This is a genomic window from Roseateles aquatilis, assembly GCF_002205645.1.
GTDB classification, from domain to species: Bacteria; Pseudomonadota; Gammaproteobacteria; order Burkholderiales; family Burkholderiaceae_C; genus Roseateles; species Roseateles aquatilis.
Genome location: NZ_NIOF01000014.1, coordinates 56,208 through 111,986, shown reverse-complemented (window position 1 = coordinate 111,986; position 55,779 = coordinate 56,208). Strand labels below are relative to the sequence as shown.

At 69.9% G+C, this 55,779-nt stretch carries 51 protein-coding genes (2 of these 51 running past the window's edge); 20 read left to right on the top strand and 31 right to left on the bottom strand.

The features are described 5' to 3' along the window. From CDN99_RS23255 to CDN99_RS23240, 4 genes are all read right to left on the bottom strand, one after another. On the bottom strand, nt 1–558 hold the beginning of the coding sequence (locus CDN99_RS23255) for a YeaH/YhbH family protein (RefSeq protein WP_088387262.1). 732 nt of this gene lie to the left of the window's left edge; 558 of the gene's 1,290 nt are visible here — the first part of the coding sequence; its start codon is at nt 556–558; its stop codon lies off the left edge, out of view. Nucleotides 559–667: 109 nt separating this feature from the next. Further along, nucleotides 668–2,590: a PrkA family serine protein kinase gene (locus CDN99_RS23250; protein WP_088387261.1), complete on the bottom strand. Its 1,923-nt coding sequence runs from the start codon at nt 2,588–2,590 to the stop codon at nt 668–670. A gap of 420 nt (nt 2,591–3,010) precedes the next feature. Further along, nucleotides 3,011–3,919: a ParB/RepB/Spo0J family partition protein gene (locus tag CDN99_RS23245; protein WP_088387260.1), complete on the bottom strand. Its 909-nt coding sequence runs from the start codon at nt 3,917–3,919 to the stop codon at nt 3,011–3,013. A 102-nt stretch (nt 3,920–4,021) separates the two neighbouring features. Next, nucleotides 4,022–4,615, bottom strand: a complete 594-nt coding sequence (locus CDN99_RS23240) for an RBBP9/YdeN family alpha/beta hydrolase (protein ID WP_238139674.1) — start codon at nt 4,613–4,615, stop codon at nt 4,022–4,024. A 57-nt stretch (nt 4,616–4,672) separates the two neighbouring features. Here CDN99_RS23240 and argC point away from each other — a divergent pair, with 57 nt between their 5' ends. Both argC and CDN99_RS23230 read left to right on the top strand, forming a co-directional pair. Then, on the top strand, nt 4,673–5,638 hold the full coding sequence (gene argC / locus CDN99_RS23235) for an N-acetyl-gamma-glutamyl-phosphate reductase (RefSeq protein ID WP_088387258.1): 966 nt from the start codon (nt 4,673–4,675) through the stop codon (nt 5,636–5,638). Between the two features lie 29 nt (nt 5,639–5,667). Beyond that, nucleotides 5,668–6,105, top strand: coding sequence for a GNAT family N-acetyltransferase (locus tag CDN99_RS23230; RefSeq protein ID WP_088387257.1), 438 nt, complete (start codon nt 5,668–5,670; stop codon nt 6,103–6,105). A gap of 19 nt (nt 6,106–6,124) precedes the next feature. Here the strand turns inward: CDN99_RS23230 and CDN99_RS23225 are convergent, their stop codons facing one another. The 4 genes from CDN99_RS23225 to mnmG form a co-directional block, all read right to left on the bottom strand. Further along, nucleotides 6,125–6,913 carry a GNAT family N-acetyltransferase gene (locus CDN99_RS23225; protein ID WP_141100937.1) on the bottom strand — a complete coding sequence of 263 codons (789 nt, stop codon included), beginning with the start codon at nt 6,911–6,913 and terminating at the stop codon, nt 6,125–6,127. Between the two features lie 50 nt (nt 6,914–6,963). Next, nucleotides 6,964–7,737 (bottom strand): ParA family protein, encoded by a 774-nt coding sequence (locus CDN99_RS23220; protein ID WP_088387255.1) that lies wholly within the window; start codon nt 7,735–7,737, stop codon nt 6,964–6,966. A 141-nt stretch (nt 7,738–7,878) separates the two neighbouring features. Next, on the bottom strand, nt 7,879–8,559 hold the full coding sequence (gene rsmG / locus CDN99_RS23215) for a 16S rRNA (guanine(527)-N(7))-methyltransferase RsmG (RefSeq protein ID WP_088387254.1): 681 nt from the start codon (nt 8,557–8,559) through the stop codon (nt 7,879–7,881). A gap of 88 nt (nt 8,560–8,647) precedes the next feature. Then, nucleotides 8,648–10,627 carry a tRNA uridine-5-carboxymethylaminomethyl(34) synthesis enzyme MnmG gene (mnmG, locus tag CDN99_RS23210; protein ID WP_088387253.1) on the bottom strand — a complete coding sequence of 660 codons (1,980 nt, stop codon included), beginning with the start codon at nt 10,625–10,627 and terminating at the stop codon, nt 8,648–8,650. A gap of 206 nt (nt 10,628–10,833) precedes the next feature. Here mnmG and CDN99_RS23205 point away from each other — a divergent pair, with 206 nt between their 5' ends. Both CDN99_RS23205 and CDN99_RS23200 read left to right on the top strand, forming a co-directional pair. Further along, complete coding sequence (locus CDN99_RS23205; protein WP_088387252.1) at nt 10,834–11,088, top strand: YkgJ family cysteine cluster protein; 255 nt, start codon at nt 10,834–10,836, stop codon at nt 11,086–11,088. Nucleotides 11,089–11,206: 118 nt separating this feature from the next. Continuing rightward, nucleotides 11,207–12,205, top strand: a complete 999-nt coding sequence (locus CDN99_RS23200) for a Bug family tripartite tricarboxylate transporter substrate binding protein (protein WP_088387251.1) — start codon at nt 11,207–11,209, stop codon at nt 12,203–12,205. Between the two features lie 254 nt (nt 12,206–12,459). On the opposite strand, the gene CDN99_RS23195 is transcribed toward CDN99_RS23200, so the two are convergent. The 4 genes from CDN99_RS23195 to CDN99_RS23180 form a co-directional block, all read right to left on the bottom strand. After that, nucleotides 12,460–14,574, bottom strand: a complete 2,115-nt coding sequence (locus CDN99_RS23195) for a peptidase domain-containing ABC transporter (RefSeq protein ID WP_088387250.1) — start codon at nt 14,572–14,574, stop codon at nt 12,460–12,462. 40 nt (nt 14,575–14,614) lie between these two features. After that, nucleotides 14,615–15,859, bottom strand: coding sequence for an HlyD family secretion protein (locus CDN99_RS23190; protein WP_088387249.1), 1,245 nt, complete (start codon nt 15,857–15,859; stop codon nt 14,615–14,617). A gap of 54 nt (nt 15,860–15,913) precedes the next feature. Next, complete coding sequence (locus tag CDN99_RS23185) at nt 15,914–16,111, bottom strand: hypothetical protein (RefSeq protein WP_088387248.1); 198 nt, start codon at nt 16,109–16,111, stop codon at nt 15,914–15,916. Nucleotides 16,112–16,236: 125 nt separating this feature from the next. Next, the gene (locus tag CDN99_RS23180) at nt 16,237–16,950 is read right to left on the bottom strand and encodes a helix-turn-helix transcriptional regulator (RefSeq protein WP_088387247.1); all 714 of its coding nucleotides are present in this window, start codon (nt 16,948–16,950) and stop codon (nt 16,237–16,239) included. A gap of 203 nt (nt 16,951–17,153) precedes the next feature. Between CDN99_RS23180 and CDN99_RS23175 the strand changes: the two genes are divergently transcribed. Beyond that, on the top strand, nt 17,154–17,525 hold the full coding sequence (locus CDN99_RS23175) for a DUF4902 domain-containing protein (RefSeq protein WP_510633873.1): 372 nt from the start codon (nt 17,154–17,156) through the stop codon (nt 17,523–17,525). A gap of 55 nt (nt 17,526–17,580) precedes the next feature. Here the strand turns inward: CDN99_RS23175 and CDN99_RS23170 are convergent, their stop codons facing one another. The 4 genes from CDN99_RS23170 to CDN99_RS23155 form a co-directional block, all read right to left on the bottom strand. Beyond that, a complete protein-coding gene (locus CDN99_RS23170; RefSeq protein ID WP_088387245.1) occupies nt 17,581–18,759 on the bottom strand; it encodes an ABC transporter permease in 1,179 nt (392 codons plus the stop codon). Continuing rightward, nucleotides 18,756–19,604 (bottom strand): ABC transporter ATP-binding protein, encoded by an 849-nt coding sequence (locus CDN99_RS23165; protein ID WP_088387244.1) that lies wholly within the window; start codon nt 19,602–19,604, stop codon nt 18,756–18,758. The genes CDN99_RS23170 and CDN99_RS23165 overlap by 4 nt, the downstream gene beginning before the upstream one ends. Then, nucleotides 19,601–21,160, bottom strand: coding sequence for an alpha/beta hydrolase (locus CDN99_RS23160; RefSeq protein WP_238139673.1), 1,560 nt, complete (start codon nt 21,158–21,160; stop codon nt 19,601–19,603). Before CDN99_RS23160 ends, CDN99_RS23165 begins: the two co-directional genes overlap by 4 nt. A 193-nt stretch (nt 21,161–21,353) precedes the next feature. Then, nucleotides 21,354–21,959, bottom strand: a complete 606-nt coding sequence (locus CDN99_RS23155; protein WP_375134459.1) for a MaoC family dehydratase — start codon at nt 21,957–21,959, stop codon at nt 21,354–21,356. A gap of 24 nt (nt 21,960–21,983) precedes the next feature. On the opposite strand from CDN99_RS23155, the gene gstA reads away from it, so the two are divergent. Further along, entirely contained in the window at nt 21,984–22,592 is a 609-nt protein-coding gene (gene gstA, locus CDN99_RS23150) for a glutathione transferase GstA (RefSeq protein WP_088387242.1), read from the top strand. Nucleotides 22,593–22,718: 126 nt separating this feature from the next. On the opposite strand, the gene CDN99_RS23145 is transcribed toward gstA, so the two are convergent. Further along, the gene (locus CDN99_RS23145; RefSeq protein WP_238139672.1) at nt 22,719–24,299 is read right to left on the bottom strand and encodes a thioredoxin family protein; all 1,581 of its coding nucleotides are present in this window, start codon (nt 24,297–24,299) and stop codon (nt 22,719–22,721) included. Between the two features lie 273 nt (nt 24,300–24,572). Then, nucleotides 24,573–25,334: a helix-turn-helix domain-containing protein gene (locus CDN99_RS23140; RefSeq protein ID WP_202820312.1), complete on the bottom strand. Its 762-nt coding sequence runs from the start codon at nt 25,332–25,334 to the stop codon at nt 24,573–24,575. A gap of 122 nt (nt 25,335–25,456) precedes the next feature. Between CDN99_RS23140 and CDN99_RS23135 the strand changes: the two genes are divergently transcribed. Continuing rightward, nucleotides 25,457–25,798 (top strand): DUF2834 domain-containing protein, encoded by a 342-nt coding sequence (locus CDN99_RS23135; RefSeq protein ID WP_088387240.1) that lies wholly within the window; start codon nt 25,457–25,459, stop codon nt 25,796–25,798. Here CDN99_RS23135 and CDN99_RS23130 read toward each other — a convergent pair. Together CDN99_RS23130 and CDN99_RS23125 are read right to left on the bottom strand one after the other, a co-directional pair. Then, nucleotides 25,774–26,511 (bottom strand): hypothetical protein, encoded by a 738-nt coding sequence (locus tag CDN99_RS23130; RefSeq protein ID WP_088387239.1) that lies wholly within the window; start codon nt 26,509–26,511, stop codon nt 25,774–25,776. The two genes, CDN99_RS23135 and CDN99_RS23130, sit on opposite strands and share 25 nt — an antisense overlap. A 220-nt stretch (nt 26,512–26,731) precedes the next feature. Beyond that, the gene (locus CDN99_RS23125; protein ID WP_088387238.1) at nt 26,732–28,009 is read right to left on the bottom strand and encodes a DUF4397 domain-containing protein; all 1,278 of its coding nucleotides are present in this window, start codon (nt 28,007–28,009) and stop codon (nt 26,732–26,734) included. A gap of 246 nt (nt 28,010–28,255) precedes the next feature. On the opposite strand from CDN99_RS23125, the gene CDN99_RS23120 reads away from it, so the two are divergent. The 3 genes from CDN99_RS23120 to CDN99_RS23110 all read left to right on the top strand — a co-directional run bounded on the left by CDN99_RS23120 (nt 28,256) and on the right by CDN99_RS23110 (nt 33,946). Further along, a complete protein-coding gene (locus tag CDN99_RS23120; protein WP_088387237.1) occupies nt 28,256–30,316 on the top strand; it encodes an NADPH-dependent 2,4-dienoyl-CoA reductase in 2,061 nt (686 codons plus the stop codon). Between the two features lie 142 nt (nt 30,317–30,458). Next, nucleotides 30,459–32,771: a sensor domain-containing protein gene (locus tag CDN99_RS23115; RefSeq protein ID WP_158218934.1), complete on the top strand. Its 2,313-nt coding sequence runs from the start codon at nt 30,459–30,461 to the stop codon at nt 32,769–32,771. A 389-nt stretch (nt 32,772–33,160) separates the two neighbouring features. Next, the gene (locus tag CDN99_RS23110; protein WP_238139671.1) at nt 33,161–33,946 is read left to right on the top strand and encodes a phosphatase PAP2 family protein; all 786 of its coding nucleotides are present in this window, start codon (nt 33,161–33,163) and stop codon (nt 33,944–33,946) included. On the opposite strand, the gene CDN99_RS23105 is transcribed toward CDN99_RS23110, so the two are convergent. Together CDN99_RS23105 and CDN99_RS23100 are read right to left on the bottom strand one after the other, a co-directional pair. Further along, on the bottom strand, nt 33,885–34,268 hold the full coding sequence (locus CDN99_RS23105) for a hypothetical protein (protein ID WP_088387235.1): 384 nt from the start codon (nt 34,266–34,268) through the stop codon (nt 33,885–33,887). The genes CDN99_RS23110 and CDN99_RS23105 overlap by 62 nt on opposite strands. 219 nt (nt 34,269–34,487) lie before the next feature. Further along, entirely contained in the window at nt 34,488–34,958 is a 471-nt protein-coding gene (locus CDN99_RS23100) for an Lrp/AsnC ligand binding domain-containing protein (RefSeq protein ID WP_088387328.1), read from the bottom strand. Between the two features lie 115 nt (nt 34,959–35,073). Here CDN99_RS23100 and CDN99_RS23095 point away from each other — a divergent pair, with 115 nt between their 5' ends. Then, nucleotides 35,074–38,661 carry an L-glutamate gamma-semialdehyde dehydrogenase gene (locus tag CDN99_RS23095; protein ID WP_169727058.1) on the top strand — a complete coding sequence of 1,196 codons (3,588 nt, stop codon included), beginning with the start codon at nt 35,074–35,076 and terminating at the stop codon, nt 38,659–38,661. Here the strand turns inward: CDN99_RS23095 and CDN99_RS23085 are convergent. Next, nucleotides 38,609–38,971 carry a hypothetical protein gene (locus CDN99_RS23085; protein ID WP_088387234.1) on the bottom strand — a complete coding sequence of 121 codons (363 nt, stop codon included), beginning with the start codon at nt 38,969–38,971 and terminating at the stop codon, nt 38,609–38,611. The two genes, CDN99_RS23095 and CDN99_RS23085, sit on opposite strands and share 53 nt — an antisense overlap. A gap of 316 nt (nt 38,972–39,287) precedes the next feature. Between CDN99_RS23085 and CDN99_RS23080 the strand changes: the two genes are divergently transcribed. The 8 genes from CDN99_RS23080 (at nt 39,288) to CDN99_RS23050 (ending at nt 47,105) form a co-directional block, all read left to right on the top strand. Further along, on the top strand, nt 39,288–40,832 hold the full coding sequence (locus CDN99_RS23080; RefSeq protein WP_238139670.1) for an aminotransferase-like domain-containing protein: 1,545 nt from the start codon (nt 39,288–39,290) through the stop codon (nt 40,830–40,832). Continuing rightward, nucleotides 40,829–41,644, top strand: coding sequence for a pyrroline-5-carboxylate reductase (proC, locus tag CDN99_RS23075; RefSeq protein WP_088387233.1), 816 nt, complete (start codon nt 40,829–40,831; stop codon nt 41,642–41,644). Before CDN99_RS23080 ends, proC begins: the two co-directional genes overlap by 4 nt. A gap of 56 nt (nt 41,645–41,700) precedes the next feature. Next, nucleotides 41,701–42,261 (top strand): chorismate--pyruvate lyase family protein, encoded by a 561-nt coding sequence (locus CDN99_RS23070; protein WP_088387232.1) that lies wholly within the window; start codon nt 41,701–41,703, stop codon nt 42,259–42,261. An 80-nt stretch (nt 42,262–42,341) separates the two neighbouring features. Continuing rightward, nucleotides 42,342–43,448 carry an HPP family protein gene (locus tag CDN99_RS23065; RefSeq protein WP_088387324.1) on the top strand — a complete coding sequence of 369 codons (1,107 nt, stop codon included), beginning with the start codon at nt 42,342–42,344 and terminating at the stop codon, nt 43,446–43,448. A gap of 135 nt (nt 43,449–43,583) precedes the next feature. After that, a complete protein-coding gene (locus CDN99_RS23060; protein WP_088387231.1) occupies nt 43,584–44,201 on the top strand; it encodes a DUF4337 domain-containing protein in 618 nt (205 codons plus the stop codon). Nucleotides 44,202–44,330: 129 nt separating this feature from the next. After that, a complete protein-coding gene (locus tag CDN99_RS23055; RefSeq protein ID WP_088387230.1) occupies nt 44,331–44,810 on the top strand; it encodes a hypothetical protein in 480 nt (159 codons plus the stop codon). Next, entirely contained in the window at nt 44,807–45,763 is a 957-nt protein-coding gene (locus tag CDN99_RS28765; protein ID WP_158218933.1) for a tetratricopeptide repeat protein, read from the top strand. Before CDN99_RS23055 ends, CDN99_RS28765 begins: the two co-directional genes overlap by 4 nt. A gap of 25 nt (nt 45,764–45,788) precedes the next feature. Beyond that, complete coding sequence (locus tag CDN99_RS23050; protein ID WP_158218932.1) at nt 45,789–47,105, top strand: ATP-binding protein; 1,317 nt, start codon at nt 45,789–45,791, stop codon at nt 47,103–47,105. A gap of 43 nt (nt 47,106–47,148) precedes the next feature. On the opposite strand, the gene ubiA is transcribed toward CDN99_RS23050, so the two are convergent. The 6 genes from ubiA to CDN99_RS23020 form a co-directional block, all read right to left on the bottom strand. Then, nucleotides 47,149–48,066, bottom strand: coding sequence for a 4-hydroxybenzoate octaprenyltransferase (gene ubiA, locus CDN99_RS23045; RefSeq protein WP_088387228.1), 918 nt, complete (start codon nt 48,064–48,066; stop codon nt 47,149–47,151). A 52-nt stretch (nt 48,067–48,118) separates the two neighbouring features. After that, nucleotides 48,119–49,105: a branched-chain amino acid ABC transporter permease gene (locus CDN99_RS23040; protein ID WP_088387227.1), complete on the bottom strand. Its 987-nt coding sequence runs from the start codon at nt 49,103–49,105 to the stop codon at nt 48,119–48,121. Next, entirely contained in the window at nt 49,102–49,989 is an 888-nt protein-coding gene (locus CDN99_RS23035) for a branched-chain amino acid ABC transporter permease (protein ID WP_088387226.1), read from the bottom strand. Before CDN99_RS23035 ends, CDN99_RS23040 begins: the two co-directional genes overlap by 4 nt. 120 nt (nt 49,990–50,109) lie before the next feature. Further along, nucleotides 50,110–51,318: an ABC transporter substrate-binding protein gene (locus CDN99_RS23030; protein WP_088387225.1), complete on the bottom strand. Its 1,209-nt coding sequence runs from the start codon at nt 51,316–51,318 to the stop codon at nt 50,110–50,112. A gap of 68 nt (nt 51,319–51,386) precedes the next feature. Beyond that, a complete protein-coding gene (locus CDN99_RS23025; protein WP_088387224.1) occupies nt 51,387–52,100 on the bottom strand; it encodes an ABC transporter ATP-binding protein in 714 nt (237 codons plus the stop codon). Beyond that, nucleotides 52,100–52,870 carry an ABC transporter ATP-binding protein gene (locus tag CDN99_RS23020; protein ID WP_088387223.1) on the bottom strand — a complete coding sequence of 257 codons (771 nt, stop codon included), beginning with the start codon at nt 52,868–52,870 and terminating at the stop codon, nt 52,100–52,102. The genes CDN99_RS23025 and CDN99_RS23020 overlap by 1 nt, the downstream gene beginning before the upstream one ends. 357 nt (nt 52,871–53,227) lie before the next feature. On the opposite strand from CDN99_RS23020, the gene CDN99_RS23015 reads away from it, so the two are divergent. Continuing rightward, nucleotides 53,228–54,220, top strand: coding sequence for an MBL fold metallo-hydrolase (locus CDN99_RS23015; RefSeq protein ID WP_088387222.1), 993 nt, complete (start codon nt 53,228–53,230; stop codon nt 54,218–54,220). A 65-nt stretch (nt 54,221–54,285) separates the two neighbouring features. Here CDN99_RS23015 and CDN99_RS23010 read toward each other — a convergent pair whose 3' ends face one another. Beyond that, nucleotides 54,286–55,023: a DNA-binding protein gene (locus tag CDN99_RS23010; RefSeq protein WP_088387221.1), complete on the bottom strand. Its 738-nt coding sequence runs from the start codon at nt 55,021–55,023 to the stop codon at nt 54,286–54,288. Then, nucleotides 55,020–55,779 carry the 3' portion of a HipA domain-containing protein gene (locus CDN99_RS23005; protein WP_088387220.1) on the bottom strand. It continues 131 nt past the right edge of the window, so the window shows 760 of its 891 coding nt (coding positions 132–891); the start codon falls outside the window, past its right edge; it ends in the stop codon at nt 55,020–55,022. Before CDN99_RS23005 ends, CDN99_RS23010 begins: the two co-directional genes overlap by 4 nt.

Below are 55,779 nucleotides of genomic sequence, written 5' to 3'. Positions count from 1 at the left end.
CCGCTTGTCCATGCCCAGCGCGATGCGACGGCCGAGCGCGCCGCGCATCGAGCGCACGACATGCAGGTTGGTCGGCGTGCCGTCGGTGACGTAGCCGGCGCGCACGGTCTTGTACTCCGGCGTCTCGGCCAGCGTGGTGCGGGCCAGGTTGGGCAGCGCCAAGTCCTCGAAGAAGATCTGCATGAACTCCTCCTTGCTGAGGTGGAAGACGAAATCGTCCTCGCCCTCGCCGGAGTCGCTCGCCTGCGATCCGCCACCGCCCTGGCCGCCGCCCTGCGGCTTGGCGAAGCGGTCGCCCTTGATGTGCTCGGTGTTGCCGGGCCGCACGATCTCGCGCGTGCCGCCTTCGCCATGGCTGAACACGGGCTCGCTCAGGTCGCGCTTGGGGATGTGCACGTCCTCGCCGCGCTCCATGTCCCGGATGCCGCGCTTGTCGACGGCCCGGCGCACGGCGTCGCGGATCTGGTCGCGGTGCCGGCGCAGGAAACGCTCGCGGTTGCCGATCGATTTGTTCTTGCCCGACAGCCGTCTATCGATGATTTGTTGGAGGCTGGTCATGCTGGGACCTCGGTGGTTGTCGTCCTTGCCGCAAAGGGCCGGAAGGCCCCCGCCGCCCTTGCCGCGGTCACCGCCGTTGCCGGAGCGGGACCGCGGGGCGGGCGGGCTGTCAGCTCGACTTCCTCACGCGCAGGTACCACTCGCACAGCAGCCGCACCTGCTTGGGCGTGTAGCCCTTGTCGACCATGCGCTGGACGAAGTTCTCGTGCTTCTTCGCCTCGTCCGCGCTGGCCTTGGCGTTGAAGCTGATGACCGGCAGCAGCTCCTCGGTGTTGGAGAACATCTTCTTCTCGATCACCGTGCGCAGCTTCTCGTAGCTGGTCCATGCCGGGTTCTTGCCGGCGTTGTTGGCCCGCGCGCGCAGCACGAAGTTGACGATCTCGTTGCGGAAGTCCTTGGGGTTGCTGATGCCGGCCGGCTTCTCGATCTTCTCCAGCTCCGCGTTCAGCGCCGAGCGGTCGAACACCTCGCCGGTGTCGGTGTCCCGGTACTCCTGGTCCTGGATCCAGTAATCGGCGTAGGTCACGTAGCGGTCGAAGATGTTCTGGCCGTACTCGCTGTAGCTTTCCAGGTAGGCGGTCTGGATCTCCTTGCCGATGAACTCGGCATAGCGCGGCGCCAGCGTCTCCTTGATGAAGCCGACGTACTTCTGCTCGGCCTCCTGCTGGAACTGCTCGCGCTCGATCTGCTGTTCGAGCACGTACATCAGGTGGACCGGATTGGCCGCGACCTCGGTCGAATCGAAGTTGAAGACCTTGGACAGGATCTTGTACGCGAAGCGCGTCGAGATGCCGGCCATGCCCTCGTCGACGCCGGCGTAGTCGCGGTACTCCTGGATCGACTTGGCCTTGGGATCGGTGTCCTTCAGGTTGTCGCCGTCATAGATCTGCATCTTGCTGAAGGCGCTGGAGTTCTCCGGATCCTTCAGCCGCGTCAGCACGGCGAACTGGGCCATCATCTTCAGCGTGCCGGGGGCGCACTTGGCCTCGGCGAGCGAGGACCCGCGGATCAGCTTCTCGTAGATCTTCACTTCCTCGCTGACGCGCAGGCAGTAGGGCACCTTGACGATGTAGATGCGGTCGAGGAAGGCCTCGTTGTTCTTGTTGTTGCGGAAGGTCTTCCACTCGCTCTCGTTGCTGTGCGCCAGCACGATGCCGTCGAACGGAATCGCGCCGAAACCTTCGGTGCCCTTGAAGTTGCCTTCCTGCGTCGCGGTCAGCAGCGGATGCAGGACCTTGATCGGCGCCTTGAACATCTCGACGAATTCCAGCAGGCCCTGGTTGGCCAGGCACAGGCCGCCGGAATAGCTGTAGGCGTCGGGATCGTCCTGCGCATAGGTCTCGAGCTTGCGGATGTCGACCTTGCCGACCAGCGAGCTGATGTCCTGGTTGTTCTCGTCGCCGGGTTCGGTCTTCGCGACGCCGATCTGCTTGAGCACGCTGGGCAGCCGCTTGACGACCTTGAACTTGCGGATGTCGCCGCCGAATTCATCGAGCCGCTTGACCGCCCACGGGCTGAGGATGCGGTTCAGGTAGCGGCGCGGGATGCCGTACTCGCGCTCCAGCAGCGGGCCGTCCTCGACCACGTCGAAAAGGCCGAGCGGGCTCTCGTTCACCGGGCTGTCCTTCAGCGCGTAGAACGGCACCTGCTCCATCAGCTGCTTGAGCCGCTCCGCGATGGAGCTCTTGCCACCGCCCACGGGGCCCAGCAGATAGAGGATCTGCTTCTTTTCCTCCAGCCCCTGCGCCGCGTGGCGGAAGTAGCTGACGACCTGCTCGATCGCGTCCTCCATGCCGTAGAACTCGGCGAAGGCCGGATAGATCTTGATGACCTTGTTCTGGAAGATGCGCGAGAGCCGCGAGTCGTTGCGCGTGTCCAGCATCTGCGGCTCGCCGATCGCCTTGAGCATGCGCTCGGGGGCGGTGGCGTAAGCGAGAGGGTTGCGCTTGCACTCGTCGAGGTACTCCTCCAACGTGAGTTCCTCGACCTTGCCGCGTTCGTAGCGTGCCGCGAAATGGCTGATCACATCCATGCTGACCTCCAGAGTAGTTCGTGGGGAGGCGAAGCGTGCGTCCGTGCGACGACGGGCACCGCTTCGTCCAGGAAGTTCTGGCGACGTCCATGACTCAAGGCGTCATCAGAGCTTTCCGAGCTCAGCGTGATCTCAGCAAACGGCCAGCCTATGCTGGTCCAAGTTCCGACCGGTGTGAAATGTCTTTTTGGACAACCGCGATGCCGGTGCGGATTTGGTCGGTCATGCTACGCCCATCGACCGGGCGAGGTAGCAAGACATGACCCTTGTACTCCCTTGTTCAACGTCTGTGAAGCGCCCGAGTTGACGGTCCCCCACCTGTGGGAAATACGCACGAGACGACCCCGACATCGGCGTGCAAGATGACTCGTTGTACGTCGGTTCGGCGGCGGTGGATCAACGTTGACCGTCAAGGGACGGTCAGGTGTCGGCGTCGTCCCGGCGCAGCTTTTGCAGCAAGCCGTTCAGCTCGTCGAGCGAGCTGAAATTGATCGCGACCTCGCCCTGCTCGCCGCGTTTGGTCTTCTTCTTGACGCGGATCTCGACCTGCGCGGTCAGCAGGTCCGACAGCTCTTCCTCCAGCCGCAGCACGTCGCGGCTCTTGGCGGATTTCACGCGCAGCAGCGGTGCCTGGCGGCCCGCGCCCTGCTGGCGCTGCACCAGCTTCTCGGCCTCGCGGACGCTGAGCTTCTTGGCCGCGATCTCGGTGGCGCTGGTGATCTGGTGCGCGCCGTCCAGCGACAGCAGCGCGCGCGCATGGCCCATGTCGATGTCGCCGGCCATCAGCATGTTCTGGACCGGCTCGGCCAGATTGAGCAGGCGCAGCAGGTTGGACGCCGCGCTGCGCGAACGGCCGACCGCCTGCGCGGCCTGGTCGTGGGTCAGGCCGAACTCGTCGACCAGCCGCTTCAGGCCTTGCGCTTCTTCCAGGGCGTTGAGGTCTTCGCGCTGGATGTTCTCGATCAGCGCCATCGCGGCGGCGGACTCGTCCGGCACCGGCTTGACCAGCACCGGCACCTCCGCCAGACCGGCCAGCCTGGCGGCGCGGAAGCGGCGCTCGCCGGCGATGATCTCGTAGCGGACGGCACCGTTGGGCGCGATCGGGCGCACCAGGATCGGTTGCATGATGCCCTGCGCCTTGATGCTCTCGGCCAGCTCGTACAACGAGCCCTCGTCCATGCGGGTGCGAGGCTGGTACTTGCCGGCCTGCATCTGCGCCAGCGGCAGAATGCCGGGTTCGCCTTCGCGCACGGCGGGGGCGTCGCTCACTTTGGGCCCCAGCAGGGCCTCCAGGCCCATGCCCAGGCCCTTGGGTTTCTTTGTCACCATGGGGCGGGATTGTCTGCGATTCGGTGGCGGGGATGCGGCCGGCCGGCGACATCAGTCCGATGTCGGGCGATGGCCGTCGGTGTCGTCAGCGGCCGGCGGCTTTCAATCGACCAGACGCCGCAGCATCGCGCGGCCCTCCGGCCAGGCCCCGAGGCCTGACGCCGTGTTCAGGTGGCCGAGCGGACCGGCGAGCACGAACTCCGCGCCCCAGTCCGCGGCCATGCCGGCGGCACGTTCGGCGCGGCAGAAGGGGTCGTCGCTCGAGGCCACCACGATGGCGGGGAAGGGCAGGCGCGGACGGCGGATCGGGCGCCAGTTGTGGAGCTGGGGCGGGGTGTCGTCCCGCTCCGTGTCCGGCGGTGCCACCAGCAGCGCGCCGGCGACGCGCCGCGTGTGCGCCGAGTGGTCGGCCCAGGCGGCCACCAGCTGGCAGCCCAGGCTGTGCGCGACCAGCAGCGCTGGCTGGCGCGCCAGGCGCGTGTCCTGCTGCAGCACGTCGTCCAGGCGTGCCATCCAGTCGCCGCGCCGCGGCCATTCCCAGTCGTTCTGCTCGACGCGGTGATCGCCGTGGCGGCGTTCCCATTCGCTTTGCCAGTGGGCCGGGTCGGAGTTCAGCCAGCCCGGCAGCAGGTAGACCGGCCGGTCCATGGCGGTCGAGGGGTCGAGGTCATTGGGAGAGGCGGGGTGCGTTGACATCGATTGGCCTTATGCTGCGCGCTTCTTTTGAAGGCAGCGGATTTTGCAGGAGCGGCGATGAAGTACGCGGTGTATGTGGACGGGCAGGAAGGCACGACCGGACTGCGCATCAATGAATATCTGGCGCAGCGCGCCGACATCGAGGTGCTGCGCATCGACGCGGACAAGCGCAAGGACGCGGCCGAACGGGCGCGGTTGCTGAACGCGGCCGACGTCGCGTTCCTGTGCCTGCCGGACGCCGCGTCGCGCGAGGCGGCCGCGATGATCACGAACCCGAAGACCTGCCTGATCGATGCGTCCACCGCGCACCGCACGGCACCGGGTTGGGCCTTCGGCCTGCCGGAGCTGGCCCGCGGTCAGCGCGACGCGATCCGCGCCTCCAAGCGCATCGCCAACCCCGGTTGCCATGCCAGCGCCTTCATCCTGGCGGTGCGTCCGCTGGTCGATGCCGGCCTGCTGCCGGCCGACGCGGCGGTCACGGCGACGTCGATCACCGGCTATTCCGGCGGCGGCAAGTCGATGATCGCGGAGTACGAGGCCGGCGGGAACCAGCAGCTGAAGTCGCCGCGCCCCTACGCGCTGGGCCTGGCCCACAAGCATCTGCCGGAGATGATGGCCCACACCGGCCTGACGTCCGCGCCGGTGTTCATGCCGATCGTGGCCGACTTCTACAAGGGCCTGGCCGTCACCGTGCCGCTGCACCTGAGCCAGTTGCGCGCCGGCACCACGCCGCAGCAGGTCCGCGACGCGCTGGCCGCGCATTACGACGGCGAGCGCTTCATCCGCGTGCTGCCGCTGCGCGACCCGGACACGCTGGCCCACGGCTTCTTCGACGTGCAGGCCTGCAACGACACCAACAACGTCGATCTGTTCGTGTTCGGCAACGACCAGCAGATCCTCGTCATCGCGCGACTGGACAACCTGGGCAAGGGCGCCAGCGGCGCCGCGGTGCAGAGCATGAACGTGCACCTGGGTGTCGACGAGTCGCTGGGCCTGACCGGCCCCGACGTCAACGACATCTGAGCGCGCCCGACCTCGACGTTGCGCGGCAGATGACCTCGTCGACACGCGCATGGCGCCGGGATGGCGCCGTTCCGACCGCCGACCTGGAGACGATCCGCGCGGGCGTCGTCACCTTCGGCCGCCAGCAGACCCAGGGCAGCGACGCGGCCGACATCGCGATCGCGCTCTATGACGGGGATGAGCTGATCGCGGGCGGCTTCGGCCGCACCGAGTTCCAGCGGCTCTACGTCAGCTACCTGTGGGTCAAGGACGAGCATCGCGGGCAGGGCGTCGGCGGCGACTGCCTGCGCCAGCTGGAGGCGCAGGCACTGCGTCGTGGTTGCGTGGACGCGCTGATCGAGACCCTGCTCGACGACGCCGCCGAAATCTACGAGCACCTCGGCTACGCCTGCATCAGCCACGTGCACGACTTCGTGCCGGGCTTCACCCGGCACACGCTGCTGAAGGTCTGGCAGCCCCGGGACTGAGCGCCCGCGCGGGCCGGCGTCAGGCCCAGGCCCGTGGGTCGTCGCTCCGGAAGTGATACCGATAGGCCTGTAAGAAGCCCAGACGGCCGTACAGGCGCCGCGCGACGTCGTTGGCTGCCCCGACCTGCAGATAGGCGCTGGAAGCGCCCTGGCGCCGCGCCTCGGCCAACAGCGCCGCGCACAGGCGCCAGCCATGACCCCGGCCGCGCTGGTCCTCGGGCGTGAAGATGTCGAAGAGCCCGGCGATACCGCCTTCCGACGCGAGGTCGCCTGCCGTGTCGATCGCGACCTGGCCGCAGGCCAGCAGCTCGCCGTCCCGTGTCATCTTGAAGGCCTGATGGCGCACGGTGGCCTGTTCCAGCCGGCGGGCATGGCCGTCGATCTCGGTGGCGCTGGAGCCCCGCAGGGTGCCGATCAGGTCCGCGTACGCGGCGGGCGCCAGCGGCGTGAGGCCACCGGCGTCGCCGAAGGCGTCGAGTGACGGCAGCACCATCACGTCAGCCGGATCGAAGTCGCGCCAGCCCATCGCGGCCAGCTGTCCATCGAGATCGACGGGCTGGCTGAACGGCGTCAGGCGCAACATCAGCGGGAGACCGGCGCGGTCGAAGGCCGCGCGGCAGCGGCGCAGGACTTCGTCCAGCGGCAGCGACCCGGCCGCCAGCGCGTTGACGCAGCGGGAGCGCTTGGCCTTGCCGGGAGACAGCCGCAGCAGCCAGCCGTCGACCTGCGCTTCACGTGGCGCCGAGGCGGCGTTCAGCCCGGCCTGTTCGGCGCGGCGGGCGAGGGCGTCCAGCGCGGCGGGCGTCATGGACGACATCGGTGGTCGGGAGGACACAGGGCGCGGGCGGGCCGTGCCGCTCAGCGCATCGCGCCAACGCGCTGGACCATCTCCCGCGCGAAATCCACGAACGCCTGCGCGCCCTTGGAGCTGCCATCGAAGACGACGCCCGGCAGCCCATAGCTGGGCGCCTCGGCCAGGCGGACGTTGCGCGGGATGACGGTATCGAAGACCTTGTCGCCGAAGTGCGCCTTCAGCTGCTCGCTCACCTGCTGCTGCAGCGTGATGCGTGGGTCAAACATGACGCGCAGCAGGCCGATGATCTGCAGGTCCGGGTTGAGGTTGGCGTGGATCTGCTTGATGGTGTTGACCAGGTCGGTCAGGCCCTCCAGCGCGAAGTACTCGCACTGCATCGGCACCACGACGCCATGTGCCGAGCACAGCCCGTTCAAGGTCAGCATCGACAGCGACGGCGGGCAGTCGATCAGGACGAAGTCGTACTCCTGCGCGACGGCGGCCAAGGCGGTCTTCAAGCGCTGCTCGCGGCGCTCCAACTCGACCAGCTCGACCTCGGCGCCGGCCAACTCTCGGTTGGCGCCCAGCACGTCGTAGCCAGCCTTCTCGCTGCGCTGGCGGGCCTCTGGGATGGAGGCGGCTTCCAGCAGCACGTCATAGACGGTGAGCGTCAACGCGCGCTTGTCGATCCCCGATCCCATCGTCGCGTTGCCCTGCGGATCCAGGTCCACCACGAGCACACGCTGCCCGACCTTCGCCAGACCGGCAGCCAGATTCACGGTGGTGGTCGTCTTGCCGACGCCGCCTTTTTGGTTTGCAACGCAAAAGATCTTGGCCATGAATGCAGGGGAACTGGGTCCGGATCCGATCTCGAAGGTCGAGCATGGGTCCGGATAGGGTTCGCGAGAAGCGGGGAGAGGGGCGGAGCTTAACCGCTCAACCGCCGGACGGCGATCCGGCGTGGCGCCTGGCGGGCGACCTCAGGCGGAAGGTGTGGCGTCCGAGCCGACAGGACGGATCCACAGCAGGCATCGCTGGGCGTCCAGCCCCGGGACTTGAAGCTGTTCCACGTGAAACACGGACAGATCGGGCGCGCGTTGGGCCAGCTCCGCCAGCTCATCCTCGGGGTGTTGACCCTTCATGGCGGCCCACACCGCACCAGCCTTCAGGTGCATGCGCGTCCATTCGGTGAAGTCCGCCAGCGACGCGAAGGCGCGCGAGGTCACCACATCGAAGGGCGCCGTCTTGAGTTGCTCGACACGCGAGTGCTCCGCATGCAGGTTCCGCAGTCCGATCTCGGCCGCGACCTGGGCGATGAAGAACGCCTTTTTTCCCACCGTGTCGACGCAGGTGACGTCGAACGCCGGATCGCAGATGGCGATCACGACGCCGGGCAACCCGCCGCCGCTGCCCACGTCCATCAACCGTAGCGCTTGCCCGTCGGCATGCCGACGCAGCGGCGGGATCAGGCTGAGGCTGTCCACCAGGTGCTGCGTCAGCATCGCCTCGGGGTCCCGGACGGCGGTCAGGTTATAGACCTTGTTCCATTTGGAGAGCAACCCGAGGTAGGCGATGAGCTGGTCGATTTGCTGGTCGTTCAGGCCAAGGCCCAGCGTTTGGGCGGCGGCGGCAAGGCGGGTTCGCAGGTCGAGGTCGGTCATCGGTGAAAGAGGGCTGGGGAACGACAAAGGCAATCGGCGAAGGCCATGAAGGCGGGCGGCGCGGGGCCGAGCGGTCGGCGGATGCCAATCAGGCGGCGGCGGGGGTGTCCTGCGTTGCGGCCGTGACGTCCTGATCGGTGAAGCCCTTGAACCGGCCCTTGCGCAGGTGAATCAACAACAGCGAGATCGCCGCGGGGGTGATGCCGGAGATCCGCGATGCCTGCCCCAGCGTCTCGGGCCGATGCTTGCTCAGCTTCTGGCGGGCTTCGAAGGAGAGGGCGGTCACGAGGTGGTAGTCCAGGTCCTCGGGCAGGCGCAGGTGCTCGTAGTTGGACGCCCGGGCGACGTCGTCCTGCTGCTTGCTGATGTAGCCGGCGTACTTGACGCTGATTTCGATCTGCTCGACGACGGCGCCGGCCATGTCCTGGCCCAGTGTCTCGGACAACGCGGCGCGGGACACGCCCACCTCGGGTCGAGCGATGGTCGCCACCTCCTCGATCGTGTCGAAGGTGACGCCCGGCCGACGGAGCAGGTCGATGAGGTTGTACTCCCGCTCCAACGCCTTGCCGACCAGCCGCTCGGCATCGGCGGCCGGAAGGATGTTCGGGTGCACCCAGGTGGCCTTGAGCTTCTCTGTTTCACGTGAAACAGCGTCGCGCTTGCGGTTGAAGGCGTCCCACCGTGCGTCGTCCACCAGGCCCAGGAGGCGACCGGCTTCGGTGAGGCGCATGTCGGCGTTGTCCTCGCGGAGTTGCAGCCGGAACTCGGCCCGGCTCGTGAACATGCGATACGGCTCGGTGACGCCCTTCGTGATGAGGTCGTCCACCAGCACGCCCAGATAGGCCTGGTCGCGACTCGGCAGCCAGGCGTCCTTGCCCTGGACCTGCAGCGCGGCGTTCAATCCGGCGAACAGCCCTTGGGCCGCCGCCTCCTCATAACCGGTCGTGCCGTTGATCTGGCCGGCGAAGAACAGGCCGCGAATGGCGCGGGTCTCGAAGCTGGACTTCAGCGCGCGCGGATCGAAGTAGTCGTACTCGATCGCATACCCGGGGCGAAGGATGTGGGCGTTCTCCAGGCCCGGGATCGACTGGACCGCGGCGAGCTGGATGTCGAAGGGCAGGGAGGTCGAGATCCCGTTGGGATAGAACTCGTGCGTCGTCAGGCCTTCGGGCTCCAGGAAGATCTGGTGGGAGTCCTTGTCGGCGAAACGATTGATCTTGTCCTCGATGGACGGGCAGTAGCGCGGGCCCACGCCCTCGATCACGCCGGTGAACATCGGGCTGCGGTCGAAGCCGGAGCGGATGATCTCGTGGGTGCGGTCGTTGGTGTGCGTGATCCAGCAGGGCAACTGGGTCGGATGCTGGGCGGCGTTCCCCATGAAGCTGAACACAGGCACCGGGTCCAGGTCGCCGGGTTGCTCGGCGCATTTCGAGAAGTCGATCGTGCGGCCGTCCAGGCGCGGCGGCGTGCCGGTCTTGAGCCGGCCTTGCGGCAGCTTCAATTCCTTGAGCCGGCCCGACAGCGAAACCGCCGGCGGATCGCCGGCCCGGCCGGCGGCGTAGTTCTGCAGGCCGATATGGATGCGGCCGTCCAGGAAGGTGCCGGCGGTCAACACGACGGTGCGCGCGCGGAACTGCAGACCCGACTGGGTGACGGCGCCCACGACGCGGTCGCCCTCGACCATCAGGTCGTCGACGGCCTGCTGGAACAGCATCAGATGAGGCTGGTTCTCCAGACGATGGCGGATGGCGGCCTTGTAGAGCACGCGATCGGCCTGGGCGCGGGTGGCGCGCACGGCGGGGCCCTTGGAGCCGTTGAGGATGCGGAACTGGATGCCGGCCTCGTCGGTGGCGGCGGCCATCGCGCCGCCGAGCGCGTCCACTTCCTTGACCAGGTGGCCCTTGCCGATGCCGCCGATCGACGGGTTGCAGCTCATCTGGCCGAGCGTCTCGATGTTGTGGGTCAGCAGCAGCGTGCTGACGCCCATGCGGGCGGCGGCCAGCGCGGCCTCGGTGCCGGCATGGCCGCCACCGACCACGATCACGTCGAACTCTTTCGGATAAAGCATGGCGAGGATCCAGCGCACACGGCGGAAGTCGCAATCGCCACGGCGCATGGAGCGCACGCACAAACAGACGATTGCCGGCCGGCTGGAGTTCAGATGAGGGAAGGGCGTGATTTTACGCGGGGCTGTGGATAAGTCACAGCCCCAGGGGCATGCGGGCCGGGCCTTGTTGGCGCTCCTCGCTGGCGCGAGGCGACAATGCCCCGGCCATGAACTGCCGTCCCTCCTGCGCCGCCTGCTGCATCGCGCCGTCGATCTCCAGTCCCATTCCTGGCATGCCTGGCGGCAAGCCGGCCGGCGTGCGGTGCGTGCAACTTGACGACGACCTGCGGTGCCGGATCTTCGGACACCCGGAACGGCCGGAGGTCTGCGGCTCGCTATCGCCGTCCGAGGACATGTGCGGCGACAGCCGCGAGCAGGCGATGCGCTGGCTCGGATGGATGGAAGAGCAGACCGCTCCCTGAACGTCGGCTGAACGTGTCCTGAACGCGGCCGTGCCGCCTGCTTCACGGTATCGACAGCACCTTGAAAGCGCGTCTGCGTAGAGTCGACGCCGTCAGAACACAACACCGGAGACACCGCATGACCCCGACCGACGAGGACCGCCGTCGCTTCCTTCAAACCAGCGCGAGCGTGGCCGCCGCGGGCGCCCTTGGCGCCGCGATGCCGGCGTGGGCGCAGGCGACCTGGCCGTCGCGCAACGTGCGTCTGGTGGTGCCCTTCGCGCCCGGCGGCAGCAGCGAGATCGTCGCCCGCGCCACGGCGGCGGAGCTGTCCAAGACGCTGGGCCAGTCGGTCTACGTCGACAACAAGCCGGGCGGCGGCGGCAACATCGCGATGGTCGAGGTCGCGCGCGCGGAGGACCAGCACACGCTGGTGCTCGGCCACATTGGCACGCTGGCGGTGAACCCGTACATCTACGACAAGCTGCCCTACGACCCCGTCCGCGACTTCAAGCCGATCACCTTGCTGGCCAAGGTGCCCAGCCTCTACGTCGTGCATCCGGACGTGCCGGCGCGCAACCTGAAGGAGTTCGTCGCGCTGGTGAAGTCCAAGCCGGGCCGCCTCAACTATGGATCGGCGGGCAATGGCAGCGCGGGCCATCTGGCGATGGAATATCTCAAGATGGTCGCCGACCTCTTCATCCTGCACGTGCCGTACCGCGGCACCGGTCCGCAACTGACGGACCTGCTGTCGGGCCGGCTGGAGGCTGCCTCGGTCGGCGCCCCGGCGATCCTGCAGTTCATCAAGGCCGGCAAGCTGCGTTGCATCGCGACCGGCTCCAAGGACCGCCTGCCGCAACTCCCGGACGTCCCGACGGTCGCCGAGCAGGGCTATCCGGGATTCGAGATGACGCAGTGGTACGGCCTGTGCGCCCCGGCCAACCTGGCGCCCTCGGCGGCGGACAAGCTGGCGATCGAATCGGCCAAGGCGATCCGTTCGGTGAGCGCGCGTGAGCGCTTGAGCCACGACGCCGCCGAGCCCGTCGGCAATACGCCTGCGCAGTTCGCGGCCTTCATCGCGCAGGAGCAGCAGCGATGGAAGGCCGTGGTCGCCCGCGCCAAGATCAAGCCGGACTGATCGCCGCCGTCGCCGTCGCCGTCGCCGCCGACACCAGTACTGGAGCCGATGCAGCGACAAAGGCCAAGGCCCGCACGCGGATTTGAATCGAGCGGAGGGAGACGGCAGGCCGGCCGATGATTGGCGTCAGCGTATGAAGAGGCCGGCCTGCCGGCTTCCTCCGCTGGGCTCGGTGGTGGCAAGCCGTGTTGCGCAGGACCAGCCAACGCGCCAGCCTTCCGGCAGCCGGGGCTACCGGGGCTACCACCGCCCCATCAAGCCTGATAAACGCTGCGCAAATCCTGCGTCACCCGCCCGCCCTGCAAGCTGACCACGCGCTGCGCGGCCGCGATCGTTTCGGGCCGATGCGCGATGACGATGCGCGTCAGCGGCAACTGCCGCAGGCTCGCATTGACCTGCCGTTCGCGGTCGACGTCGAGCGCGCTGGTCGCCTCGTCCAGGAAGAGGAACTGCGGCCGCTTGTACAGCGCGCGGGCCAGCAGCACGCGCTGGCGCTGACCGCCTGACAGGCTGGAGCCCATGTCGCCGATCAGCGTCTGGAAGCGCATCGGCATCGCCTCGATGTCGTCCAGCACGCAGGCCAGTCGGGCGCATTCACGGACCCACTCCGGATCGACGTTCAGGTCGAAGAAGCTGATGTTGTCCGCGATGCTGCCGGCGAAGAGCTGATCGTCCTGCATCACCGTGCCGATGCGTTCGCGCCAGGCATTCGCGCCGAGCTGCGCCAGCGCCACGCCGCCGACGCGGATCTCGCCCTGCTGCGGCGCGTGGATGCCCAGCATCAGCTTCATGAGCGTCGTCTTGCCGCAGCCCGACGGGCCAACGATGGCGACCGACTCGCCCGGCTCGATGCGCAGCGAGCAGCCAGCGATCACCTCCGGCTCGCCGTCGGCGTAGCGGAACCGCAGGTTGTCCAGCTCGAGCACCGCATCGCGGGGCACCGTGCGGCCGGGCGCGTCGAGCTCGGCCTCGGGCGCGGTCAGCACGATGTCGGCCAGGCGCTCGCCCTGCAGGCGCAGCATCTTCAGCGCCACGACCTTGTCGATCAGCCCACCGACGCGCTGGCTGAACTGGTCCTTGTAGGCGAGGAACGCGAACAGCATGCCGACCGACAGTTCCTTGTCCAGCACCAGCATCGCGCCGAGCCCGACGATGGCCACGCGCTCCAGCCCGAACAGCAGCTTGTTGCCCTGACCCATGCCGAGCTCCAGCTTGCGGCCGGTCAGCGACGCGTTCATCTGCTCGACGACGAGGTTGGAGAAACGCGCGCTGCGGTCCGCCTGCGCGTTGAACAGCTTGATCGCCTGCGCGCCGCGCAGCGATTCGAGGAAGTGGCTGTTCTGGCGCGCCTCATGCGTCAACGCCTCTTCCTGCGCGACGCGCAGCGGCTTGAAGAATGCCCAGCGCAGGGCCGCGTAGCCGACCACCGCGAGCAGCGCGATCGCCGTCAGGCGCAGGCTGTACAGCGACATCATCGCCAGCGTCAGCAGCACCATCAGGCCGTCGAGCATCGCCTCGATGAAGCTGCCGGTGAGCGTCTTCTGGATCTCCTGCACGCTGGAGAAGCGCGACCAGATGTCGCCGAGATGGCGCTTCTCGAACCAGGCCAACGGCAAGCGCAGCAGGTGCGCGAACACGTTGGACAGCCACTGCAGGTTCAGTGACGCCGACAGGATCATCACCGCCCACGAGCGCAGCAGACCCACGCCCACCTGCAGCACCACCAGCAGCGCGAAGCCGATCACGAGCGTCACCAGCAGATCGCGGTCGGCGCTGACGATGACGCCGTCGACGGTCCATTGCAGCAGGAACGGCGACAGCAGCCCCAGCAACTCCAGCCCGAGCGCCAGGCCCAGCACCTGCGCGACCGAGCGCTTCAAGCCCGTCACGTGCCCGAGCAACTGCCGCCAGCGCGGCGCCGGGGCAGGGGCCTTGCGGGCGAAGTCCATGCCGGGCCGCAGTTCGAGCGCGACGCCGGTGAAGTGCTTGGAGACCTCGGTCAGCGACAGGCGGCGCTCGCCCAGCGCGGGGTCGAGGATCACCGCCTGGTCGCCCTGCACGCGGTCCAGCACGACGAAATGATTGAAGTCCCAATGCAGCACGCAGGGCGTCTGCAGCTTGTGCAGCGTGGCCGGTTCGGCGCGCAGCGCGCGCGCCGTGAGGCCCAGTTGCGCGCCCATGCGGACCATGTCCGCCATCGTCATGCCCTTGAGCGAGACGGCGAAACGGTCGCGCAATTCCGCGAGCGTCCAGCGCTGGCCGTGCGTCGCCGCGACCATCGCGAGGCAGGCGAGGCCGCACTCGGCGGCCTCGGTCTGGAGGATGACGGGGCGACGTCGTCGCCAGCCCAGGTTCAGGCGATCAAGCAACCGGGGTCGGGCAGGAGAAGAGGCGGCGGAAGGGGCGGCATCAGACACGACGGGCGAGGCTCAGCAGCGGTTCGAAGATCCATTCGATGAGACGGCGGCGCTCGAGCAGCACGTCGGCCTCGAGCAGCATACCCGGGCTCAGCGATTGATCCTGCCCATAGGCCTGCACCGACTGGCGCTGCAACTGCACGGTGATGCGGTACATCGGCTCGCCTTGCGTCATCGCGGCGGGCAGCCCGAGCTGGGCCAGCTCCGCGGCCTGCAATGGCGTGCGGGAGACCTGCAGGACCTCGCCTTCCTGCTGGCCGAATTTCTGGTACGGGAAGGCCTGATAGCGCAGCAGCACCGTCTGGTGCGGGCGCAGGAAGCCGACGGCGCTGGACGGGGCGTAGAGGTGCGCCTGCAACGGCGTGTGCGCCGGCAGCAGCGCGGCGAGCTGGGTGCCGGCCTGCACGACCTGGCCGGGATCGGCCAGCACGGTGCTCATCTGGCCGTCGCTGGGCGCGCGCAGCACCAGGCGGCGACGCGCTTCGTTCTCGACGCCCTGCGCCTGCAAGGCGGCGATGTCGCGAGAGAGCTCGCCCTGCTGCACCTCGGCCTTCAAGGGCAATGCCTGGAGCTCAGCTTGCAGGCCCAACGCCTCCCGCTGCAGGTTCTCGCGCTCGCGCGCCAGCGCCTGCCGTTGGGCCTGCAAGCCAAGCAACTCCTCCCGCTTGGTCTGGACCTGGGCGCTCGAGACGAACTGGTCTTTCGCCAGTGACTCGAGCCGGCCCAGGCTCTGCTGCGCGAGCGCCTCGCGCTCCGCATGCAGCCGCAGCTCGGCATCGGCCTGCCGCAGCGTGGCATCCAGCGTCCCGATGCGTGCCTTCAGCGACGTCGCCTGGCTCTGCGCCAGTTCGCGCTGCTGCGCCTGTGCCGCGCCCAGCGAGCGTTCGCGCTCGCGCAGGGTCCGGGACAGGCCGTCGCCGTTGGGGTTCGTGCTGTCGAGCGAGAGCACGAACAACACGTCGCCTTCATGCACCTGCTGCCCGTCCTGGACAGGTCGTGCCACGACGGTGGCGCTTTGCGGCACGCTCAGCCGCATCACGCCGCGCTCGGGCACCAGCAGGCCGTTGACGCGGGCCTTGCGGGTGTATTCGCTGCTGAACAGGAATGCGCCGACGGCGATCACGCCACCCAGTGCAAGGATGCTCAGCCATCGCAGTGTCGCGGGGCGATGCAGTTGCACCGATCCCAGCCAGGCCTGCTGTTGCGAGGCCTGCGCTTCGGCGCGGAAGAGCGCCATCACAACTGCTACGCCTTGTTGCGAACCTGACGGTCGCGAATCAGCCTCGGGGGCTTACCAGGTGCCCTTGGGGGCCGGTTCCATGCCCGCGTCGAGCGAGGCCAGCGCCACGGTCGCCGTGGCATCGGCGCCCACCAGCCAGGTGCCCTTGGGTGCACCGCCGCCGACGTGGACCAGGCTTTGCAGATCGAGTTCGATCAGGCCTTCTTCGGTCTGGGCGTTGACGATGACGGTGTTGGGTTGGGCTTGCATAAAAGGCTCCAGATTCGGTGACGTGCTCTCGATGTGTTTGAGCACGGAACGAATTGAAGCAGCGAGCGCGCGCCTCGATAACTGTCAGCTCTTACAGTGTTTACATCCTGCCCAGGACGGCAGGATCAGCGGATGAGGCCCAGTCTCAGCGCCTTCAGAACGGCCTGATGCTTGTTGGTGCAGCCCAGCTTGTGCATCGCGTTGTTGATGTGCAGCACGGCGGTCCGTTCCGTGATGCTCAGGATGGCGCCGACTTCCCAGGCGGTCTTGCCTTCCATCGTCCAGTTCAGGCACTCGAGCTCGCGCGGCGTGAGGCGCGGCGAGTCGGCGCTTTTCTGTTCCGGCAGCAGCACACGCAAGGCCGTGTCCACCGCATGCACGGCGAACAGCTGCAGGTCGGCGACCATGCGCGTCAGTTCGACTTTGTCGCTTGGCAATGGGCGATCGCGATCGACGCCCAGCACGAAGTGGCGGCCCTCGGGCAGGTGCAGCGCCAGGCAGATGCCGGTGCTGTAGCCGAATTGGGCTTGCGATTCCCAGATGTCGCTGGCGCCGTGCTGAGCGTAGGTCTGGCGGTCCCACACGATCGGCATGCTGTTGCGCTTGCAGTGCTGCATGACGGGATCGCGGCGGCCGAACTCGGGCGCGTGCATCACGTCGCTGTAGCCCACGGGGCAGTTGTCGATGGTGATGAACTCGGACTGCGCGAGCGTGTGGTCCACCACGGTGATGGCGGAGACCGTCTGGAACTCCAGGCTTTGCGCGAAGCGGATCACCTCACTGCGGAACTCGTCCCGTGAGCGTGCTTCTAGAACTGACTGATAACCGCCTTGCAGCATCGATCGCTCCGGTCCGTCGACCGGCCTGTTGTGTCCCGACGGCGTGCCTGTCATGCGCCGGGCGGGGCCTGCATAGGTCCCGTGACGCATTCACGCCCCTGACAGGGTTTACAGCTGGCGATGCCCCCTCATCGTGACCACACTGCTGGTCATGGGGAGAAGCATCCGCCGATCCGTAGTACCCAAACTAAACAATTCTGACAATGACACCAGCTTGGATTGTGTACGCGTGGCCACGAATATTGTGTGATGTACAGCGTTTACCTCGCTTGCAGTTCGCGCATTTGAGCACGCGCGTGTTGGTGGCGGGAGACGACGATCGGCCGGCCATGGGGCAAACCCTGTGGAGCGGGGAATCCGAGTTCGGCGCCGCCGGCGTGGCCTGGGACTGGGTGCGCATGCCCTACGGCATCGTCTCGATGGTCGATCCGATGGCGCTCGTCACCAACATGCAGTTCCTCAACCGCGAGGGCGAGGTGCTGGCGCCGATGGAATCGGCGATCCAGCTCAACGGCATCGTGCACGCGCTGCCCTGGCAGGAGCAGGTCCAGCGCGCCCTGTTGACGCGCCACTGACGGCGCGGCGTCGCCTTGATCGGCGTCATGCGCCGGATCAAGGCGACACGCACGCTCAGCGCGCGACCGCGGCGCGCATCGAGCGCGCGACGAACGCCAGGCCGGCGATCGTCAACGCGGCGCCGACGATCACCGTCGGCATCACCTTCGCGAAGGTCAACGCCTCGCCCTTGAGCACCTGCATCATGAGCTGGTTCTGACCCAGGCCCGGCACCCACAGATGCCAGGACGCCTCCCCGCCCGGATTGACGATCGCCACCATCGGCGTCAGCGCCACGGCGGTGATCACCAGCGTCGTGCTGGCCTGCGCTTCCTTGAAGGTCTTGGTGCGGATCGCCAGCGCCATCAGGATCGCGGCCAGGCCGGCGCCCAGCGGGATCTGCAGCAGCAGGAAGCGCAGCGCCTCGCCCCAGCCGAACTGGAACATCGCCGCCAGCGCGTCGCTGCGCATCAGCCACTGGCCGGGCAGGAAGCTGAGGTTGGACAGCACCGCCACCAGCATGCCGGCCATCAGCACCGCGGCCCACTTGCCGGCCACGATGGCGGCATGGGGCGCGGGGTTCACCAGCAGCGGCTCGAGCGAGCCGCGCTCGCGCTCGCCGGCGGTGCTGTCCAGCGCCGCGGTCAGCGCGCCGTAGAGCACCGCCATCATGATGAACATCGGCAGCATCTGCGTCAGCCGCGTGGCGCGCGCCTGGACGCTGGCCAGATCGCGCTCCTGGACGTCGAGCGGCCGCAGCTGCTGCGCGCCGATGCCGCGCATCGCCAGGGTCAGCGTGGCGCGTTCCGTGCTGAAGGACTGCATCAGTCGGCTGATCGCCCCGACACCGGCCTCCGCGCGCTGGTTGGCGCTGTCGCTGACGATCCGCACCGTGGCCTGCTCGCCGCCGGCGAGCAGCGTCTCGAAGTTGTCCGGCACGACCAGCACCGGATCGGTCAGCCTGGCGCTGCGCAGCGCCGTCTCGTAGTCGGCGGGGGCCTCCTTGATGGTGAAGGTCTGGCGCTCGATGAAGTTGCGCAGCGTCGGCGCGTTGGCGATGCCCACGACCAGGATCTCGCGCTGCTCCGCGCGCTCCTGCAAGGAGGCGGCGAGCCCCGACATCAGCATCAGCATCAGCGGGCCCATCAGCATCGATGGGATCAGCAGGCGCAGCAGCGTGCGGCGGTCCCGCAGCGCGTCGACGATCTCCTTGGCGAAGACGGTCCGGAAGGCTTTGAAGAAGGCGATGTTCATGCGGCGGGCTCCTCGCGGCGGATGGTCGCGGACAGGGGCGATGGGGACCGGGCGGCCTCGGGGAAGGCCAGGTCGACGAAGGCATCCTCGAAGCGGTCGCGGCCGGTCTGCGCGAGCAGCCCGTCCACCGTGCCGGTCGCGACCGAGCGGCCGTGGGACATCACCACGACCTGATCGCAGAGCTGCTCGACCTCTTGCATGATGTGGCTCGAAAACACGATGCACTTGTTGCCACCGGCCGGCGAGCGCAGGTGGCGCAGCACCTCGCGCAGCGCGCGGGTGGCGACGACGTCCAGGCCGTTGGTCGGCTCGTCGAGCACGATGTTGGCCGGGTCGTGCACCAGCGCGCGGGCCAGCGCGGTCTTCATGCGCTCGCCCTGGCTGAAGCCCTCGGCGCGGCGGTCGAGGATGGCGCGCATGTCCAGCAGTTCCGCCAGCGCCTCGGCGCGGGCCTGCGCCTGCTCCATCGGCATGTCCTGCAGGCGGGCGAAGTAGACGACGTTCTCGCGCGCGGTGAGCCGCGGGTAGAGCCCGTGCGCGTCACCCAGGATGCCCATGCGGCCGAGGGCCTCGCGCGGCCGCGTCAGCACGTCGATGCCGTCGACGGCGATCTTGCCGGCGTCGGGCGCGAACAGCCCCGCCAGCATCCGCAGCGACGTTGTCTTGCCGGCGCCGTTGGGGCCCAGCAGGCCGGTGATGCGGCCGTCGGGCGCGTCGAGGTCCAGGTGCTCGACGGCGACGACCGTCTTGGCCTTTCCCTTGCCCTTGCCGAGCAGGGACGCGAGCGACAAGCCGCTGGCGCCGCGCGTCTCGAAGGTCTTGTGGAGCGCTTGCAGGCGGATCATCGGTTGGACTCCCGGGCGGCGGAGGCGGCGGCCGAGACGGTCGCCGGAGTGGGGGGCAGGAAGGCGGGCGGACGCGGGATGCGCGTCGCGCAGGCGGTGTCGACGCGCAGCGCGTCGGCGTCCTTGGGTGCGTCGATGAAGCGGTAGACCACATCGCGCATGCAGGCCAGCGTCAGCGCGACGCCATGGCCCGCCTGCGGCACGACCACATGCACGGCCTGCGCGCCGAGCGCCTGGGCGACACGGGTGGCGTGGCGCGGCGGCGTGGCCGGATCGGCGCCGCCGCTGACCAGCAGCACCGGCGTCTTCGACACCGGAAGGGTGTAGAACGCCGCGGGCACCTCGCCACGCGGCCACTGGCGGCAGACGCTGCTGTAAAGGTCGCTGTCCAGCGTGCCGAAGTCGGCGGCGGGCGCCTCGGTCGACTGCGTGATGCGCGGCGCGTCCTCGGCGCAGATGACGGAGAAGTGCATGCCCTCGGCGATGCGCGTCGCGCGCGATCCGCCGCCGAGCTGGCCGGCCAGGCCGGCGACCGCGTCGAAGCGGCCTTGCGCGGCCTCATGCAACGCGGCGGGCAGGGCGGCGGCGGTGGCCGGCGCGTACAGCGGCGGCCGCACCATGCCGAGCAGCGCCTCGCGGGTCAGCGTCACGTCCTCGCTCCGGCCGGTGACCGGATGGGTGAAGGTGACCTTGCGCGGCAGGCTCTTGAGCAGCCCCTGCCATTCGGTCCGCAGCGCGGGGAAGCGCGCGTTGCAGGCGGTCTCCTTCGCGCAGGCGTCGATCACGCCGTCCAGCGCGGCCTGCACGTCGCGGGAGAAGGACACCGGCAGCACCATGTCGGGCGGCGCGACGCCGTCGATCACCGCGCGTCGCACGCGCTGCGGGAACTGGCGCTGGTACTCCAGCCCGGCCCGCGTGCCGTAGGACGCGCCGACCAGGTTCCACTGCTCGACGCCGAGCGCCGCGCGCACCGCGTCCATGTCCTGCATCGCGATGGTGGTGGTGTAGAAGCGCAGGTCGCCGTGGGGCAGCCGCTCCAGCTGCGTGCGGCATTGGTCGAGCAGGCGCAGCCTGGCGCCCGGTTGGACCAGCTCCTCCAGCGGCTTGTCGCTGTTGTCCGGGCACACCAGCGGGGCGGACCGGCCGGTGCCGCGCTGGTCGACGAAGACCAGGTCGCGGCGGTAGTTCAGGCGCGAGAGCCGCGGCAGCACCATGCCCGTCAGCGCGACCGCGCTCTGGCCGGGGCCGCCGGCCAGCAGCAGCACGGGATCGGGGAACTTGTTGCGTGCCAGCGCGCGGACGACGACGAAGTGGATGTCGATCTGCGTGCCGGTCGGTCGGGCGGGGTCGAGCGGGCGGCGGATGCTGCCGCACTGGACTTCGGTGGGCACGCCGTCGACGCGGCAGGCGGTCAGCGAGGCCAGGCCGTCGGCGCTGGCCGTACTTGCGGCGCTGGTGGCGCCGGTGGCGCTCGCGGCGCCGCCATCGGCCGCCGAAGCGGCGCTCGCGCACAGGGCGGTCGTCGCGAGCATCAGCGCCAGGGTCGGCGCCAGCATTCGGCGCGATCGGTGGGTCACGGGGCCAGGTCTTGCCCCTCGCGGTGTCGTCATCGTTCACTCCTCCAAAAGTGCCCGGCGATTATGGCGAGCGGATCGGGGAGCAACGGCGGCGTCCGGGGCGGACTGCCGGACCGGGGGGGCGAATCGACGCGGCGTGGGATGAACGGGCGCTGGGCGCCCGCCTGGCGGACTAGTCGGCGGGAGGCGCCTCGCGGCGGCCGAACATGCCCCAGCCCTCCATGCTCATGACCTGCTCGTCATGCTGGTTGAAGACGGCCCAGGCGGAGCGCACCAGCCCGATCGTCGGCCGGCTGCGGCTGGCCTTGGTCTCCAGCACCGTCATCCGCACCCGCAGCGTGTCGCCCGGGCGCACCGGCTTGAGCCAGCGCAGGTTGTCGATGCCGGGCGAGCCCTGGCTGGTCGAATCGAGCAGGTAGGCGTCGCACATCATGCGCATCACCAGCGCGCAGGTCTGCCAGCCGCTGATGGACAGGCCGCCGAGGACCGACGCGTTCGCCGCCTCCTCGTCCAGGTGCAGGGGCTGCGGGTCGTAGGCGGCGGCGAAGGCGAGGCCCTCCGCCCGGTCCACCAGGCGCGAGCCGAACTCGCGCACCTGGTCGACGGCGAAGTCTTCGAAGGCGTAGGTTTTCATCGACGTATCCCCAGAGGCGACAACGGCACCGACTGTAGGCCCGCGCCGCAGCCGCCGTTGGCGCGCCGGCGACAGCGCGCGGGAAGCCCCCGTCGTTGCGCGGGCCGCGGCGGACGCGTATGGTGCTCCGCGTTTCTCCCCCAATCCGAGACTTCCTCAGGAGACCCCATGAAGCTCTATTACAGCCCTGGCGCCTGCTCGCTGTCCCCGCACATCGTGCTGCGCGAGGCCGGCCTGGCCTTCGAGCCGGTGCTTGCCAGCACCAAGACCCACAAGCTGCAGGACGGCACCGACTACTACGGCATCAACCCCAAGGGCTATGTGCCGCTGCTGGAGCTGGACGACGGCCAGCGCCTGAGCGAAGGCCCGGCGATCGTCCAGTTCATCGCCGACAAGGCGCCGGAAAAGAAGCTCGCCCCCGCCAACGGCACGATGGAGCGCTACCGCCTGCAGGAGTGGCTCAACTTCATCACCAGCGAGCTGCACAAGGGCTTCACCCCGCTGTTCAATCCGGCCATGCCGGAGGACGCCAAGACCCTGGCGCGCAACAAGCTGCACGAGCGTTTCAAGTGGCTCGACGGCCAGCTCGACGGCAAGCAGTACCTGATGGGCGATCAGTTCACGGTGCCGGACGCCTACCTGTTCACCGTCACGAACTGGGGTGCCCACGTGGGCGTCGACGTGTCGGGTTATCCGAACCTGGTGGCCTATCGCGGCCGCGTCGCCGCGCGTCCCGCGGTGCAGGAGGCGATGAAGGCGGAAGGCCTGTTGAAGTAAGGCCTGTCGGCTCAGGGCCCGCGGCGGGGCCCAGAACCTCGCGGGGCCGGGCGCCTGGCACGGGCCGCCTCGGCCCGCGGACCGGGCCGCCATCCCGGCGGCCCGTCGGCGCCCGCCTCCGGGCGTTCAGCCCTTCTTCTTCAGCAGCGTCTCGCAGGCGCCCTTGTCGGCCGCTTCCTGCTTGGCGCAGACGCCGTCCAGTTGCGTGCGCAGGCGGCCCAGCGCGGCGTCGTTCTGGCCGTTGGCGTTCCACGCGACCAACTGGCTGCCGACCTTCTGCAGCGAGCGCGCGCTGCGCTCATAGAAGGCGCCCTTGTCCTTGCCGGCCTCGGCCAGCAGCTGCGACGCCGCCTTCTCGATGCGCGCCGAATCCTGCGGCGCCAGCTCCACCAGCGCGCTCAGGTAGTTGGAGCCCCACTGCAGGCGCGTGGCCGGGCCTTCGCTCTTGTTGAAGGCCTCCTCGTACCAGCGCAGCGCTTCTTCCTTGCGGCCCTGCTTGCGGGCGTTGCCGCCGAGCTGGCTCATCAGGTAATACGGCGAGTGGCTCTTGGCGACGCTCGACTTCAGCAGCGCGTCGCTGTCGCTCCACAGGCCGGCGCGGCCCAGCAGGAAGGCGGCCGAGGTGATCACGGCCTGGCGCTCGTAGCCGTCGGTGATTTCCTTGTCGGCCTTGGCCGTGTGCGCCTTGACCTCGGCCAGCAGCGCGGCGGGCAGCTTGGGATTGAGCTCGTCCTTCTTCTGGTCCAGGCGGGCCAGCTCGACACGCGCCAGCAGCGACTGCAGGCGATCGGCGCGCGACAGCGACGCGTCCGCCTCGAAGCGCTTCAGCGCCGCGTCGAACTTGCCGATCAGCGCCTGGCGGTCCGCGCCGGCGGCCGGCGTCAGCGCGCGGACGATGTCGTCGCCGCTGTTGCTCAGCACGTCCATCTGCGCGCGCGACGCGGCCGGATCGGCCAGCACCTGCTCGACGCGGGCGCGCAGCGCGGCGTCGGCCTTCAGCGCGCCACCGCCCTCGGTCGCGGCCAGCGCCTTCAGCCACAGTCGCGTGGTGGTCTCGTCGTCGACGCCCTGGCTGGCCGCGGCCAGCTTGGCCAGCAGCGCGGGACGCTGCGCGGCAGGCACCAGTTGCTGCTCATCGGTTTCCCAGGAATAGAAGCCGAGCAGCTTCCACTCGTTGGCGCTCAGCTTCTTGCCGGCCTGCGCGTCGGCCAGCACCGTCTTGACCGGGCGGCCACCGGCCAGGCCCAGCTGCAGCACGCGCAGCACCTGCGGCGCGTCCACCTCGCCCGGCAGGCGCGTCAGCTCCTGGCCGTCGTTGCTGAACAGGATCATGGTCGGGTAGCCGCGCACCTTGAAGCGCGCGCCCAGGCGCTGCGCGCCGGGGTTGTCCCCGTCGATGTGGACGGCGACGAAGGCGCGCGACTGCTCGATGAAGTCGGCGCGGTTGAACAGCGTCGCCTTCAGCTGGTTGCACGGCGGGCACCACTTCGCGCCCCAGTACAGCAGGACCGGCTTCTTCTCGCCGCGGGCCTGGGTGAAGGCGCGCTCGATGTCGCTGTCGCCGGAGGCTTCCTGCCAGGACACCGCGGTGGCGGCGCTCGCGGCCGTCGCGGCGGGCATCAGCGCCGGCACGGCGCCCAGGGTGGACAGGGCGGCCGCCAGCACGGTCAGGCGCAGGCCACGTTGCATCGAGAGGGTCAGGGTCATGGTCATGGTCGTTGCCGGCCTCGTGAGCCGGTCGTGAGCGGATGAGGGCGCCTCCTGCCCCGCGGCTGGATGGCGAACCGGCATTGTGGCGCTGGAAAAGATCCGGCGATATGCGGGTGGGTTCTAACGATAGACAGCGTCGGCGCCCCGAATGGCGCGTTTTCGCACGGGGTCGGCGGTCCTCGCACGGATGGCGGTTCCCGGCTTTGCGCGTCGTGCGCTCCACCGCGGCTCCCGCGCCGCGACGTGCCCGGTGATCGGCCGATCCAGCGATCAAGCGTCGGCCAGCGCGCGGCGCGTGGCGGCGTCCGCCGGGAAGAAGTGCTCGACCCTGAGCGAGGCCAGCGTCACGTCCAGTGGCGAGCCGAAACTGGTGAACGCCGAGAACAGGCTCAGCAGCCCCGCCGACGAGCGCAGCCGCGTGTGCAGCAGCGGCGTGTGGGCATGTTGCGGGACGCGCGTCGGCACATGCGGGCGCAGGTCCTCGAGCAGCGGCTTGAGCTCCGGGAAGTGGGCCGCCTCGTGTTGGGCGCGGCTCCAGAGCGCGGCGCAGACCTCGTCCTCGTTCTCGCACAACGTGCGCAGTCCGCCGGGCTCCAGGCAGGCGCGCAGCAGGTTGAAGCCCGGTCGCAGCATCGCGTCGGCGTCCGCGCCCAGCAGCGTCATCAGCCGGTGCGCGCCGCGGTTGGCCATCACGAGGTTCCAGCCGCCGTCCAGCACCAGCGCCGGCGCGGGGTCGTGGGCGTCGAGCAGGTGCCGCAGCGCCTGCCGTACCTCGGCCATGTCGGGGTCGTCGAGCGAGCGGCGCGGGTAGTGGGGCGCATAACCGGCGGACAGCAACGCCTCGTTGCGACGCGGCAGCGGCGCCTCCAGCGCGTCGAGCAGCGCGATCAGCATCTCGCGGCTGGGCCGGGCGCGGCCGGTCTCGATGCAGCTGAGGTGGCGCTGCGACACGCCGACGCGCATCGACAGTTCCAGCTGGCTCAGGCGCCGCTCGCGGCGCAGCTCGGGGAGGAGGGCGAAGGCTTGGCTCATGCGGCGGATGCTAGCGGCGGGACCGCTGGCGGCAATGACCTCGCAGGTCATTGAGCCGCGGCGCCTGGCCGCCGAGACTGCGTTCAGTCCCACCCCCAACCCGATGAGCGAAGGAGCCCGTCATGCTGAAGATCTTCCTGTCCCTGGTGCTGGCCGTGTTCGGCGCGTATTCGATGTACGTGATCCTGGAGCTGGGCTACGTCGGCCTCTGGATGTCGTTGTTCGAGTCCCTCGGCGGCCGTCAGGCGGTGGCCGACCTCATGATCGCCTGCGTGCTGCTGCTGGGCTTCCTGTGGCGCGATGCGCGGCAGCACGGGCGGCGCTTCTGGCCCTACGCGGTGCTGACGCTCGCGGCGGGCTCGTTCGGCCCGCTGCTGTACCTGCTGCTGGCGCCGCGCGCCGCCACGGCCTCCCGTCCCGCGTCGGCGGCGACCGGGTATCAGGCCTCGCCCAGCGAGTCCTGACCCTCGTCCAGCGGCGCCGGCTCCGGCGTCGCCTTGGCCAGCGTCATCCAGGTGCCGAAGTCCGGGCGCATCGCCCGGCGCGGCGCCGGACGGCCCAGCTCGAAACGGAAGCCGACGCCGCCCGCCAGTTCATGCGCGAACAGCACGCCGAACGCCGGCGGGATCTCTTCCACCGTGGCGATGCCGGCGCGCAGCACGTACCAGCACTGGCCGCTCAGCGCCAGGTAGGCCTGGGCCTTGGCCGGCCGCCGCAGCTCCGACAGCAGGTCGGCGCGGCTGACCTTGATCTCGTGCACCGCTGGTTCGAGGTAATCCTCGACCGTCGTGTTGCGCACCGAATAGACATCCGGCATCGCATGGACCCAGCGCATCCGCGCCGGATCGTCCTCGCGCGGCAGGCCGGCGCGCAGCGCCAGCCCGCGCCACACGACCCGGCCGGCGCGCTGCAATTCCGTCGCCATGCGGGCGACCAGGTCCTCATGGCGGTGCCGCGCCGCGCGGTTCTTCTGCAGCCCGATGTGCAGCGCCTCGATGCCGCGATCGCTCAGCCGCAGCGTTTCCCGGCCTTGCGGATCGCGCTGCCGCTCCAGCCATCCCAGCGCCAGCAGCTCCACCTCCAGCATGTCCTGGCACGGCCAGCCGGCCGAGCGCCAGAGCTGGCGCAGGCGGCGGATCTGCAGCGTGGAGGGCCGCGGCGCGGCGGGGATGTTCATGCGGCGATGTTGCCGCAGGTCGCTGCCGGAACCGGTCAGCAGCGATGCCGGTGGGGTCTCGACCCGGCCCTCCCGGATGCCGGCCCATCCCCCAACGTGCGCCCGAAAAAAAGCCACGCCTCTGGAGAGGACGTGGCCAACAGGGAGGATTTGTCGTCGGACCGCCGGTCAGTGGTCCGGGACCGGGTGGTGTTCCCGGTCGATGAGGCGGGGCGGGGGCTCAGCGCTCCTTGCGCAGCGAACCCACCAGCCCGTTGCTGTCGCCCATCGCGAAGACGGTGTAGACGCCGTTGCCCTGGATCGCCAGCGCGCTCAGGCTGTAGATCGGCGTGGTCGACGCGGGCGAAGTGACCGTCAGCAGCGACGAGGTGGTGGCCGGCGTCGTCACCGGCGCCGACGAGGTCCCGGCCACCACGTTGGACGCCAGCGCGCTGTAGTCCACGTTCAGCGTCAGGCCGGTCGAGGCGCTCGCCACGCCGTTGATCAGGCGGATCTTGGCGGTGGTCGAGGTCGTCGGCAGGCGGTTGTCATCGGTCAGCACCGTCAGCTGCGGCGCGTTCGCCGGGCCCCACACCATGAGCGTGTAGTCGCCGCCGGCGGCCAGCGTCGGGGCGCTCAGCGACATCGCGGTGCCGTTGACGGTGACGGCCAGGCCGGCGGCGCCGGCCGCGACGGTCTGGTAGTCGCCGATGGTCGGGGCGTTGGACGTGGGCATCAGCTGCGTCTGGCCGATCGAGCCCGACACCAGCGCGTTGCTGCCCACCGCGGCGACCAGGCGGGCGCGGGCGGTGCTGTTGGGGAAGTTGGTGACGTCGCCCTGCTGGATCATCTGCATGCCGTTCACCAGCACGCCGCCGGTGCTGCCGGTCAGCACCAGCGTCGAGGTGCCGGCCGACGGCAGCGACACCGCGGGGATGTCCAGGCGGATGTCGGTCTTGCTGCCGGCGGCGGTCAGGCGCACGCGGAAGGAGCCGCTGTTCAGCGTCACGTAGCCGCTGCCCGAGGCGGTGGCGATGCCGCTGGCCACGGCGGTGGCGGTATCCAGCGGGTCGGTGGCGGCGGTGATGTAGACGTCCAGCGCGCCGGCGTCGGGCGCCAGGTTCAGCACCAGCAGCTTGGACTTGCCGGTGGCCGGCGCGTCCTGGTCTTCCTGCAGCAACGTGGTGCGCACCGAGCCGGCCGCGCCGTAGGCGATCAGCGCGTAATGGCTGCCTTGGGCCAGCGTCGGCGTGGTCGAGGCGAGCGTGCTGCCGATGGTGCTGTTCTGCACCTCGGTGCCTGTGGCGCTGGTGTCCACGCTGGCGTAGGCACCGGCTTTCGCATAGGCCACGCCGGTGGTCACGGTCGCGCTGTTCACGGCCATGTCCAGCGACGAATAGCCGATGCTCGCGTTGACCAGGCGCATCTGCGCCGTCTTGCTGCTGCTCCCGCCGCCGCAAGCGGTCAGCAGGGCCACGGTGGCCAGGCTCAGGCCCCAGGCCCATGTCTTGAATCGCATCGTCCAACTCCGAAAATTGTGGGTGGATTGAACGGGGTGCGTGTTGCCGCAGCTTGTGGCGGCATGCCAGGTTTGTGAAGTTCGATATCAACGCCGACACAGAGTTGCCGTCCGGTTGCCCGCCGGTGTCGGGCTTGGCATCCGGGCTGGCGCGCGGCTTGGCGCCAAGCCGGGTGTTCGACGGGGCGTCCGGCTTGGTGTTCGCTCTCTAATCGCACCGGGGCGCCCGGGGCTAGCATCCGCGCGATGAACGCCTACCCACAGCTGCTGTCGCCCCTGGACCTGGGGTTCACCACCCTGAAGAACCGCGTGCTGATGGGCAGCATGCACACCGGGCTGGAGGATTCGCGCCGCCATGTCGACCGGCTGGCGGCCTATTTCGCCGAGCGCGCGCGGGGCGGCGTCGGCCTGATCGTCACCGGCGGCTACGCGCCCAACATCGCCGGCTGGACCAAGCCCTTCGCCGGCACGCTGATGACGGGCGGCGCCGCGCGGCGCCACCAGCCCATCACCCGGGCGGTGCACGCCGAGGGCGGCAAGATCGCGCTGCAGATCCTGCACACCGGCCGCTACGGCTACCACCCGTTCAGCGTCGCGCCGTCGGCGCTGAAGTCGCCGATCTCGCCGTTCACGCCGCACGCGTTGAGCGAGCGCGGCATCGAGCGCCAGATCCGCGCCTTCGTCCGCTGCGCCACGCTGGCGCGCGAGGCCGGCTACGACGGTGTCGAGGTGATGGGGTCCGAGGGTTACTTCATCAACCAGTTCCTGGCCGCGGCCACCAACCACCGTACCGACGCGTGGGGTGGGGACTTCGCGCACCGCATGCGGTTGCCGGTCGAGATCCTGACCCGCATGCGCGAGGCGGTCGGCCCGGACTTCATCATCATCTACCGCCTGTCGATGCTGGACCTGATCCCCGACGGCGGGAACTGGGACGAGGTGCTGCAGCTGGCGCGCGCGGTCGTGAAGGCCGGCGCGACGCTGATCAACACCGGCATCGGCTGGCACGAGGCGCGCATCCCGACGATCGCCACCAGCGTGCCGCGCGCCGGTTTCGCCTGGGTGACCCGCAAGCTGCGCGAGCAATTGCGCGCCGAGGGCCTGACGATCCCCCTGATCACCAGCAACCGCATCAACACGCCGGAGGTGGCCGAGGCCGTGCTGGCCGACGGCGCCGCCGACATGGTGTCGATGGCGCGCCCGCTGCTGGCCGATCCGGACTTCGTCCGCAAGGCCGCCGAGCAGCGCGGCGACGAGATCAACACCTGCATCGCCTGCAACCAGGCCTGCCTGGATCACGTCTTCAAGCAGGAGATCGCGTCCTGCCTGGTCAACCCGCGCGCCGGCCACGAGACGCTGCTGCGCATCGAGCCCATCGCCGCGCCGCGGCTGCGCAAGCGCGTCGCCGTCGTCGGTGCGGGACCGGCCGGGCTGGCCGCCGCGACCACGCTGGCCGAGCGCGGCCACGACGTCACGCTGATCGACGGCGCCACGGAGATCGGCGGCCAGTTCAACCTCGCCAAGCAGATCCCCGGCAAGGAGGAGTTCCACGAGACGCTGCGCTACTTCCGCCGCCGGCTCGAACGGCTGGGCGTGACGCCGCGGCTGGGCCGCCGCGTCGGCGCCGACGAGCTGATGGACTACGACGAGGTGCTGCTCGCCACCGGCGTCGCGCCGCGCGACCCGCGCATCCCCGGCCAGGCCGAAGGCGTGGCGCGGGGCCAGGTCTTGTCCTATGTCGAGGTGCTGCGTGGCGAGAAGCCGGTGGGGCGCCGTGTCGCGGTGATCGGCGCGGGCGGCATCGGCTTCGACGTGTCGGAGTTCCTGCTGGAGCAGGGCCACTCGCTGGCGCTGGACGCGCCGGCCTGGCGCAAGCATTGGGGCGTCGGCGATCCGGCCGACACGCGCGGCGGGCTGCTCAAGCCTCAGCCCGCGCCGCCGGTGCGCGAGATCACGCTGCTGCAGCGCCGCGAGGGCAAGCTCGGCGCGGGCCTGGGCAAGACCACCGGCTGGATCCATCGCGCGGCGCTCAAGATGCACGAGGTGCGCATGATCGGCGGCGTCCACTACGAACGCATCGACGAGCAGGGGCTGTGGATCAGCCGGGGCGAAGACCGCACCGATCCGGAGCACATCCCGTGCGACAGCATCGTGCTGTGCGCCGGCCAGGAACCGCTGCGCGAGCTGGAGGCGCCGCTGCGCGCCGCGGGCCGGTCGGTGCACCTGCTCGGCGGTTCGCTCGAAGCCAAAGAATTGGACGCAAAGCGTGCAATCCTGCAGGGAACGCGCCTGGCAGCCTCCCTGTAAACCCTGGTCAGGGCTCAAGCCCGGCCTCGATACTCCGAAGGTCGAGCGAGAGGGACCGTCCGCCACCCGCGGACTGCCGACCAGGGGCCAGCTGTTGCCCCCCCACATCCAAAAAAACCATGGGTGAGCCATGCGTCGTCGCATGAACCGTCGTTGGGGATACCTGACCGCGTCCGCGCTGTTGCCTGCGTGCCTGAGCACCCCGGCATGGGCGGGCCTGTCCGCGTCCACCGCGTCCGCCGCCGCGGCGGTGACGGAGGGTTTCGCCAAGGGCAGCACGGTGTTCTGGCTGGGCGCCGGCTGCGTGATCGGCGGCGTGACGCTGGGGGTGATGGTCAGCCTGTTCGTCCAGCAGCGCGGCCGCCTGAAGCGCCGCCGCGAGGAGCTCAAGCGCGAACGCCGCGAGCGCGCCCGCCTCAGCGCGTTGCTGAACGCGATCCCCGATCCGATGTATTTCAAGGACGCCACTGGCGCCTATGAGGGCTGCAACCCGGCATTCGAGCGCGCCATCGGCCTGACCGAGGAAGAACTCATCGGCCGCCGCGACGCCGACCTGCCGAATCCGCCGGGCTGGGTCGACACCGAATCCGACGGCCGCACCCTGACCTGGCAGGACGGCGCCGGCGCCGACGCGCCCGACGGCGGCCGCTGCCTGGACGTGCTGAGCGCTCGCGTCTACGACGACGACCAGTACCTGGGCCAGGTGGCCATCGCCCGCGACGTGACGCAGCTGCAGCACGCCACCGAGGCCGCCCGCCGCGCCGCGACGGTGTACGAGCACTGCGGCGAGGGCATCATGGTCATCGACCACCAGCTGCGCATCTGCGACGTGAATCCGGCCCTGACCGCGATGGTCGGCCACGACCGGCAGACGCTGCTGGGCAAGCGCCCGCTGCTGCTGCGCGAGGGCGAGCAGGACCCCGAGAAGCTGCGCGGACTCTGGGCGCAGGTCGAGGCCACCGGCAAGTGGAGCGGCGAGGTCACCGAGCGCCACAAGAGCGGCGACTCGATCCCGATGTGGGCCACCTTCGTGAAGGTGCCGTCGCCGTCTGGCGACCCGGAGCAGGTCCAGTACCTCAGCGTGCTGACGGACATCTCCCGCATTAAGCAGACCGAGGCCGAGCTGCTGCACCAGTCGCTGCACGACGGCCTGACCGGCCTGCCCAACGCGGCGCTGCTGCGCGACCGCATCTCGCGCCAGATCGGCGTGGCGCAGCGCGAGCACACCTGCGTCGCGGTGCTCTACATCGACCTGGACGGCTTCCGCGACGTCAACGACATCGCCGGCCACGCCGCCGGCAACCAGGTGCTGCTGACCGCGGCGGCGCGTTTCGCCAACGTGACGCGGTTGAGCGACTCGGTGGCGCGCGTGGGCGCGGACGAGTTCGTCGTCGTGCTGTCCGGCCTGGTCGACGAGGAAACCGCGATGCGGCTCGGCGATCGCCTGATCCAGGCGATGGACGAGCCGATCGTGATCGACAACCACCGTTTCAACGTCGGCGCCAGCGTCGGGTTGGCGCTGTTCCCGGCCGACGGCATGCAGGTCGACGAGCTGCTGCGCAACGCCGAGGTCGCCATGTGCCGCGCCAAGCTGCAGGCGCGCGGCTCGGTGCAGGCCTACCGGCCGGAGCTGACGCAGGCGGTGCAGCAACGCTTCGAGCTGACGCACGCGCTGCGCCTGGCCAACGAGGCGGCGCAGTTCCGCATCGAGTACCAACCGCAGGTGCGCCTGAGCGACAGCGCGCTGATCGGCGCCGAGGCGCTGCTGCGCTGGCGCCATCCGACGCGCGGGCCCATTTCCCCGGCCGACTTCATCCCGCTGGCGGAAGAGACCGGCCTGATCATCCCGATCGGCCGCTGGGTGCTGGAGCAGGCCTGCGCGCAAGTGGCGCGCTGGCAGGGGCAGGAGGGCAAGCCGCAGCAGGTGGCCGTCAACGTCTCCGCCCGGCAGCTGCGCCAGCCCGATTTCATCGAGACGCTGGACTACATCCTGGCCGAGACCGGCTGCCCGCCCAGCGCGCTGGAGCTGGAGGTGACGGAGAGCCTGTTGCTGGAGGACGCCGAGCAGGCCATCAGCCTCATGACCCGCCTGGCCAAGCGCGGCGTGCGCATCGCCATCGACGACTTCGGCACCGGCTACTCGTCGCTGGCCTACCTGAAGCGCATGCCGGTCAACACGCTCAAGATCGACCGCAGCTTTGTCAGCGAGCTCGGCAGCGACGCCAACGTCGCCGCCATCGCGCGCACCGTCATCGTGCTGGCGCGCAGCCTGGGCCTGGACGTGCTGGCCGAGGGCGTCGAGACGATCGAGCAGGCCGAGTGGCTGCGCCGCGAGGGCTGCGACTGGGCGCAGGGCTGGTACTACGGCCGCCCGATGCCGGCCGAGGACTTCGTCGTCATCCCGCCGCCGGAGCCGCTGCGCCGCGCGCCCGCCAAGCGGCTGCAACTGGCCTGACGTCCCCGCCGCCGCGCACCGGTCAACCGGGTGCGCCTCGCGTTGCCTGGAGCGGTTTACGCGACCCTCGGCTCACGGCTCACGGCTCACGGCTCACGGCTCACGGCTCATGCGACCCATGGACCCGTGGACCCGTGGACCCATGGACCCATGGACCCGTGGACCCGTGGACCGGCGGACCGGCGGACCGGCGGACCTGGGCGACCACGCGACCACGCGACCCACGCGACCGGCTCCGCTCGGCTTCACGCGGCCTTGGCGTACGCCTCACGCCACGCTCATCCTCGGCTCACACGACGGTGGAAGACTGCGGCATTCGTTGCACTTCCCGGCCTTCCGGCCGCGCCGTCCTTGCCGCGGCGCGGCGGGCGCGCCTTTAAGCTGTCCGCATGGTTGTTCACTCCGATTCCACCCTCTCGGCGATTCCGCAGTTCTGGTTCCTCTTCACCCGCCTGGGCGAGGTGCAATTGCTCGCGCCGCTGGCCGCCGTCGCGTTGATGGGCCTGTGGGCCTGCCCGGCGCAGCGCGGCGTCGCGCGCCGCTGGCTGCTGGGTTTCGTCGCCGCGGTCAGCCTCACGCTGGCGTCCAAGGTCGCCTTCATGGGCTGGGGCATCGGCAGCGCGGACTGGGACTTCACCGGCTTCTCCGGCCACGCGATGAGCGCCGCCTCGGTGCTGCCGCTGCTGGCCTGGCTGGGCCTGCAGGCCTGCGCCTCGGCGCGCTGGCGCGCGGCCGGGCTGTTGCTCGCCTACGGGCTGGCGGCAGGCATCGCCTACTCGCGCCTGCCGGTGGGAGCGCACTCGCCCTCGGAGGCCCTGCTGGGTTTCCTGCTCGGCGCGGGCGCCAGCCTGTTCGCGCTCGCCGCGCCGTTCGGCGAGGCGCTCTCGGCATCGCTGCGGTCGTTGCTGCCGGCCGGCTCTGCCGGTTCGGCCGGTGCGGCCCGGCTCGGGGAGGGCGCCGATGCCGCGCCGGCCCGCGCGCTGCGCCGCGGCGCGATGCTGGCGATCCTGATGGCCGGCGTGCTGAGCGCCGCGCCGTGGATCAGCCCGCCGACGCGCAGTCACCAGTGGGTGACGGCGCTCAGCCTGAAGCTCTCGGGTCGCCCGGCGCCGTTCACACGTCATCAGCTCCATCGACGCGCCGCCGAGGCGCTGGCGTTGGCGCAGGCTCGCTGACCCACAGCCGCCATTCGCGGGCGCTGAGCTCGCGCACTTCCAGGCCGCGACGCAGGATGTAGCTGGAGTCGTGCCAGCTCTCCACCGGGCCGGTCGCGGTGCGGCGGGGGCGCGGCTCGGCGCCGAAGCCGCTGTCGCCGAAGCTGCTGCCCGAATCGGCGAAGCCGGTGGGCAGCACGCTGTCGTAGCCGCCACCGAAGTTGCCGTAACCGCTGTGGGCGGAGCGGCCCGCGCCGCCCTCGCCCAACGGGCCGTCGCCGCCCGCCTGCCGCCTGGACTGGGCGCGCGGTGGCTGCTGGATGGACTGAGACCGGTACTTCATCTCGGGGGCTCCGGGAACTGCGGGGAGGGCGCTCCACTGTGATCCTGTCGCGCGCCGTCCGGCAGCCCGCAGATGGAGGGGCCGACGGGGGAGGACATGTCCCCCTTGAAATCCCTTGTCCGGGCCGGCGGTGTGTGCATCGCACGGTCGCGCGGCCCACCGGCCGCCGTCGACCCGGCGCCGCTTGCTCGCCGCCCGCGGCGTCCGGCCGCGTCGCGCTCAGAGCGGCAACGCGGTGGTGTTCTTGACTTCCTCCATCACCGCGTAGGTCCGCGTCTCGCGCACGCCGGGCAGGGTCCAGATCACGGCGCCGATGAACTCGCGGTAGGCCGCCATGTCCGAGACCCGCGTCTTGAGCAGGTAGTCGAAGCCGCCGGCCACCAGGTGGCATTCCAGGATCTCCGGCCGGGCCTGGACCGCGGCGCGGAAGTTGTCCATGACGTCGTGCACCGTGCGGTCCAGCAGGATCTCGATGAACACCAGCATCTGCGCGCCCAGCTTGGCCGGGTTCAGCCGCGCCTCGTAGCCCAGGATGAAGCCGTCCCGCGTCAGGCGCCGCACGCGCTCCAGCACCGCGGTGGCGGACATCTGCACCTCCTCGGCCAGCTTGAGGTTGCTGATGCGCCCGTCCTGCTGCAACAGGCCCAGGATGCGCCGATCGATCTTGTCCAGGTCCTCGAGGCTGCTCATGCTGGATTCCATTCGGGAGATGCTCGAAAGATTGGAGTTTAATTTGGTCGCATAGTTTCTAAACTCCCGCCACTCGCTAGGGGGGCGCCTCTGGCTCGAACATCCGAGGATCTCCATGACCGCCTTCCCCCTGCCGCCGGAAACGTCTCGCCTGCCGGACCCGTATCGCGAGGAACTCCCGCTGGTGCGGACCCTGGCCGCGCAACTGCAGTCGCTGAACTGGTCCGCCGCGATCGATCAGGCGCGGCCGTGGGTGCGGCAGGTGCGGGCCAATCCGGCGCCGTTCTGGGCGATGGAATCGCTGCTGCGGGAGTACCCGATCACCAGCGCCGAGGGCCTGGCCCTGATGCGCCTGGCCGAAGCCCTGCTGCGCGTGCCCGACGCCGAGACCGCGATCGCGCTGACGGCCGACCAGCTCGGCCGCGCCGACTTCGACGGCGGCTCCGACGGTCCGCACAAGATGCTGGCCGGGCTGGCGGCGAGCGCGATCTCGCTGTCCAAGAAATTCCTGCCGGACGCCGAGGCGGACTCCGGCCTGATGAAGCGCCTGGGCGCGCAGACGGTGGTGGCCGCGACGGTGCGCGCGATCCAGTTGCTGGGTCGCCAGTTCGTGCTCGGCCGCAACATCCAGGAGGCGATGAAGGAGGCCGACGCCGCGCGCAAGGCGCAGGCCCAGCTGCGCTTCTCCTACGACATGCTGGGCGAGGGCGCCCGCACCGAGCGCGACGCCGAGCGCTACCAGGCCTCCTACCTGAACGCGATCGCCGCCATCGCGGCCGGCCGCAAGGCCGAGTCGCCGGAAGGCAGCGACGGCATCTCGATCAAGCTGTCGGCGCTGTTCTCGCGCTATGAAGTGCTGCAGCGCGACCGCGTCTACGCCGAGCTGCTGCCGCGCGTGTGGCAGTTGATCGAGAAGGCGGCGCAGGCCAACATCAACCTGACCATCGACGCCGAGGAGGTCGACCGCCTGGAGCTGTCGCTGGCGCTGCTGGACACGCTGGCGGCGCGCATCGCGACGCACTTCCCGCAATGGCGCGGCTTCGGCCTGGCGGTGCAGGCGTACCAGACGCGGGCCCGCGACGTGGTGGAGGCGGTCGCCGACATCGCGCGCAAGCACGGGCTGCGCTTCATGGTGCGCCTGGTCAAGGGCGCGTACTGGGACGGCGAGATCAAGCGCGCCCAGGAGCAGGGCCTGTCCCGCTATCCGGTCTACACGCACAAGCCGCACACCGACGTCTCCTACCTGGCCTGCGCGCGGGCGCTGCTGCAGCACCACGACGTCATCTATCCGCAGTTCGCCACCCACAACGCCGGCACGATCGCCGCGATCCTGCAGATGGCGCGCGCGCTCGGCGCGAAATTCGAGATGCAGCGCCTGCACGGCATGGGCGAGGGCGTCTACCGCGAGGTGCTCAAGGACGGCAGCATCCTGTGCCGCGTCTACGCACCGGTCGGCGAGCACCGCGACCTGCTGGCCTACCTGGTCCGCCGCCTGCTGGAGAACGGCGCCAACTCGTCCTTCGTCCATCAACTGGCCGACCCGACGGTCGCTCCGGAGGAGCTGCTGGCCTCGCCGCTGACGCTGATCCAGGACGTGTCCAGCCTGCCGTTGCCGGTGGATCTGTACCGCGACGCCGCCGGCCGTGGCCGCGACAACTCGTCGGGCCTGGACCTGGCGGTGCCCGAGCAGCGCCGGCCCTTGCTGGACGCGCTGTCCACCTGCGAGGTGCCGGCGATGGTCGAGGCGTCGTCCGAGGCGGTCGACGCCGCGATGGCGCGCCTGCAGGGCGGCTTCGCGGTCTGGAACGCGACCCCGGTGGCCGAACGCGCCGCCGTGCTGCGCCGCGCCGCCGACGCGCTGCAGGCGCAGCTGCCGCAGTACTGCGCGCTGCTGGTGAAGGAGGCCTTCAAGAGCTTCGGCGACGCGATCTCCGAGGTGCGCGAGGCCATCGACTTCATGCGGTACTACGCCGACGAGGCCGAGCGTCTGGCGGCCGACGGCGTGGCGCTGGACGGGCGCGGCGTCTTCGTCTGCATCTCGCCGTGGAACTTCCCGCTGGCGATCTTCGCCGGCCAGGTGGTGGCGGCGCTGGCCGCGGGCAACGCGGTCGCGGCCAAGCCGGCCGAGCAGACGCCGGTCGTGGCGCGCGAGTGCGTCGCGCTGCTGCATGCCGCCGGCGTGCCGGCCGAGGCGCTGCAACTGCTGCACGGCCGGGGCGAGACGGTCGGCGCGCGCCTGGTCGCGTCGCCGGCGACGGCGGGCGTGTGCTTCACCGGCTCGACGCAGGTGGCGCAGATCATCAATCGCCAGCTGGCGGGCAAGCCCGGCGCCGCCGCGCTGCCGCTGATCGCGGAGACGGGCGGGCTGAACGCGATGATCGTGGACTCGACGGCGCTGCCGGAGCAGGTCATCGACGCGGTCGTGCAGTCGGCTTTCCGCAGCGCCGGCCAGCGCTGCTCGGCGCTGCGGCTGCTGGCGGTGCACGAGGCGGTGGCCGACGGCGTCGTCGAGATGCTGCGCGGCGCGGTCAAGGAGCTGCGCGTCGGGGACTCGGCCGACCTGGCCACCGACGTCGGTCCGCTGATCGACGACGAGGCCTTCCAGGCCGTCTCCGCCGAGGTCGCGCGGCTGAAGCGCGAGGCCGCGCTGATCGCCGAGGCCACGCCCGCCGACGCCTGCCCGCGCCTGCTGGCGCCGGTGGCGGTCGAGCTGCCGGCCATCGCGGCGCTGAAGAAGGAGACCTTCGGTCCGGTGCTGCACGTGGTGCGCTGGAACGGCGACGTGGACGGCGTGGTCCGCCAGATCAACGCGCTGGGCTACGGCCTGACGCTGGGCATCCAGACGCGCATCGACAGCCGCGCGCTGCGTCTCGCGTCCGAGGCCCGCATCGGCAACGTCTACGTGAACCGCAACATCATCGGCGCGGTGGTGGGCGTGCAGCCGTTCGGCGGCGAAGGCATGTCCGGCACGGGCCCCAAGGCGGGCGGTCCGCACTACCTGCTTCGCTTCGTCGCGCAGCCGGTGGTGGAGGCGCCCGCCGAGGCGCCCTCGCTGGCGACGACCGACGCGGGGGCCGATCTGTCGGCGCTGTTCGCTGCCCATGAGGCGTGGGCCGCGCGTCCGGTCGAGGACCGCGCCGCGGCGCTGGAGCGCTCGGCGGCCGGGCAATCGCCGACGGTGGCCGGTGCCTGGCGCACGCTGGCCGGCGCCGCGCGACGCGCGCTCGTCGACCTGTCGCTGCCCGGCCCGACCGGTGAGAGCAACGAGCTGCGCCTGCATGGCCGCGGCGTGATCGCGGTGCTGGCGCAGGGGGCGGCGCCGGAAGACCTGGCGCGGGCGCTGGGCGCGGCGCTGGTGGCGGGCAACGCGGCGGTGGTGGTCGGCGGCGGCGACACGGCGCAGGAACTGCGCAACGCGCTGATGCGCGGCGGCGTGGCGGCGGCGGCGATCGGCCTGCTGCCAGCGGACCGGATCGGCGCGGTGCTGCGCGCCGGTCAACTGGCCGGCGTCGTGGCACCGGCCTCGCTGCAGCGCGCGGCGCAGCGCGAGCTGGCCGCCCGCGACGGCGCGATCCTGCCGGTCATCTCGGCGGCCGAGATCGCCGACCCGCGCCAGCTCTACCGCTTCGTGGCCGAGCAGACGCTCACCATCAACACGGCCGCCGCGGGCGGGAACGCGGCGCTGCTGGCGGGCGTGCACTGATCTGGCACGGGCCGCCGCGCGCGGCCAGGCCGTCGAGCCGCCACCAGCCGGTGCGCGGCACGACCCACGCCTCGCCGGCACGCAGCCGCCGCGCTTGTGGCCAGGCGTGATCGGCCCACAGGCGCGGGGCGTCCTCGACGAACGCTTCGCCGGCGTGGACGTGCACGACGGTGCCGCGCACCAGGCGCAGCAGCGTGGACTGTCCCGGCGCCAGCGCCAGATCGGCCAGGTCCGGCGGCGGCCTCAGGACGCGGCTCCGCGTGGGGAGCAGCACGGACGGAAGAAAACGCAGGACGGCTTCGAGGAGCATGGGGGCTTCGCCCGGGAGGGCGCCTCTGTGTGGCGGGCGGTCCTCGCGGACCGTCGGAATCAATCGCGGCACCGGCACTGGCACCGGTCTGGGTTTCGGCTTCGGCTTGGACATGGACTGCCATCGCCGTTGCCGTTGCCGGGACGGGAGGAGACGTGATGTCGATGTCGACCAGTGTTCCGATCCACCGCCGGCGCGAACAGGCACAGCGGGCCGTTTTGTTCCCCATAACAGGCGTGCGACCCGCGCTGTTCCGTATCGACGGACGGTCCGCTGTTGCGGTGCCGGCGTGGTGATGCGGCGCAGAATCGCCGCCATGGACATGACCTCCCCCGCGCCCGGGCTCGATGCGCGGGCCACCGCCAAGACCGCTTCCGATGCCGCGCCCACGGCCGCGCGCGGGGCCGTCTCCGCCGATCCGCTCTACGCGCAGGTCGCCTCGCATTACCGGCAGGCGATTGCCGCGGGCACCATGCCGCCGGGCAGCCGCATGCCGTCGGTGCGCGCGTTGATGGGCCTGCACCGCGTCAGCCTGAGCACCGCGCTGCAGGCCTGCCGGCTGCTGGAGAGCCAGGGCCTGCTGCAGGCGCGGCAGCGCGCCGGCTATTTCGTGCGGCCGCCGCGGGCCACGCGACTGGCGCGCGCCGCCGAGCCGCGCCAGACCGAGGCCGATCCGGCGCGGTTCGTCGGCGTCCACGAGCGGATCTCGGACATCCTCACCCGCGGGCTCGCCACCGACGTGCCGGTCAACCTGTCGGGCGCCTGCGCGCATCCGACCATGTATCCGATCCGCGCGCTGTCGCTGCAGGCACAGCGGCTGCTGCGTCGCCGGCCGGAGATCCTCGGCACGCCGCCGGACCCGCGCGGGCTCGTGGCCTTGCGCGTCGCGCTGGCGCGGCTGGCCCTGGATGCGCGGATCCAGCTGGGGCCGGACCAGATCCTCATCACCCACGGCTGCACCGAGGCGCTCGGCATCTCGCTGCGCGCCGTGACCCAGCCGGGCGACGCGGTGGCGGTCGAGTCGCCGACGTATTACGGCCTGCTGCAGATCCTGGAAAGCCTGGGGCTGCGCGCGTTGGAGATCCCCACCAGCCCGCACACCGGCCTGTCCGTCGAGGCACTGGAAGCCGCCGCGGCGCGCGAGCCGCGGCTGAAGGCGGTCGTCGTCGTGCCCAACCTGCAGAACCCGCTCGGCGCGGTGATGCCGGACGCGGCCAAGCAGGCGCTGCTGGCGTGCTGCGAGGCGCGCGACCTGGCGCTGATCGAGGACGACACCTACGCGCTGCTGTGCGACACGCCGCAGCGCGCGATCAAGTCCTGGGACACGACGGGGCGGGTGATCTTCTGCTCGTCGCTGCACAAGACGCTGGCGCCGGGGATGCGGATCGGCTGGATGTCGGCGGGCCGCTGGCACGCGCGCGTCGAGATCCTCAAGTACGCGCAGAGCCGACCCAACGAGATGCTCGGGCAGGCCGTCGTCGCCGAGTTCCTGGGCGCCGGGCAGATGGACCGCCACCTGCGCGCGCTGCGTGCCCGGCTGGCGACGCAGCGCGAGCTGATGGCGCAGGCGCTGTCCGACCACCTGCCCGCGGGCACGCGCCTGAGCGTCCCCGCGGGCGGCATGAACCTGTGGGTCGAGCTGCCCGAGGGCCTGTCGTCGATGGCGCTGTTCGACGCGGCGCTGGACAAGGGCCTGCGGCTGTCGCCGGGATGGATGTATTCCAACTCGGACCGCTTCGACGGTTTCCTGCGCATCAACGCCGGCATTCCGATGGACGAGCGGCAGCGCGCGGCCATCGCCATGCTGGGCGCGCTGTGCGCCTCGATGCGACGGGCCCAGGGCTACACTGCCGGCCCATGAGTTCCTGCATCGCATTCATCGGCGGCGGCAACATGGCCAGCGCCATCGTGGGCGGCCTGCGCCGCGCGGGTCATCCGGCCGAGGACCTGCTGGTGGTCGAACCCTTCGAGGCGCAGCGCGAGCGCCTCGCCGCCGAGCACGGCGTGCGTCCGCTCGCCGCGGCCGATGCCTCGCTCGCGCGCGCCAGGGCGGTGGTGTGGGCGGTCAAGCCGCAGCTCTTCCACGAGGCCGCCGCGCCGGCGGCGCCGCATGTCGGCGGCGCGTTGCAGTTGTCAGTGATGGCCGGCCTGCGCAGCGACGCGATCAGCGCGGCGACAGGCACGGCGCGCGTCGTGCGCGGCATGCCCAACACGCCGGCGCTGATCGGGCAGGGCATCACCGGACTCTTCGCGCGCGACGCCGCCACGGCGGATGACCGCGCGCTGGTCGAGCAACTGCTCGCGCCGACCGGCCGCACGGTGTGGGTCGACGCCGAGGGCGACCTGGACACGGTCACGGCCCTGTCCGGCTCCGGCCCGGCCTACTTCTTCTACCTGGTCGAGCACATGGTCGCCGCCGCGCGGTCACTGGGCCTGAGCGAACCGCAGGCGCGCGAACTGGCGCTGGCCACCTGCGGCGGCGCCGCGGCGCTGGCGCTGCAGTCCGGCGAGTCGCCGACGGCGCTGCGCGAGAAGGTCACCTCCAAGGGCGGCACCACGCACGCCGCGATCACCAGCCTGCAGGCCGACGGCGTCGGCGCCGCGGTCGAGCGCGCGGTGCAGGCCGCGCATCGCCGCGCCCGCGAGCTGGGCGACGAGTTCGGCCGCGCCTGAGCGGCGCGTTCCGAGCGCTCTTCGCGACTTCTCACGACTTCCGACCACTTCCACCGATGGGCATCGTCGACCGCTGGGGCTTGCGCGCGTGGTTGCGCGCGCCGGGCTCGCTGAGCAAGCGCCTGGCCTCGACCGGCGTGCGCTACGAGGTGCAGGTGCTGCGCCAGACCGTCGCGCCGCTGCGTCCGCAGGAGCGCGCGGCGCTGGGCCTGCCGGCGCGAGGATTGACGGTGGTGCGCGAGGTGCTGCTGCGTGTCGACGGCGTCCCGCTGGTGTGGGCGCGCTCCGCCGTGCACGGCCATGCGCTGACCGGTCCGTGGAAGGCGGTGAAGGGACTGGGCAGCCGGCCGCTGGGCCATCTGCTCTACGACGATCCCCGCATCCATCGCAGCGAGCTTCAGCCGCGCCGCGTCACGCGCCACGGCGCCACCCACCGCCAGATGCGGCAGCAATGGCTGGAGGCCACCGGCACCGAGGCGCCGGCGCTGATGCAGTGGTCGCGCAACTCGGTCTTCACCCGGCATGGCAAGCAGCTGCGGGTGATGGAGATGTTCGTGCCCGACGTCGCGCTGCGCGATCCCGGGCCGTTGCGCCGCAAGGCCAGGCAGCGCAAGTGATCTCGCAAGCGATCGCGGCGTTGGTCTCGACCGTGACGGCCGCGTTCCGGCGTTGGCTGCAGGCGCTGCGTCCGGCGCCGATGCGCATCGACGCGCGCGAGCGCCTGCGGGTCGTGGCCGGCGCGACGGCGGGCCTGCTGTTGACGGCGCTGCTGACCGAGCTGCTGTCGCGCCACGCGCCGGGCGTGCCCTGGCTGGTGGCGCCGCTGGGCGCGAGCGCGGTGCTGGTGTTCGGCGTGCCGGCCAGTCCGTTGGCGCAGCCGTGGGCGGTGGTGATGGGCAACACGGCGTCGGCGCTGGTCGGCGTCGCTTGCGTGCACCTCTTCGGCGGCGTGCCGGAGCTGGCGGCGGCCGTCGCCGTCGGCACGTCGATCGGCGTGATGTTCCTGCTGCGCTGCCTGCATCCGCCGGGCGGCGCGGCGGCATTGCTGATGGTGCTGGCGGGCGTGCGGGACTGGGAATTCGCGCTGGACCCGGTGCTGTTGAACTCGCTGCTCATGGTGGCGGCGGGCATGGTCTACAACAGCATGACGGGGCGCAGGTACCCGCATCCCCAGGTGGCCGCGCCGCCGACGCCGGCCGCGACCGCCAGGCCCGGACCGGGCGCGGCGCCGGCCTTCAGCGGCGCGGACCTCGAGACCGTGCTGGCGCATTACAACCAGGTCATCGACGTGCCCGAGGACGACCTGCGCGCCATCGTCGACCAGGCCGGCCTGCTGGCCGCGCGCCGTCGCCTGACGACGCTGCGCTGCGCGGACGTGATGTCCCGCGACGTGAAGGTCGTCGAGTGGGGCACGCCGCTGCAGGAGGCCTGGATGCTGCTGCGCGAGCACCACGTCAAGGCGCTGCCGGTGGTCGATCGCGCGCGGCGGGTGGTCGGCATCGTGACGCTGGCGGACTTCATGCGCGGCGCCGCGCTGGACGTGCATGCCGAGTGGCCCGCCCGGCTGCGCCGCCTGCTGCAGCCGACGCCGTCGACGCGCAGCGACAAGGCGGAGGTGGTGGGCCAGATCATGAGCCGGCAGGTGCGCGTGGCCAGCGCCGATCGGCCGTTGGCGGACCTGGTGCCGATGTTCGCGGCCACTGGCCACCACCACATCCCCATCGTCGGCGACGAGGCTCGGCTGGTGGGCATCCTGACGCAGTCGGACCTGGTGGCGGCGCTGGCGCGGGTGGATGGGCTCTGAGTCGGCGCGCGGCCGGGGGCGCTAGACTGCCTCGGCCTTCGGGCCTCGTTCCCGATCGCGCGCGTGTCCGCTTCACGATCCGCGCCTTCACGCCTTCTTGGCTCTACGCCTTCACGGCTTCGCGCCTTCATACCGATGGACATCGACCCCGAAGAACTCATCGAGAGCGCCCGTCAGGTCCACGACCTGCCCGAGTCGGCGCCGCCGTCGCAGACGCGGCTGAACGTCGCGGTCGCGCTGACGGTGGCGCTGCTGGCGACCTTCATGGGCATCTGCAAGATCAAGGACGACAACATCGGCCAGGCGATGCAGCAGGCGCAGGCGGACAAGCTCGATCACTGGTCCTTCTACCAGGCGCGCAACGCGCGCGAGGAAGTCGCCAGGGCCACGCTGACGCAGCTGGAGCTGCAGGCCCTCGGCGCGCCCGCGTCGGCGGCCGAGGGCTACCAGCAGGCGATCGCCCGCTACAAGGCGCTGGCCGAGGAGCAGGGCAGGAAGAAGGACGAGCTGCGCCGCGCGGCCGAAGAGGACCAGCGGCGCTACGACGCGCTCAACTACCGCGACGACCAGTTCGACCTCTCCGACGCGCTGCTGGCCATCGCGATCGCGATGCTGGCGGTCACCGCGCTGACGCAGATGTGGTGGCTGTACGCGGCGGCGATGGTGCCGACGGTCCTCGGCGTGGTGATGGGCCTGGCCGGGCTGGGCGGCTGGCCGCTGCATCCGGACATGGTGGTGAAACTGCTGTCCTGACGTGCGCGGCGCGCGGGCGAGGGTCCGCGCGGGTGGCCGGACGTCGCGACCCGAGGGCACAATCCGCCCGCGCTTCTTCATGGCGGCCTGGGGAGGACGCCGGCGCAGACAAGAACGAGATCCGTCCCGATGTCCGAACCCTCGATCGAGCACCTGCTCCGTCCCAGCCTGTCCGTCCAGGAGGCGCCCGCGCAGGCGCCGTTTTCCTCGCAGGCGCAGTTCCTCACCGCCTTCTTCGGCGGCCCGCTGGCCATGCTGTTCTGCCTGACCGGCAGCATCCATCGCATGCGGCGCTGGCGCCAGGACGGCGTCTTCTTCGCGCTGCTGGCCGTCGCCTCGCTGGGCCTGGCGGTGCTGCCGTGGTTGTCCGTGGGCGCGCCGCTGCGCGACGCCTGCATGGCGTTGCTGGGCAAGTCGGGCCCGTCGACCTGGGTCACGCTGATCGCGCTGCTGGGCGCGCTGGCCTCCATCCATCGCCATCGCCGCGAGCGGCGCGCGGCCGAGATGATGGGCCTCAAGTCCGAGAACGCCTTCCTGTCCTGCCTGGCCATGGTGATCGTGGCCGGCTTCGTGAGCTACATGTTGTCCAGATTCGGAGGCCGCCCGTGAGCGATCCCATCGATCCCGGCGCCCTCGATGCCGCTGGCGCCGTTGACCTGGCCGGCAGGCCCGCGGCGCCGCCGGATGCGCGGCAACTGCTGGCCCGTGCCGAGGAGCTGATCGAGCGCCGCCGCTGGAAATCGGCCGAGGAGGTGCTGCGCGAGGGCCTGAAGCTGGAGCCGGACAACCTGGACCTGCTCACCGAGCTCGCCCGCACGCGGTATGCGCAGGACGACGAGCTGGCCGCGCTGCAGTTGCTGCGCGACGTGATGGCGAAGCAGCCGTCGCACTTCGAGGGCCGCTACCTGCTGTTCCACGTGCTGACCAGCGTGGGCGAGCTGGCCGAGGCGGAGGCCGTGATCATCGAGCTGATCCGCGAGTGCCCCGGCGCGCCGGGCTTCTACGCCAGTTATGCGCGCCTGATGCTGCGCACCTTGAATTTCGACAAGGCCCGCGGATTGATCGCCGAGGCGCTGCGTCTGGCGCCGGACAGTCGCGACGTGCTGCAGGTCGCGGCGCTGTGCGACCTGGTGGTGGGCCGATCCGGCCGATCGGGTGGGACCGCCGGCGACGCGAACGCCTTGCGGCGCTTACTGATCGACGCACCGGACAGCCGCGCCACGCTGCATCTGGTCATCAACGCGTTGATCGAGCAAGGCCGGCTGCGCGAGGCCTACCGCCTGTCCAAGGACCTGCTGCGCTCGCAGCCCGACGACCCGTTCGCGCTCGGCCGCGTGCGGGCGCTGGCCGGTGAAGTCCATTGGGCGATGCGTCCGCTGTGGCCGTTGCAGCGTTGGGGCTGGCATGCCGCGGTGGCGTTGTGGATCAGCGGGATCGCGATCAGTCGCGGGCTGGAGAAATGGGCGCCGGACTGGACCGGCCTTTTCTTGGCGGTCTGGCTGGGCTACGTGGTCTACAGCTGGGTCGTGCCGCCGCTGGTGCGGCGTTGGGCCGCGCGTTGAGCGGCCGTCGGACAGGAATCTCGCGATGCAGGAACTTGAGCAGGCGCTGTTGAAGGCGCCTTTCGACCACGGGCTGCGGGCCCGCTACGCGCGGGCGCTGCTGGCCTCGTCGCGGCAGGAGGAGGCGGACGTGCAGGCCGGGCTGCTGGCGCAGCAGCGGCCCGACGACGCCACGACGCTGGTGATCCAGGCGCTGTGCCGGTTGGCCGCCGATCCGGCCGCCGCGCTGGACCTCTACATGCGTGCGCGCCGGGCACCGGCCTTCGAGCCCGAGGCGACGCTGGAAGACCTCGCGGCGCACGCGAATCCGGCGCGCGGCCACCTCGCGCCGGTCGCATCGATCCCGTCCGATCTGGCGGCGGACCCGGCCGATCCCGTGGCGCAGGGTGAGCCCCGGCCGCCCGCGCCCGTGGACGCGCCGCGCCTGCAACTGGTCGGCGCCGGCACCACGGCGCGGGTCGCCGCGATCCAGCAGGTGGCGCAGGAGAAGGTCCGCTTCTCCAGCATCGTCGGCATGGAAGCGCTGAAGAAGACGATCCGGCTCAAGATCATCGAGCCCTTCCTGAAGCCCGGGCTGTTCCAGCGCTTCCGGATGAACAGCGGCGGCGGCATCCTGCTGTACGGCCCGCCCGGCTGCGGCAAGACGATGCTGGCCCGCGCGGTCGCCAACGAGTGCGACGCCGAGTTCATCTCGGTCGGCGTCTCGGACATCCTCACCATGTGGCAGGGGGAGAGCGAACGCAACCTCGCCGCCATGTTCGAGCGGGCGCGCAGCCAGACGCCCTGCGTGCTGTTCTTCGATGAGCTGGACGCGCTGGCCTACGCGCGCTCCAAGGCGTCGAGCGCCAGCACCCGCACCGTGGTGAACGAGTTCCTGACCCAGCTCGACGGGTTGGGCAAGGACAACCAGGGCGTGCTGGTGCTGGCGGCGACCAACATGCCGTGGGACGTGGACGACGCGATGAAGCGGCCGGGGCGTTTCGCGCGGCAGATCTTCGTGTCGCCGCCGGACGCGCCGGCACGCGAGGAGATGCTGCGCATCAAGCTCACCGGCGTGCCGACCGAGGCGCTGGACCTGCGCCGGCTGGCGGAGCGCACGCCGCATTGCTCGGGCGCGGACATCGACGGGCTGATCGAGCTGGCCAAGGAATCGGCGCTGCTGGACAGCCTGGACGGCGACGAGCGCGGCCTGCGCATGGCCGACTTCGAGGCGGCGCTGGGGTCTCAGACGCCGTCGACGCTGGAGTGGCTGCGCACGGTGCGCAACGTCGTCAAGTACGCCGGCGAGGACGCGACCTATCGTGAGGTCGGGACCTACCTCAAGCAGCACCGCATGCTCTGAGCCCGCGCGGCCGTGCGTGGCGGCGCGCGCCACGCGGCGCCGCTCAGCGCAGCGCGAGGTCGGCCACGGTGCCGATGAACACTGCGAAGCCCACCCAGTGGTTCTCGCGGAACGCCTTGAAGCAGCCGTCGCGGCCGCGGTCCTTGATCAGCGCGTAGTGCCAGACGACCTGCGCCGCGGCGACCGCGAGGCCGGCCAGGAACCAGTGCCCCATGCCCAGCCGCAGCCCCAGCGCGGCCCACAGCGCCAGGAAGATCACGTAGAAGGCCATCACGCCGATGACGTCGAAGCGGCCGAGCGTGAGCGCCGAGGTCTTGATGCCGATGCGGATGTCGTCGTCGCGGTCGACCATCGCGTATTCGGTGTCGTAGGCCAGCACCCAGAACAGGTTGGCCACCAGCAATCCCCACGCGGCCATCGGCACGGCGGCGGCGATGGCCTGCAGGCTCCATTCGCGTCCGCCCAGCGCGGCGGCGAACGCCATCGGGATGCCGAAGGAGAACGCCACACCCAGCACGGCCTGCGGCATCGAGATCCAGCGCTTGGTGAACGGATAGAGGATGGTGACGGCCAGCGCGGCGAAGGACAGCAGGATGGTCGGCGGGTTGGTGGTGAGCACCAGCGCGAACGCGACCAGGGTCAGCGCGGCGCCGAGCACGAGCGCCTCCTTGACCGAGACCAGGCCGGCGGTGACCGGGCGCTGGGCGGTGCGCTTGACGTGTTTGTCGAAGTCGCGGTCGGCGACGTCGTTGACGGCGCAGCCGGCGCTGCGCATGAGGAAGGTGCCGAGCGTGAAGACCACCACCAGATGCCATCCGGGCCAGCCGTCGGCGGCCATCCACAACGCGGCCAGCGTCGGCCACAGCAACAGGTAGGTGCCGGCCGGCCGGTCCCAGCGGATCAGGTTCAGGTACAGCGACAGGCGGGACGGCGCGGCGGGGGAGGGAGCGGCGGGGGTCATGGCGGGGATTGTCGCGCCGCCGGCTCGCGCCGGTCAGAAGCTCAGACTCGATTCAACGAGCATTCGCCGGCTTCCTCAACCGCTCCCACAACGCCCCCGCCTCGCCGACCAGCCCACGCCGGAACGCCAGCACGCAGACGATGAAGATCAGGCCGGTGACCAGGCTGACCGATTCGCCCAGGCCGGTGAACCACTGGATGCCGGTCACGCCCGCCAGCCACTGGCCGAGGTCGCCGATCTTGTTCTCCAGGGCGATGATGACCAGCGCGCCGACGATCGGGCCGACCATCGTGCCCATGCCGCCCACCAGCGTCATCAGGATCACCAGGCCGGACGTGGTCCAGATCGCGTCGGTCAGCGTCGCGAAGCCCAGCACCAGCGTCTTGGTCGCGCCCGCCAGGCCGGCCAGCGCCGCCGACAGCACGAAGGCCAGCAGCTTGAAGCGCGCGGCGTCGTACCCCAGCGAGGTGGCGCGCGCCTCGTTCTCGCGGATCGACGTCAGCACCTGGCCGAACGGCGAATGCACCGTCCGGTAGATCAGCCAGAAGCCGAAGACGAAGATCGCCAGCACCAGGTAGTACAGCGCCGTGTCGTTCTCCAGGTCGATGCCCAGCAGCGAGCCGCGCGGCACCGACTGCAGGCCGTCCTCGCCACCGGTGAACGGCGCCTGCAGGAAGTAGAAGAACAGCATCTGCGCCAGCGCCAGCGTGATCATCGCGAAGTAGATGCCCGAGCGCCGGATCGCCAGCAGCCCGAACGCCAACCCCGCCAATGCCGCCATCAGCGTGCCGAAGGCGATGCCCAGCAACGGCGGGAACCCCCACACCTTCAGCGCATGCCCCGCGCCGTAGGCGGCCGCGCCGAGGAAGGCGGCATGGCCGAAGCTCAGCAGCCCGGTGAAGCCGATCAGCAGGTTGAACGCGCACGCGAACAGCGCGTAGCACATCACCTTCATCACGAAGATCGGATACACGCCCAGCAGCGGCAGCAGCGCGACGGCGACGAACAGGGCGGCGTAGCCCAGCGGTTTCTTGTTCATTTCTCTTTGCCGAACAGGCCGGCGGGACGCACCAGCAGCACCAGGGCCATGATGACGAACACCACGGTGTTGGAGGCCTCGGGATAGAAGACCTTGGTCAGGCCCTCCACCAGACCCAGCCCCAGGCCGGTCAGGATCGAGCCCAGGATGGAGCCCATGCCGCCGATCACCACCACCGCGAAGACGGTGATGATCAGGTTGGAGCCCATCAGCGAATTCACCTGAAGGATCGGCGCCGCCAGCACGCCTGCGAAGGCCGCCAGCGCCACGCCGCCGGCGTAGGTCAGCGACACCAGCCGTGGCACGTTCACGCCGAAGGCCTGCACCAGCCGCGGGTTCTCGGTGCCGGCGCGCAGCGTCGCGCCCAGCGAGGTTTTCTCGATCACCACCCACACGCCCAGGCACACCACCAGCGACGCCACCACCACCCACGCGCGGTAGTTGGGCAGGATCATGAAGCCCAGGTTCGTCGCGCCCGACAGCGCGTCCGGCACCTGGTAGGGCTGGCCGCCGACGCCGTAGAAGGAGCGGAACACGCCCTCGATCACCAGCGTGATGCCGAAGGTCAGCAGCAGCCCGTAGAGGTGGTCCAGCTTGTAGAGCCACTGCAGCAGCAGCCGCTCGATCAGCAGGCCGAAGGCGCCCACGATCAGCGGCGCCAGCAGCAGCATCGCCCAGTAGTTGATGCCCAGGTACTCCAGCCCCATCCACGCCAGGAACGCGCCCATCATGTACAGCGCGCCGTGCGCGAAGTTGATGATGTTGAGCATGCCGAAGATGACGGCCAGCCCCAGCGACAGCATCGCGTAGAACGAGCCGTTCACCAGGCCCAGCAGCAGCTGGCCCAGCAGGGCTGGAAGGGGCACTCCAAAGAAATCGCTCATGAGTCTTGGCTCGGGTCTGGGCGCGGCGGCCAGGGAGTCGGCGCGAAAGGTCGCGAGATCCGCGACCGACCATCGGCGGTCCGGGGCCGGCGCTAGGACGCCGGCCCGGACCGCGTCAGGTCACTTCTTCACCAGGGGGCACTTGGAGTCGGCCAGCTTCGTGAACGCCTCCTCGCCGGGGATGCGGGTCACGACCTTGAAGTAGTCCCACGGCTCGGTGGACTCCTTCTGCGACTTGACCTGCAGCAGGAACATGTCGTGCACCGCGCGGCCGTCTTCCTTGCGGATCGTGGCCTTGGTGTAGAAGTCGTTGACCGGCGTGGCCTTCATCTGCGCCATCACCTTGTCGCCGTCGTCGCTCTTGATCGCCTCGACCGCCTTCAGGTAATGCGTCACCGCCGAATAGTCCGCCGCCTGCAGCGACGACGGCATGCGCTTCATCTTCTCGAAGAAGCGGCGGCTCCAGGCGCGCGCCTCGGGGCTCTGGTTCCAGTACCAGCTGTCGGTCAGGTACATGCCCTCGGTGGTCTTGAGACCCAGCGAATGCACGTCGTTGATGAACATCAGCAGGCCGGCCAGCTTCATCGTCTTGGTGATGCCGAACTCGTTGGCCGCCTTGACCGCGTTGATGGTGTCGCCGCCGGCGTTGGCCAGGCCCAGGATCTGCGCCTTGGAGCTCTGCGCCTGCAGCAGGAAGGAGGAGAAATCGCTCGCGTTCAGCGGATGCTTGACCGAGCCCAGCACCTGCCCGCCCGCCTTGGTCACCACCGCCGACGTGTCGGCCTGCAGCGAGGTGCCGAAGGCGTAGTCCGCGGTCAGGAAGAACCAGGTCTTGCCGCCCGCCTTGGTCACCGCCGCGCCGGTGCCGTTGGCCAGGGCCACCGTGTCGTAGGCGTAGTGGATGGTGTAGGGCGTGCAGTCCTCGTTGGTCAGGCGCGAGGTGCCGGCGCCGATGGAGATGAAGGGCTTCTTCTTCTCCGCCGCCACCTTGGCCATCGCCAGGCTGGTGCCGGAGTTGGTGCCGCCGATCAGCAGGTCCAGCCCTTGCGTGTCGAACCACTCGCGCGCCTTGGACGCGGCCACGTCGGCCTTGTTCTGGTGGTCGGCGAAGACCAGCTCGATCTTCTTGCCCGCCGCCTGGCCCTTCATGTCGGCGATGGCCATCTTGATGGCCTCCACGCCGCCGGCGCCGTCGATGTCGGCGTAGACGCTGGACATGTCGGTGATGATCCCGATCTTGATCACGTCGCCGCTCACCTGCGCCTGCGCGGCCAGGCCGCCGCAGGCCAGCACCGAGGCCAGGGCAATTTTCTCGAAGGACGTCTTCATCGCTTGTCTCCTTTTATGACGGGCCTCACCGGCCTCTCGGGGGCCCATGCAGGCCGGGGGTTTCAGACTCAAACGCTCAAGAGCTCGTCGAGCAGCGCGCGCTTGCCGTCCAGCTGCGCGGCCGTGAAGGACTCGACCACCTGGCCGTGCTCCATGACGACGAAGTGGTCCGCCAGCGGCGCGGCGAATCGGAAGTTCTGCTCCACCATCACGATGGTGAAGCCTTGCGCCTTCAGCGCGGTGATCATGCGGGCCAGGGCCTGGACGATGACGGGCGCCAGGCCCTCGGAGATCTCGTCCAGCAGCAGGATGTCGGCGCCGGTGCGCAGGATGCGGGCCACCGCCAGCATCTGCTGCTCGCCGCCCGAGAGCCGCGTGCCCGGGCTGTGGCGGCGCTCCGAGAGGTTGGGGAACATCGCGTAGATCTCGTCCTCGGACATGACCTTGCCGCGGCCGCCCTTGAGCGCGGGCGGCAGGCGCAGGTTCTCCTCGGTGCTCAGGGAGGCGAAGATGCCGCGCTCCTCCGGGCAGTAGCCCAGCCCGAGCCGCGCGATGCGATGCGTGGGCAGGCGGACCGACTCCTGCCCGTGCACCTTGATCGACCCGCTGCGGCGGTCCGTCAGGCCCATGATCGCGCGCAGCGTCGTGGTGCGGCCGGCGCCGTTGCGGCCCAGCAGGGTCAACACCTGACCCTGCGGCACGGCCAGGTCGATGCCGTGCAGGATGTGGCTCTCGCCGTACCAGGCTTGCAGTCCCTTGATCTCTAGCGCGTAGCCGGCCATCAGTGCGCCCCCTGCAGTTCCGCGGCTTCGCTGCCCATGTAGGCCTCCAGCACGCGGGGGTGGCGCGACACGGTCGCGTAGTCGCCCTCGGCCAGCACCGCGCCGCGCGCGAGCACGGTGATGCGGTCGGCGATGCTGCTGATGACCTTCATGTTGTGTTCCACCATCAGCACCGTGCGGCCCTGGGCGACACGCTTGATCAGCGCGGTGACGCGGTCCACGTCCTCGTGGCCCATGCCTTGCGTCGGCTCGTCCAGCAGCATCAGCTCCGGCTCCATGGCCATCGTGGTGGCGATCTCCAGCGCGCGCTTGCGGCCGTAGGGCAGGTCGGCGGCGCGGGCGTCGGCCATGTCGCGCAGGTCGACCAGCTCCAGCAGCTCCAGCGCGCGGCCGTCGAGCCGGTGCAGGCCGCCCAGGCCCTTCCAGAAGTGATAGCTGGTGCCGGTGAAGCGTTGCAGGCCGATGCGGACGTTCTCCAGCACCGTCAGGTGCGGGAACACCGCCGAGATCTGGAACGAGCGGATCACGCCGCGGCGCGCGATCTGCGCGGGTTTCTCGCCGGTGATGTCGATGCCGTTGAAGAGGATCTGTCCACGCGTCGGCGTGAGGAACTTCGTCAGCAGGTTGAAGCAGGTGGTCTTGCCGGCGCCATTGGGGCCGATCAACGCGTGGATGTGTCCGCGCTGCACCTGCAGGTCGACGGCGTCCACGGCGGTGAAGCCCTTGAACTCCTTCGTCAGCTTGCGTGTCTCCAGGATGAGGTTGCTCATCGGCGCAATGTGGGCGCCGTTGTCGGAGCCTCGGTAGTGGAGGGGGGAATTTAGGGCGATCAGCGCCGCCCCACACAGCGTAAAACCCTTTACGCAGCATTGCGCAAGGGCTAACCCTTGGTGATTTCGAGGGGGGCTGACAGCCTGCATCAACTACGCCGCAACCGTCTTGCATGAGACTGACAGCACCGTCGAAAGCGCTTGCCACAGACCCTGTTCCGACCGTCGTGTGTCACCGGAATCTCCTGTGGGAGAACGGTGCTTCTGCCATTCGGGAAGGGCACGTCCGCGCGCTGGTGGCTATGCTGCGCGGCTGCCGGTCCAGGGGCCGGTCTTCCCATGCAACAGGAGCTCGCCATGACCCGTGACCACGCACCTATCCGCGGACAATTCCGTGGACGCCTTGCCGCCCTCGCCACCGCCGCCGGAATCGCGCTTTCTCTGGGCGCCGTCGGCGCGCACGCGGCCGCGCCGCAGGTGAAGACGCAGGCGCCGGGCTACTACCGGATGATGCTGGGGGACTTCGAAATCACCGCGCTCAGCGACGGCACCATCGACCTGCCCGTCGATCAGCTGATGGACAAGGCCAAGCCGGGCACGGTGGTGAAGGCGCTGCAGAAGTCGTATCTGAAGCCGCCGGTCGAGACCTCGATCAACGCCTACCTCATCAACACCGGCACCAAGCTGGTGCTGATCGACACGGGGGCCAACGGCGCCTTCGGTCCCACCACCGGCAAGCTGCTGGCCAACCTGAAAGCCGCGGGCTACCAGCCCGAGCAGGTCGACGAGGTCTACATCACCCACCTGCATCCCGACCACGTCGCGGGCCTGACGAAGGACGGCCAGGCGGTGTTTCCGAACGCGGTGGTGCGGCTGGACCAGCGTGACGCCGATTTCTGGCTCAACGCCGACAACGCGGTCAAGGAAGCGCCGGGCCACAAGGACTTCTTCGGCGCGGCGATCGCATCGCTGAAGCCCTACAAGGACGCCGGCCGCCTGAAGCCGTTCAGCGGCGAGACCGAGCTGGTCCCCGGCATCCGCACCCATGCGGCCTACGGCCACACGCCGGGCCACACGGTCTACCTGGTCGAGAGCCAGGGCCAGAAGCTGGCGGTGTGGGGCGACCTGATGCACGTCGCGGCGGTGCAGTTCCCGGACCCGACGGTGACGATCAACTTCGACTCGGACTCGAAGGCCGCGATGCCGCAGCGTCGCCAGGCCTACGCGGACGCCGCGAAGAACGGCTACTGGGTCGCCATCGCGCATGTGTCCTTCCCGGGCATCGGCCACGTGGCGCAGGACGGCAAGGGCTATCGCTGGGTGCCGGTGAACTACAGCATCAAGCCCTGACCGGCAGGGCGGGGCGTTGAACGCCCCGCCTCCAATCGTCGCTTCAAGCACCAGGCCTCGACCGACTACGGCGTGAGCACGGTGTAGTCGCTTGACGTCATCGGTTGAAAGGACGCCGGTAGGCCGCAGCGTAGTTCGATCAGCACGCGGCGAGCGAAGGGGGCGCCGAGTTCATTGATCCTGCGTACCTCGGCGGTGATTGCCGAAGGTTCGATCAAACCCTGACGCAAGTCTTCAATGAGGTAGCGAGGCGCCCAGCCAATCAAATGCCCATCGGATGTTTGCAGTTGGATCGCGAAACCGGTCGCTGGGTTGTTGACTTCGATCGCCACCTGCAGCTTCTCGCCTGGCATCAGTCGTTTGGCGCGGATCTGTGCCTCCGACGATACGTGGCGCAAGCCATGCAGAAAGAATCGGCTGCAGATCGATCCGTCAGCCCGTTTCTCGAGCTTGGGAAAGACTTCGAGGCTGTCCGTCTCCCGTTCCCCGCCGGTGAGACCCAGGATCTCGACCGGATCGGCTCTTAGCGGATCCATGTCGAGCCACCCCAGGTACTCGGCGAAGTCCTTGCGATTGGGGTCGAGGATTCGATTCTTGAAGAGGGGGAATAGCTCGTCGGCCTCGTAGCGGCGATTCAGGTCTGGGAATGCAATGAGCGCGCTGAACCCCGCTTCCTCTTGAGCCTTGATCGCCCCTCCCGTATAGCGAAAGACGAAATGGTGGTCTTCCGCGTCGAGGCGGCCGATGGGGAACCATGCCCGGGTTGGGCGTGGTGTCTGCCATGCGAGGAAGAGCGTGTTCATCGGGGGATCTCGTTCATGGATTGTTGGGCGCGGAGGATCATGGCGAGCGCGAAGCGTTTTGCCATGGTCGTCGCGCGCGCTTCAGGCAGGGCATGCACGATGCCGCTGATCGTTTCCTCGCTCAGTCCGGTGACAGACATGAGCGCCGAACGAAAGTAGTGAGGATATGCGACGGCTGCCGTCTCCACCAGGCGGAGGGGATTGGCGCCTCGGACGTCGGAGGACACGTGGAAGATGCCGCCCTTGCCCTTTTCGATGTAGCGCGAGATCTGAGCGTTCCGCAGCAGATCCGCCCGCCTGGGATCCAGCAGTTCTCGACCCAGCGAGGAGGCATGGTCGTAGCTTGGCGCGACACCCACCGCAAAGCGGTTTGCCGCCCGGTCGGCGCGGATCAGCAAGCCCCAGTTCTCGTGATGTCGATCGGTGTTGCCGATCAACGCATCGAGCACCAGATAGCCGGCGAGGGTCGTCAGCATGGGACCCACCAAGCGGGTTTCGCGGAACAGCGCATGCATCGCCGAGACGACGTTGTCCAATGTGTGATCCGCTTGATTGAATGTCTTCGTGCGGTCATAGCCCGTGACATGGAAGGCGAGGACTTCGTTGCCGTGCACCAGTTCTTCGCCCGCGTCGGGATTCATGAAGCTGCGCGAGATGCAGCCACGGCGCCCGCAGTAGTCCGCCAGCTCTACTCTGGCGGCGGGAATGCCGAGGGCGTGAGCGAGTTCGGCGGCCACCTTCTCCGACCAATCCTCA

Coding starts and splice junctions, on each gene's coding strand:
- CDN99_RS23020 (WP_088387223.1), bottom strand. CDS start 52,870: ATGAGCAACCTCATCCTGGAGACACGCAAGCTGACGAAGGAGTTCAAG.
- proC (WP_088387233.1), top strand. CDS start 40,829: ATGAGTTCCTGCATCGCATTCATCGGCGGCGGCAACATGGCCAGCGCC.
- CDN99_RS23030 (WP_088387225.1), bottom strand. CDS start 51,318: ATGAAGACGTCCTTCGAGAAAATTGCCCTGGCCTCGGTGCTGGCCTGC.
- CDN99_RS23135 (WP_088387240.1), top strand. CDS start 25,457: ATGCTGAAGATCTTCCTGTCCCTGGTGCTGGCCGTGTTCGGCGCGTAT.
- CDN99_RS23175 (WP_510633873.1), top strand. CDS start 17,154: ATGACACCAGCTTGGATTGTGTACGCGTGGCCACGAATATTGTGTGAT.
- CDN99_RS23060 (WP_088387231.1), top strand. CDS start 43,584: ATGGACATCGACCCCGAAGAACTCATCGAGAGCGCCCGTCAGGTCCAC.
- CDN99_RS23110 (WP_238139671.1), top strand. CDS start 33,161: ATGGTTGTTCACTCCGATTCCACCCTCTCGGCGATTCCGCAGTTCTGG.
- CDN99_RS23055 (WP_088387230.1), top strand. CDS start 44,331: ATGTCCGAACCCTCGATCGAGCACCTGCTCCGTCCCAGCCTGTCCGTC.
- CDN99_RS23160 (WP_238139673.1), bottom strand. CDS start 21,160: ATGCTGGCGCCGACCCTGGCGCTGATGCTCGCGACGACCGCCCTGTGC.
- ubiA (WP_088387228.1), bottom strand. CDS start 48,066: ATGACCCCCGCCGCTCCCTCCCCCGCCGCGCCGTCCCGCCTGTCGCTG.
- CDN99_RS23130 (WP_088387239.1), bottom strand. CDS start 26,511: ATGAACATCCCCGCCGCGCCGCGGCCCTCCACGCTGCAGATCCGCCGC.
- CDN99_RS23010 (WP_088387221.1), bottom strand. CDS start 55,023: ATGAACACGCTCTTCCTCGCATGGCAGACACCACGCCCAACCCGGGCA.
- CDN99_RS23240 (WP_238139674.1), bottom strand. CDS start 4,615: ATGTCAACGCACCCCGCCTCTCCCAATGACCTCGACCCCTCGACCGCC.
- CDN99_RS23165 (WP_088387244.1), bottom strand. CDS start 19,604: ATGATCCGCCTGCAAGCGCTCCACAAGACCTTCGAGACGCGCGGCGCC.
- CDN99_RS23085 (WP_088387234.1), bottom strand. CDS start 38,971: ATGCTCCTCGAAGCCGTCCTGCGTTTTCTTCCGTCCGTGCTGCTCCCC.
- CDN99_RS23035 (WP_088387226.1), bottom strand. CDS start 49,989: ATGAGCGATTTCTTTGGAGTGCCCCTTCCAGCCCTGCTGGGCCAGCTG.
- CDN99_RS23185 (WP_088387248.1), bottom strand. CDS start 16,111: ATGCAAGCCCAACCCAACACCGTCATCGTCAACGCCCAGACCGAAGAA.
- CDN99_RS23125 (WP_088387238.1), bottom strand. CDS start 28,009: ATGCGATTCAAGACATGGGCCTGGGGCCTGAGCCTGGCCACCGTGGCC.
- CDN99_RS23230 (WP_088387257.1), top strand. CDS start 5,668: ATGACCTCGTCGACACGCGCATGGCGCCGGGATGGCGCCGTTCCGACC.
- CDN99_RS23245 (WP_088387260.1), bottom strand. CDS start 3,919: ATGGTGACAAAGAAACCCAAGGGCCTGGGCATGGGCCTGGAGGCCCTG.
- CDN99_RS23225 (WP_141100937.1), bottom strand. CDS start 6,913: ATGACGCCCGCCGCGCTGGACGCCCTCGCCCGCCGCGCCGAACAGGCC.
- CDN99_RS23205 (WP_088387252.1), top strand. CDS start 10,834: ATGAACTGCCGTCCCTCCTGCGCCGCCTGCTGCATCGCGCCGTCGATC.
- CDN99_RS23015 (WP_088387222.1), top strand. CDS start 53,228: ATGACCCGTGACCACGCACCTATCCGCGGACAATTCCGTGGACGCCTT.
- CDN99_RS23040 (WP_088387227.1), bottom strand. CDS start 49,105: ATGAACAAGAAACCGCTGGGCTACGCCGCCCTGTTCGTCGCCGTCGCG.
- CDN99_RS23065 (WP_088387324.1), top strand. CDS start 42,342: ATGCGCATCGACGCGCGCGAGCGCCTGCGGGTCGTGGCCGGCGCGACG.
- gstA (WP_088387242.1), top strand. CDS start 21,984: ATGAAGCTCTATTACAGCCCTGGCGCCTGCTCGCTGTCCCCGCACATC.
- rsmG (WP_088387254.1), bottom strand. CDS start 8,559: ATGACCGACCTCGACCTGCGAACCCGCCTTGCCGCCGCCGCCCAAACG.
- CDN99_RS23095 (WP_169727058.1), top strand. CDS start 35,074: ATGACCGCCTTCCCCCTGCCGCCGGAAACGTCTCGCCTGCCGGACCCG.
- CDN99_RS23100 (WP_088387328.1), bottom strand. CDS start 34,958: ATGAGCAGCCTCGAGGACCTGGACAAGATCGATCGGCGCATCCTGGGC.
- CDN99_RS23140 (WP_202820312.1), bottom strand. CDS start 25,334: ATGAGCCAAGCCTTCGCCCTCCTCCCCGAGCTGCGCCGCGAGCGGCGC.
- CDN99_RS23070 (WP_088387232.1), top strand. CDS start 41,701: ATGGGCATCGTCGACCGCTGGGGCTTGCGCGCGTGGTTGCGCGCGCCG.
- CDN99_RS23250 (WP_088387261.1), bottom strand. CDS start 2,590: ATGGATGTGATCAGCCATTTCGCGGCACGCTACGAACGCGGCAAGGTC.
- CDN99_RS23170 (WP_088387245.1), bottom strand. CDS start 18,759: ATGAACATCGCCTTCTTCAAAGCCTTCCGGACCGTCTTCGCCAAGGAG.
- mnmG (WP_088387253.1), bottom strand. CDS start 10,627: ATGCTTTATCCGAAAGAGTTCGACGTGATCGTGGTCGGTGGCGGCCAT.
- argC (WP_088387258.1), top strand. CDS start 4,673: ATGAAGTACGCGGTGTATGTGGACGGGCAGGAAGGCACGACCGGACTG.
- CDN99_RS23220 (WP_088387255.1), bottom strand. CDS start 7,737: ATGGCCAAGATCTTTTGCGTTGCAAACCAAAAAGGCGGCGTCGGCAAG.
- CDN99_RS23190 (WP_088387249.1), bottom strand. CDS start 15,859: ATGGCGCTCTTCCGCGCCGAAGCGCAGGCCTCGCAACAGCAGGCCTGG.
- CDN99_RS23145 (WP_238139672.1), bottom strand. CDS start 24,299: ATGACCCTGACCCTCTCGATGCAACGTGGCCTGCGCCTGACCGTGCTG.
- CDN99_RS23180 (WP_088387247.1), bottom strand. CDS start 16,950: ATGCTGCAAGGCGGTTATCAGTCAGTTCTAGAAGCACGCTCACGGGAC.
- CDN99_RS23115 (WP_158218934.1), top strand. CDS start 30,459: ATGAACCGTCGTTGGGGATACCTGACCGCGTCCGCGCTGTTGCCTGCG.
- CDN99_RS23120 (WP_088387237.1), top strand. CDS start 28,256: ATGAACGCCTACCCACAGCTGCTGTCGCCCCTGGACCTGGGGTTCACC.
- CDN99_RS23200 (WP_088387251.1), top strand. CDS start 11,207: ATGACCCCGACCGACGAGGACCGCCGTCGCTTCCTTCAAACCAGCGCG.
- CDN99_RS23105 (WP_088387235.1), bottom strand. CDS start 34,268: ATGAAGTACCGGTCTCAGTCCATCCAGCAGCCACCGCGCGCCCAGTCC.
- CDN99_RS23025 (WP_088387224.1), bottom strand. CDS start 52,100: ATGGCCGGCTACGCGCTAGAGATCAAGGGACTGCAAGCCTGGTACGGC.
- CDN99_RS23050 (WP_158218932.1), top strand. CDS start 45,789: ATGCAGGAACTTGAGCAGGCGCTGTTGAAGGCGCCTTTCGACCACGGG.
- CDN99_RS23080 (WP_238139670.1), top strand. CDS start 39,288: ATGGACATGACCTCCCCCGCGCCCGGGCTCGATGCGCGGGCCACCGCC.